Annotated in this window: 55 protein-coding genes (2 of these 55 cut by a window edge); 10 read left to right on the top strand and 45 right to left on the bottom strand. The window is 60.5% G+C overall.

Annotated features, from left to right (window positions below; all coding sequences use genetic code 11):
* The 4 genes from E8M78_RS12185 to E8M78_RS23295 form a co-directional block, all read left to right on the top strand.
* Window positions 1-46, top strand: the final stretch of a protein-coding gene (locus E8M78_RS12185) for an Hsp70 family protein (protein WP_137135292.1). 1,250 nt of this gene lie to the left of the window's left edge; 46 of the gene's 1,296 nt are visible here — the last part of the coding sequence; its start codon lies beyond the left edge, outside the window; its stop codon occupies window positions 44-46.
* A 45-nt stretch (window positions 47-91) separates the two neighbouring features.
* Window positions 92-967 carry a uracil-DNA glycosylase gene (locus tag E8M78_RS12190; RefSeq protein ID WP_137135293.1) on the top strand — a complete coding sequence of 292 codons (876 nt, stop codon included), beginning with the start codon at window positions 92-94 and terminating at the stop codon, window positions 965-967.
* 135 nt (window positions 968-1,102) lie between these two features.
* Complete coding sequence (locus E8M78_RS12195; RefSeq protein WP_137135294.1) at window positions 1,103-1,294, top strand: hypothetical protein; 192 nt, start codon at window positions 1,103-1,105, stop codon at window positions 1,292-1,294.
* A gap of 17 nt (window positions 1,295-1,311) precedes the next feature.
* Complete coding sequence (locus tag E8M78_RS23295) at window positions 1,312-1,458, top strand: hypothetical protein (protein ID WP_156379003.1); 147 nt, start codon at window positions 1,312-1,314, stop codon at window positions 1,456-1,458.
* 18 nt (window positions 1,459-1,476) lie between these two features.
* Here E8M78_RS23295 and E8M78_RS12200 read toward each other — a convergent pair whose 3' ends face one another.
* Window positions 1,477-2,415, bottom strand: a complete 939-nt coding sequence (locus E8M78_RS12200) for a DMT family transporter (RefSeq protein ID WP_137135295.1) — start codon at window positions 2,413-2,415, stop codon at window positions 1,477-1,479.
* 291 nt (window positions 2,416-2,706) lie between these two features.
* Here E8M78_RS12200 and pepN point away from each other — a divergent pair, with 291 nt between their 5' ends.
* Entirely contained in the window at window positions 2,707-5,358 is a 2,652-nt protein-coding gene (pepN, locus tag E8M78_RS12205; RefSeq protein ID WP_137135898.1) for an aminopeptidase N, read from the top strand.
* A gap of 162 nt (window positions 5,359-5,520) precedes the next feature.
* Window positions 5,521-7,872: an ATP-binding protein gene (locus tag E8M78_RS12210; protein WP_137135296.1), complete on the top strand. Its 2,352-nt coding sequence runs from the start codon at window positions 5,521-5,523 to the stop codon at window positions 7,870-7,872.
* Here the strand turns inward: E8M78_RS12210 and E8M78_RS12215 are convergent.
* The 29 genes from E8M78_RS12215 to E8M78_RS12370 form a co-directional block, all read right to left on the bottom strand.
* Window positions 7,802-10,780 (bottom strand): bifunctional [glutamine synthetase] adenylyltransferase/[glutamine synthetase]-adenylyl-L-tyrosine phosphorylase, encoded by a 2,979-nt coding sequence (locus E8M78_RS12215; RefSeq protein WP_137135899.1) that lies wholly within the window; start codon window positions 10,778-10,780, stop codon window positions 7,802-7,804. The genes E8M78_RS12210 and E8M78_RS12215 overlap by 71 nt on opposite strands.
* A 110-nt stretch (window positions 10,781-10,890) precedes the next feature.
* Window positions 10,891-12,297, bottom strand: a complete 1,407-nt coding sequence (locus E8M78_RS12220; RefSeq protein ID WP_137135297.1) for a HAMP domain-containing sensor histidine kinase — start codon at window positions 12,295-12,297, stop codon at window positions 10,891-10,893.
* Between the two features lie 2 nt (window positions 12,298-12,299).
* Window positions 12,300-13,037 (bottom strand): response regulator transcription factor, encoded by a 738-nt coding sequence (locus tag E8M78_RS12225; RefSeq protein ID WP_281405072.1) that lies wholly within the window; start codon window positions 13,035-13,037, stop codon window positions 12,300-12,302.
* A gap of 94 nt (window positions 13,038-13,131) precedes the next feature.
* Window positions 13,132-14,679: a Do family serine endopeptidase gene (locus E8M78_RS12230; RefSeq protein ID WP_137135298.1), complete on the bottom strand. Its 1,548-nt coding sequence runs from the start codon at window positions 14,677-14,679 to the stop codon at window positions 13,132-13,134.
* 309 nt (window positions 14,680-14,988) lie between these two features.
* Window positions 14,989-15,462 (bottom strand): cytochrome c-type biogenesis protein, encoded by a 474-nt coding sequence (locus E8M78_RS12235; RefSeq protein ID WP_137135299.1) that lies wholly within the window; start codon window positions 15,460-15,462, stop codon window positions 14,989-14,991.
* The gene (locus E8M78_RS12240; RefSeq protein WP_137135300.1) at window positions 15,459-17,447 is read right to left on the bottom strand and encodes a heme lyase CcmF/NrfE family subunit; all 1,989 of its coding nucleotides are present in this window, start codon (window positions 17,445-17,447) and stop codon (window positions 15,459-15,461) included. Before E8M78_RS12240 ends, E8M78_RS12235 begins: the two co-directional genes overlap by 4 nt.
* Window positions 17,444-17,920: a cytochrome c maturation protein CcmE gene (ccmE, locus tag E8M78_RS12245; RefSeq protein WP_137135301.1), complete on the bottom strand. Its 477-nt coding sequence runs from the start codon at window positions 17,918-17,920 to the stop codon at window positions 17,444-17,446. Before ccmE ends, E8M78_RS12240 begins: the two co-directional genes overlap by 4 nt.
* Window positions 17,917-19,035, bottom strand: a complete 1,119-nt coding sequence (gene ccmI, locus E8M78_RS12250; RefSeq protein ID WP_137135302.1) for a c-type cytochrome biogenesis protein CcmI — start codon at window positions 19,033-19,035, stop codon at window positions 17,917-17,919. Before ccmI ends, ccmE begins: the two co-directional genes overlap by 4 nt.
* A gap of 187 nt (window positions 19,036-19,222) precedes the next feature.
* The gene (locus E8M78_RS12255) at window positions 19,223-19,639 is read right to left on the bottom strand and encodes a hypothetical protein (RefSeq protein WP_137135303.1); all 417 of its coding nucleotides are present in this window, start codon (window positions 19,637-19,639) and stop codon (window positions 19,223-19,225) included.
* Between the two features lie 222 nt (window positions 19,640-19,861).
* The gene (locus tag E8M78_RS12260) at window positions 19,862-21,259 is read right to left on the bottom strand and encodes a HAMP domain-containing sensor histidine kinase (RefSeq protein WP_137135304.1); all 1,398 of its coding nucleotides are present in this window, start codon (window positions 21,257-21,259) and stop codon (window positions 19,862-19,864) included.
* Window positions 21,249-21,920 (bottom strand): response regulator transcription factor, encoded by a 672-nt coding sequence (locus E8M78_RS12265; protein ID WP_137135305.1) that lies wholly within the window; start codon window positions 21,918-21,920, stop codon window positions 21,249-21,251. Before E8M78_RS12265 ends, E8M78_RS12260 begins: the two co-directional genes overlap by 11 nt.
* A gap of 48 nt (window positions 21,921-21,968) precedes the next feature.
* A complete protein-coding gene (locus tag E8M78_RS12270; protein WP_137135306.1) occupies window positions 21,969-22,223 on the bottom strand; it encodes a hypothetical protein in 255 nt (84 codons plus the stop codon).
* A gap of 127 nt (window positions 22,224-22,350) precedes the next feature.
* Window positions 22,351-22,563 (bottom strand): hypothetical protein, encoded by a 213-nt coding sequence (locus E8M78_RS12275; RefSeq protein ID WP_137135307.1) that lies wholly within the window; start codon window positions 22,561-22,563, stop codon window positions 22,351-22,353.
* Window position 22,564: 1 nt separating this feature from the next.
* Window positions 22,565-26,377 (bottom strand): glycoside hydrolase/phage tail family protein, encoded by a 3,813-nt coding sequence (locus E8M78_RS12280; protein ID WP_137135900.1) that lies wholly within the window; start codon window positions 26,375-26,377, stop codon window positions 22,565-22,567.
* Window positions 26,378-26,607: 230 nt separating this feature from the next.
* Window positions 26,608-27,063 carry an NlpC/P60 family protein gene (locus E8M78_RS12290; RefSeq protein ID WP_137135308.1) on the bottom strand — a complete coding sequence of 152 codons (456 nt, stop codon included), beginning with the start codon at window positions 27,061-27,063 and terminating at the stop codon, window positions 26,608-26,610.
* A complete protein-coding gene (locus E8M78_RS12295) occupies window positions 27,060-27,935 on the bottom strand; it encodes a DUF2163 domain-containing protein (protein WP_137135309.1) in 876 nt (291 codons plus the stop codon). The genes E8M78_RS12290 and E8M78_RS12295 overlap by 4 nt, the downstream gene beginning before the upstream one ends.
* Window positions 27,932-28,570: a DUF2460 domain-containing protein gene (locus E8M78_RS12300; RefSeq protein WP_137135310.1), complete on the bottom strand. Its 639-nt coding sequence runs from the start codon at window positions 28,568-28,570 to the stop codon at window positions 27,932-27,934. Before E8M78_RS12300 ends, E8M78_RS12295 begins: the two co-directional genes overlap by 4 nt.
* 3 nt (window positions 28,571-28,573) lie before the next feature.
* Window positions 28,574-29,152: a phage tail tape measure protein gene (locus E8M78_RS12305; RefSeq protein ID WP_137135311.1), complete on the bottom strand. Its 579-nt coding sequence runs from the start codon at window positions 29,150-29,152 to the stop codon at window positions 28,574-28,576.
* An 8-nt stretch (window positions 29,153-29,160) separates the two neighbouring features.
* The gene (locus E8M78_RS12310; RefSeq protein ID WP_170973408.1) at window positions 29,161-29,391 is read right to left on the bottom strand and encodes a rcc01693 family protein; all 231 of its coding nucleotides are present in this window, start codon (window positions 29,389-29,391) and stop codon (window positions 29,161-29,163) included.
* Window positions 29,388-29,783, bottom strand: coding sequence for a gene transfer agent family protein (locus tag E8M78_RS12315; RefSeq protein WP_246658303.1), 396 nt, complete (start codon window positions 29,781-29,783; stop codon window positions 29,388-29,390). The genes E8M78_RS12310 and E8M78_RS12315 overlap by 4 nt, the downstream gene beginning before the upstream one ends.
* Window positions 29,783-30,190: a phage major tail protein, TP901-1 family gene (locus E8M78_RS12320; RefSeq protein WP_137135312.1), complete on the bottom strand. Its 408-nt coding sequence runs from the start codon at window positions 30,188-30,190 to the stop codon at window positions 29,783-29,785. The genes E8M78_RS12315 and E8M78_RS12320 overlap by 1 nt, the downstream gene beginning before the upstream one ends.
* Window positions 30,191-30,232: 42 nt before the next feature.
* Window positions 30,233-30,640: a DUF3168 domain-containing protein gene (locus E8M78_RS12325; protein ID WP_137135313.1), complete on the bottom strand. Its 408-nt coding sequence runs from the start codon at window positions 30,638-30,640 to the stop codon at window positions 30,233-30,235.
* Window positions 30,637-30,975: a phage head closure protein gene (locus E8M78_RS12330; RefSeq protein ID WP_137135314.1), complete on the bottom strand. Its 339-nt coding sequence runs from the start codon at window positions 30,973-30,975 to the stop codon at window positions 30,637-30,639. The genes E8M78_RS12325 and E8M78_RS12330 overlap by 4 nt, the downstream gene beginning before the upstream one ends.
* A 1-nt stretch (window position 30,976) precedes the next feature.
* The gene (locus E8M78_RS12335; protein ID WP_137135315.1) at window positions 30,977-31,546 is read right to left on the bottom strand and encodes a head-tail connector protein; all 570 of its coding nucleotides are present in this window, start codon (window positions 31,544-31,546) and stop codon (window positions 30,977-30,979) included.
* Window positions 31,547-31,831: 285 nt separating this feature from the next.
* Entirely contained in the window at window positions 31,832-33,133 is a 1,302-nt protein-coding gene (locus tag E8M78_RS12345; protein ID WP_137135316.1) for a phage major capsid protein, read from the bottom strand.
* A complete protein-coding gene (locus E8M78_RS12350; RefSeq protein WP_137135317.1) occupies window positions 33,133-33,711 on the bottom strand; it encodes an HK97 family phage prohead protease in 579 nt (192 codons plus the stop codon). Before E8M78_RS12350 ends, E8M78_RS12345 begins: the two co-directional genes overlap by 1 nt.
* Before the next feature lie 27 nt (window positions 33,712-33,738).
* The gene (locus E8M78_RS12355) at window positions 33,739-34,071 is read right to left on the bottom strand and encodes a DUF6107 family protein (RefSeq protein WP_137135318.1); all 333 of its coding nucleotides are present in this window, start codon (window positions 34,069-34,071) and stop codon (window positions 33,739-33,741) included.
* A gap of 319 nt (window positions 34,072-34,390) precedes the next feature.
* A complete protein-coding gene (locus tag E8M78_RS12365; protein WP_137135319.1) occupies window positions 34,391-35,581 on the bottom strand; it encodes a phage portal protein in 1,191 nt (396 codons plus the stop codon).
* 16 nt (window positions 35,582-35,597) lie between these two features.
* Window positions 35,598-36,245, bottom strand: a complete 648-nt coding sequence (locus E8M78_RS12370; RefSeq protein WP_137135320.1) for a hypothetical protein — start codon at window positions 36,243-36,245, stop codon at window positions 35,598-35,600.
* A 219-nt stretch (window positions 36,246-36,464) separates the two neighbouring features.
* Between E8M78_RS12370 and E8M78_RS23300 the strand changes: the two genes are divergently transcribed.
* A complete protein-coding gene (locus tag E8M78_RS23300; protein WP_170973409.1) occupies window positions 36,465-36,611 on the top strand; it encodes a hypothetical protein in 147 nt (48 codons plus the stop codon).
* A 182-nt stretch (window positions 36,612-36,793) separates the two neighbouring features.
* Here the strand turns inward: E8M78_RS23300 and E8M78_RS12375 are convergent, their stop codons facing one another.
* The 5 genes from E8M78_RS12375 to E8M78_RS12395 all read right to left on the bottom strand — a co-directional run bounded on the left by E8M78_RS12375 (window position 36,794) and on the right by E8M78_RS12395 (window position 41,284).
* Window positions 36,794-38,197: a terminase family protein gene (locus tag E8M78_RS12375; protein WP_246658304.1), complete on the bottom strand. Its 1,404-nt coding sequence runs from the start codon at window positions 38,195-38,197 to the stop codon at window positions 36,794-36,796.
* Window positions 38,157-38,756, bottom strand: coding sequence for a hypothetical protein (locus E8M78_RS12380; RefSeq protein WP_137135321.1), 600 nt, complete (start codon window positions 38,754-38,756; stop codon window positions 38,157-38,159). The genes E8M78_RS12375 and E8M78_RS12380 overlap by 41 nt, the downstream gene beginning before the upstream one ends.
* Before the next feature lie 257 nt (window positions 38,757-39,013).
* The gene (locus tag E8M78_RS12385) at window positions 39,014-39,448 is read right to left on the bottom strand and encodes a type II toxin-antitoxin system VapC family toxin (protein ID WP_137135322.1); all 435 of its coding nucleotides are present in this window, start codon (window positions 39,446-39,448) and stop codon (window positions 39,014-39,016) included.
* Window positions 39,448-39,687 (bottom strand): type II toxin-antitoxin system VapB family antitoxin, encoded by a 240-nt coding sequence (locus E8M78_RS12390; protein WP_137135323.1) that lies wholly within the window; start codon window positions 39,685-39,687, stop codon window positions 39,448-39,450. The genes E8M78_RS12385 and E8M78_RS12390 overlap by 1 nt, the downstream gene beginning before the upstream one ends.
* A gap of 115 nt (window positions 39,688-39,802) precedes the next feature.
* Window positions 39,803-41,284 (bottom strand): protein adenylyltransferase SelO, encoded by a 1,482-nt coding sequence (locus tag E8M78_RS12395; RefSeq protein WP_246658305.1) that lies wholly within the window; start codon window positions 41,282-41,284, stop codon window positions 39,803-39,805.
* 237 nt (window positions 41,285-41,521) lie between these two features.
* Between E8M78_RS12395 and E8M78_RS12400 the strand changes: the two genes are divergently transcribed.
* Window positions 41,522-42,163, top strand: coding sequence for an outer membrane protein (locus tag E8M78_RS12400; RefSeq protein WP_137135324.1), 642 nt, complete (start codon window positions 41,522-41,524; stop codon window positions 42,161-42,163).
* Window positions 42,164-42,247: 84 nt separating this feature from the next.
* Here the strand turns inward: E8M78_RS12400 and E8M78_RS12405 are convergent, their stop codons facing one another.
* From E8M78_RS12405 to E8M78_RS12415, 3 genes are read right to left on the bottom strand one after another with little or no spacing between them, the layout of a single operon-like run.
* Window positions 42,248-42,451: a heavy-metal-associated domain-containing protein gene (locus tag E8M78_RS12405; RefSeq protein ID WP_137135325.1), complete on the bottom strand. Its 204-nt coding sequence runs from the start codon at window positions 42,449-42,451 to the stop codon at window positions 42,248-42,250.
* A 15-nt stretch (window positions 42,452-42,466) separates the two neighbouring features.
* Entirely contained in the window at window positions 42,467-42,892 is a 426-nt protein-coding gene (cueR, locus tag E8M78_RS12410; RefSeq protein WP_137135326.1) for a Cu(I)-responsive transcriptional regulator, read from the bottom strand.
* Window positions 42,892-45,369, bottom strand: coding sequence for a heavy metal translocating P-type ATPase (locus E8M78_RS12415; protein ID WP_137135327.1), 2,478 nt, complete (start codon window positions 45,367-45,369; stop codon window positions 42,892-42,894). Before E8M78_RS12415 ends, cueR begins: the two co-directional genes overlap by 1 nt.
* A gap of 60 nt (window positions 45,370-45,429) precedes the next feature.
* On the opposite strand from E8M78_RS12415, the gene E8M78_RS12420 reads away from it, so the two are divergent.
* Window positions 45,430-46,254 (top strand): type II CAAX endopeptidase family protein, encoded by an 825-nt coding sequence (locus E8M78_RS12420; RefSeq protein ID WP_137135328.1) that lies wholly within the window; start codon window positions 45,430-45,432, stop codon window positions 46,252-46,254.
* Between the two features lie 5 nt (window positions 46,255-46,259).
* Here the strand turns inward: E8M78_RS12420 and E8M78_RS12425 are convergent, their stop codons facing one another.
* Window positions 46,260-48,446 carry a methyl-accepting chemotaxis protein gene (locus E8M78_RS12425; RefSeq protein WP_137135329.1) on the bottom strand — a complete coding sequence of 729 codons (2,187 nt, stop codon included), beginning with the start codon at window positions 48,444-48,446 and terminating at the stop codon, window positions 46,260-46,262.
* 178 nt (window positions 48,447-48,624) lie between these two features.
* On the bottom strand, window positions 48,625-49,515 hold the full coding sequence (locus E8M78_RS12430; protein ID WP_137135330.1) for a DMT family transporter: 891 nt from the start codon (window positions 49,513-49,515) through the stop codon (window positions 48,625-48,627).
* A gap of 159 nt (window positions 49,516-49,674) precedes the next feature.
* On the opposite strand from E8M78_RS12430, the gene E8M78_RS12435 reads away from it, so the two are divergent.
* A complete protein-coding gene (locus E8M78_RS12435) occupies window positions 49,675-51,036 on the top strand; it encodes a PLP-dependent aminotransferase family protein (protein ID WP_137135905.1) in 1,362 nt (453 codons plus the stop codon).
* On the opposite strand, the gene E8M78_RS12440 is transcribed toward E8M78_RS12435, so the two are convergent.
* The 5 genes from E8M78_RS12440 to E8M78_RS12460 all read right to left on the bottom strand — a co-directional run.
* A complete protein-coding gene (locus E8M78_RS12440; protein WP_137135331.1) occupies window positions 51,033-51,599 on the bottom strand; it encodes a hypothetical protein in 567 nt (188 codons plus the stop codon). The genes E8M78_RS12435 and E8M78_RS12440 overlap by 4 nt on opposite strands.
* The gene (locus tag E8M78_RS12445; protein ID WP_137135332.1) at window positions 51,599-52,309 is read right to left on the bottom strand and encodes an FRG domain-containing protein; all 711 of its coding nucleotides are present in this window, start codon (window positions 52,307-52,309) and stop codon (window positions 51,599-51,601) included. Before E8M78_RS12445 ends, E8M78_RS12440 begins: the two co-directional genes overlap by 1 nt.
* Before the next feature lie 123 nt (window positions 52,310-52,432).
* Window positions 52,433-53,326, bottom strand: a complete 894-nt coding sequence (locus E8M78_RS12450; protein ID WP_137135333.1) for an NAD(P)-dependent oxidoreductase — start codon at window positions 53,324-53,326, stop codon at window positions 52,433-52,435.
* A 67-nt stretch (window positions 53,327-53,393) separates the two neighbouring features.
* Complete coding sequence (locus tag E8M78_RS12455; RefSeq protein ID WP_137135334.1) at window positions 53,394-53,666, bottom strand: hypothetical protein; 273 nt, start codon at window positions 53,664-53,666, stop codon at window positions 53,394-53,396.
* Window positions 53,667-53,669: 3 nt separating this feature from the next.
* Window positions 53,670-56,588 carry the 3' portion of a type ISP restriction/modification enzyme gene (locus E8M78_RS12460; RefSeq protein WP_137135335.1) on the bottom strand. Its footprint extends 420 nt past the window's final position, so 2,919 of the gene's 3,339 nt are visible here — the last part of the coding sequence; its start codon lies beyond the right edge, outside the window; it ends in the stop codon at window positions 53,670-53,672.

Below are 56,588 nucleotides of genomic sequence, written 5' to 3' on the forward strand. Positions count from 1 at the left end.
ATCGCTGATCGGCGAGAGCAAGGACATTGAGCAGTGGGTTGCATGAGGCCAGAGGCTTTATCCGCCGAACGGGTTCGGATAGAGTGAGGCCATGACCTCAGCCTCGGAACTCGCCCCAGCGGAACTCGCAGCCCTCCTGCACTTTTATGCGGATTCCGGATGCGACTGGCTTCTGGAGGACGAGGCCGTTGATCGTATTGCCGAGTTCCAGACCCAGCGTCTGGAGCGTGAGGCGCAGATACGCAACCGCCAGCAGGCGGCCCCGCAGGCGAGCGAGCGACCCGCCAATGCCGGGCGTTCAGCGCCCTCACCGGCGGCGCGGGCGCCTGCTCCTGCCGCGAATATGGCGGTGCCGGATGCGGATGCCGTGGCGGCTGCCCGGCAGGCGTGCGCTGCCGCCAACAGCCTGGGCGCTTTGAAGACGGCGCTGGAAGGCTTTTCCGGCTGCAACCTGAAGAACGGCGCGCGTTCCACCGTATTTGCCTCAGGCGATTATTCCTCCGGCATCATGGTCGTCGGTCCCATGCCATCGGCTGAGTGCGACCGGGATGGCATTCCTTTTTCGGGACGACAGGGTCAATTGCTGGACAAGATGCTGGCCGCAATCGGGCTACATCGCGACAAGGTGCTGTTGACGAATGTCGTGGCGTGGAGGCCGCCGGGCAACCGTCCGCCCTCGCCCGCAGAGATGGACATCTGCCGTCCGTTCATCGAGCGCCAGATCGAGCTTGCGGCTCCGAAATACCTTCTGATCCTTGGCAACTTCACGGCGCGTTTCTTCTTTGCGGAGGAGCAATCCATTTTTGCCATGCGTGGCACCTGGAGGGATGTGCAGATCGGCGACCGTACCATCCCAGCCATCGCAAGCCTGCATCCACAGGATCTTCTGACGGCACCCGCGAACAAGGCGCTGGCCTGGAAGGATCTCCTCGCCTTTCGCCAGCGGATCTCGCTCAACGAGTCGTAAATCCGAGTCTTAAACTTTTATGAAATGTGGTATGCGTAATTCGCATGGCTGCCTCACGGTAGCTGCTGTTGAATTCATCATGTTGCGGTGCAATATACAGAGGTGTCTTGGGAGGAACGTTTAGGAACCAAGGCCATGAGCACACGCATTCGCCCCATTCATTCCGGCTTTGAGACGCTTCGTCTTGCCGGCCTATCGCCTCGCTCAACTGCAGGCTACCATAACTTCGGCTCTGCTACGAATGAGCAGCTGACGGCGACGGCCTATGCGCGTCGCGGCGGCCTCTCCCGTCCGACGGCGATCTTCGCCGATTTTCGTGAACGCTGATCAAGGAGTGTGAGCCAATGAAGTACAGACTTCGCCAGATCCGGGATAACCTTGCCTCGATTTCCGTTGCGGTTCGTGCAAGCCACGAATACACGCGTTCTGCGGGCCAGAGCGCTGAAAGCCGCGGGCGCGACCATTCTCCGCTCGCCGGCATCCCGATCTGATCAACGGCCATTGATGAATCATGTAGACGGCGAGGATGCCTTCCTCGCCGCTTTGCGTTCGAGCCCAAGCTGGTGCTCGCGGTAAATGATGAAGATCCCAGCCGAAACAGTGATTGCTGTTCCCAACAGCATCTGCCACGTCGGAACATCGCCGAAAAGCACATAGGCAATCGCGATCCCGAAGATGATCGACGAATAGTCGAAGGGTGCGACGGTCGAGACATCGGCCAGCCTGTAGCTCTGTGTCAGAAAGATCTGACCAAGTCCGCCGCAGATGCCTGCGCAGATCAGGATCAGCTTCGTCTCCCAGGAAAGTCCGTTCCATCCAAACGGCAGGCTGATGAGAGAGAAGGCCGCAGACAGAAGCGAGAAATAGAGCACAATCGTAAATGTCTTCTCGGTCTTTACGAGCTGGCGCGTCTGAACCATTGCAAGACCGCCGATGACTGCCGATAGCAGAACCGCTATGGCTCCCGTCGCCTCGTTTGCCCCCATTCCGCCCTGTTCGAACATGGTGAGCTTCGGCCATGAGATGATCAGAACGCCGAGAATGCCAATCGCGACTGCCGTCCATCGATAGATCCGCACCTTTTCCTTCAAGATCAGGGCTGCAAAGATCACCGCCATCAGCGGCGAGGCATATCCGATGGCAATGGCGTCCGGCAGCGGTAGGTGGATGAGGCCGAAGAAACCCATGACCATGGCAATCATTCCCAGCGTGCCGCGCTTGAGATGGCCTGTGAAGCTGGACGTCCGGAAGGCAGAGGCCAGTTCCTTTCGCATAGCCAGATAGACGAAAATGGGGATGAGCGCGAAGAACGAGCGATAGAACGTAATCTGCCCTGCCGGAATGCCTGCGCCTGCGGCCTTGATGAAGGTCTGCATGCCAAGAAAAGCCATGACGGAGAGTAGTTTCATGAGGATCCCCCTCAAGGGATCCGGGGTTTCGGAACTCATGCTTCACTCGTGGCGGCTTGTTTTCGGAGATCCAAGCCATTCGCAAACTTCAGGGATCAGGCGGGTTGGACAGAAGTGTAACCTGATTTGGTGAAACGTTTCATCAGGACTTTTGATACAATGATCATTTTCGGAAATCACACGCAGGTGTTAGCAGACGTGTTGAGTGATTAGTGTTTTTATTTGGGACCGCTTTAGCAATCGTTCAGTTTTGGATGCAATAGTGCCGCGAAACTGGGCAAGTAGAGCTCGTCAAAACCGATCGGTCATTCCATTTCAGGAAGCAACATGCTGCGTACAGACACGGGTCAGATCGTACATCTGGCAGATTATCGTCCCACCGATTTCGTCCTGGAACGCGTCGATCTGACCTTTGAACTTGATCCGCAGGCGACGCGCCTGGAATCCCGGCTCATCTTTCATCGCCGTGAGGGTGTGGACGCGTCGGCGCCTCTGGTTCTGGATGGTGACGAACTCGTTCTCACCGAATTGCGTCTCGACCAGAACGAGATGCCTGCCAGCCAGTACGATCTTTCTCCCGATCAGCTGGTGATCCGCGACCTGCCTGGAAGCGAACCGTTCGAAGTGACGGTCATCACCACCATCAATCCGGAAGCCAACACCCAGTTGATGGGTCTCTATCGCACCAATGGTGTCTATTGCACGCAGTGCGAGGCGGAAGGTTTCCGTCGCATTACCTATTTCCCGGATCGTCCTGATGTGCTGGCGCCCTATACGGTAACCATCATCGCCGACAAGGCAACCAATCCGTTTCTGCTGTCCAACGGCAACTTCCTCGGTGGCGGCAACTACGACGAAGGTCGGCATTTCGCCGCCTGGTTCGATCCCTTCCCTAAGCCAAGCTACCTGTTCGCGCTCGTCGCCGGTGATCTTGGTGTCGTGGAAGACACATTCGTCACCATGTCGGAACGCGAAGTCACGCTGAAGATCTATGTCGAGCACGGCAAGGAAGATCGCGCGGCCTATGCCATGGATGCGCTGAAGCGGTCGATGAAGTGGGACGAGGAAGTCTTTGGGCGCGAATACGACCTCAACATCTTCATGATTGTCGCCGTATCGGATTTCAACATGGGGGCGATGGAGAACAAGGGCCTCAACGTCTTCAACGACAAATATGTTCTGGCTGACCCGGAAACGGCAACGGACCAGGATTACGCCAACATCGAAGCCATCATTGCCCACGAATACTTCCACAACTGGACGGGCAATCGCATTACCTGCCGCGACTGGTTCCAGCTCTGCCTCAAGGAAGGCCTGACCGTCTATCGCGATCACGAGTTCTCCGCTGATCAGCGCTCTCGTGCAGTCAAGCGCATTGCAGAAGTGCGTCACCTGAAAGCCGAACAGTTCCAGGAAGATGGCGGCCCGCTTGCACATCCGGTTCGTCCGACCGCCTATCGCGAGATCAACAACTTCTACACGACAACCGTCTACGAAAAAGGCTCCGAGGTCACGCGGATGATCGCGACGATCCTTGGCAAGGATGGCTTCAAGAAGGGAATGGATCTTTATTTCGAGCGCCACGATGGCGAGGCGGCGACGGTCGAGGATTTCGTGAAGTCTTTCGAAGATGCCAACAGCGTCGATCTGAAGCAGTTCTCGCTCTGGTACCATCAGGCGGGAACGCCACTGGTAACGGCATCCGGCATCTATGATGCGGTAGCCAAGACTTTCACGCTCTCTCTGGAGCAGATGATCCCGGCCACGCCCGGTCAATCTGCAAAGCAGCCAATGCATATCCCGCTGTCCTACGCCCTCATTCAGGACAATGGCGCGCTGCTCGATGCGCCCAAGGTCAGCGGCGGTCAGGTGACGGGCGACGTTCTGCATCTGACGGAAAAGGCCCAGGTCTTCGTCTTCGAAGATGTACCGACACGTCCGGTGCTTTCCCTGAACCGCGGCTTCTCTGCTCCGATCAATCTCGATTTCAAGCAAAGCACCGAGGATCTGGTACGCATTGCCCGTCATGATACGGATCTGTTTGCCCGCTGGCAGGGGCTGACGGATCTGGCGCTGCCCAATCTTCTGCAGGCGGTCAAGGATGCGCGTGAAGGAAAGGCCATCACCTTCGATCCGGTTTTCATCTCCACCTTGCTGGAAGCGGCGGCCGATGAAGCACTCGAACCGGCTTTCCGTGCCCAGGCGCTTGCCCTTCCCAGCGAGGCAGACATTGCCCGTGAGCTTGGCAGTAACATTGATCCTGACGCCATCCACAAAGGCCGTCAGGCTATCCTGAAGGCCATTGCCGAAAGCGGCCAGTCTGTTTTCGAAAACCTGTTTAATACGATGAAGCCGGAAGGCGCCTTCAGCCCCGATGCGGCAAGCGCTGGCAAACGGGCGCTACGCAACAGCGCGCTGGGCTATCTGGCCTATGTCGCGGGCGGCAGCGAGCGCGCCGCCAAGGCCTTCGCGGATGCGGACAACATGACCGATCTGGTTCAGGCCCTGACGGTTCTGGCGCACCGCTTCCCGGAGGATGCGGCAACGGCAGAGGCGCTTGCAACATTCGTCAAGCGTTTCGAAAACAATCCGCTTGTTCTGGACAAGTGGTTCGCACTGCAGGCCACCACTCCCGGCGGCGACACGCTGAACCGCGTCAACGCCCTGATGGAGCACCCGCTTTACGTTGCGACGAACCCGAACCGTGTTCGTTCGCTGATCGGCTCGCTGGCATTTGCAAATCCCACCGCATTCAATCGCGCCGATGGTGAAGGATACCGGTTGCTGGGCAATCAGGTCACGCAGATCGACCCGCGCAACCCGCAGCTTGCTGCGAGGCTGCTGACTGCCATGCGCTCCTGGCGGGCGCTGGATGCCAACCGCGCTGACCATGCACGTGCGGCACTGCTGGAAATCGACCGCACGCCAAAGCTCTCGACCGATGTGCGGGATCTTATCGAGCGGATGCTGAAGGACAGCTGAGATCAGCCACCTTGGCGCCCCTGTAGGATCGCGGGGCGCCATTTCCGCAATATGGTTAACTTTTTCTTAAAACCGCATCTGGACAAGGCGAATCTGCAATGATTCACTGCCCTCGGATCGCAACATGATTTGCGAATCACTCACGAGGGATCAAGCAAAGCGATGGCGGACGTGCAGCGGGAAACCGCGGCCGAAGGGCGGCTGTTTTTCAAATTCTGGGATCGGATGCTGCTGAGGTTTCTGGTCATCGGAGACAGATCGCTGCGTATTGGTCAGCGTCTGCAGGCCATTCCGAACCTGGATGTCTGGCTCAAGCGTGCTATCCCCGTCCTCATCATCGCCTTTCTGAGCGTCATTGCCATTTCCCGCCTGATGGGTCTTGTGTCTGAGCGCGCCCGGATGGAAGAGGATGCCAGGCAGACTACGGCCCTTCTGGCCGCCATTGGCACCTCTGCCCTACAAGGTCACGATGAGATTTTCGCTGACGCCGATCAGGCAGCCGCAGAGCAACGCCTTAAAACGCTGCCGCAGGATCTGGATCGGCAGAGCTTCATTCTTCTGGTCAACAGCACGGGCCGGATCTTCAGCGCGACCGGAAGCGCCAGGTCGTTCATCGGGGCGCGGTTTGATTCCTTCCTGCCGGAAATGGTGGCCCTGCGCCGCTTCGGCGGTGGCAATGGCATTATCGAAACCACCTTCGAGGGCGCGCCCCATTATGCAGCCATTCGCAGCATGGGTGGCGGATTGCTGGTGGCAGGTCATTCTCTGGATGAAATCGATCAATACTGGCGTCAGCAGGTCTCGCTGAATGTGACACTCTTCACCGGCATTTCCTCGGTCATGCTGGTCATCCTCTACGCCTATTACATGCAGGCCAAACGCGCCCGCGAAGCTGACGAGATCTTCCTCGAATCCAATATGCGCGTGGAAACTGCCCTTTCACGCGGACGCTGCGGCCTGTGGGATTTCGATCTCACGAACCGGAAGCTGTTCTGGTCTCGCTCCATGTATGAAATGCTGGGGCTTCCCCCCGGCAACAACGTGTTGTCCTTCAGCGAGGCTGCCCGGATGATGCATCCGGCCGATGGCAACCTCTTCGCACTGGCCCGCGCGGTCGGTCGCGGCAATTCAAAGCAGGTGGATCAGGTTTTCCGCATGCGCCACGCGGCCGGTCATTACGTTTGGATGCGGGCCCGCGCACAGGTGGTGAAAACAGGCATGGGGCGGACCCATGTCATCGGCATCGCGATGGACGTCACGGAGCAGCATCGTCTTGCCCAGCGCTATGCGGAGGCAGATCAGCGTCTGGCGGATGCAATCGAGTGCACATCGGAAGCTTTCGTTCTGTGGGACAAGAACGACCGTCTCGTCATGTGCAACACGCACTTCCAGCAGGCCTACGGCCTGCCGGACAATGTGCTCGTTCCAGGCACAGAAAAGGCCATCGTGACCGCTGCGGCCTCTCGTCCTGTGGTGGAGCGGCGGATCGCGGATCCTGATCAGAACGGCTTTTCACGCACCATCGAAGTGCAGCTAGCCGACGAGCGCTGGCTCCAGATCAACGAGCGGCGCACACGCGATGGCGGTCTTGTGTCAGTTGGCACAGACATCACGCTGCTCAAGCGGCATCAGGAGCGCCTGCGTGAATCCGAGCGCCGACTGATGGCGACGATTGGCGATCTCTCGTCATCCCAGAAGAAGCTGGAGCGCCAGAAGGCAGAGCTGTCCGTCGCCAATGCCAACTATCTGGCAGAGAAAGATCGAGCGGAAGCCGCGAACAAGGCGAAGTCCGAATTTCTTGCCAATATGAGCCATGAGTTGCGCACACCCTTGAACGCGATTCTCGGTTTCTCTGAAATCCTGTTGAACGGCATGTTCGGCCCGGTCGGCTCGCCGAAATACAGCGAATATGCCAAGGACATCCACGAAAGCGGCAAACACCTGCTGAACGTCATCAACGACATTCTCGACATGTCGAAGATCGAAGCGGGCCACATGAAGATCCATTGCGAGTCGATCGATCTGGCGCCTCTTATCGAGGAGAGCCTTCGCCTTACCTCGATCCCGGCGCAGGAAAAGTCGATTATCGTGACGCAGCGCCTCAGCCCGGATCTGCGCATGGTCGGCGATCGCCGTGCGATGAAGCAGATCCTTTTGAACCTTCTGTCCAATGCCGTGAAGTTCACCAACGAAGGCGGACGCATCGAGTTGCGCGCCCGCGAAACGGCCAAGGGCCTGCGCCTCACCATTGCCGACACGGGCATAGGAATCCCGAAGGCGGCGCTTGGAAAGATCGGCCAGCCATTCGAGCAGGTTCAGAGCCAGTATGCCAAGAGCAAGGGAGGCTCCGGCCTTGGTCTGGCCATTTCGCGCTCGCTTGTAACCCTGCATGGCGGCTCCATGCGCATCCGCTCACGCATGAAGCACGGCACGGTCGTTGCGCTTACGATCCCGGGGGACGCCGGCGTGTCGTCGACTGGAAAACCGAGCGCACGCCCTTCGACAGCCGCTTGAGGTCTACCTCCACCAGCTTGAGGTTCGGGGCATCCACAGCCGCCGAAAGCCGCTCGATCAGACCTGCGGGCGCATCCTTCGGGTCGAACTCGCTGCCGACGCACAGCCGGATGATCTGCGAAAGTTCGGTGTAGACGGCGAGCGCCTGAAGGCAGAGATCAAGATCGTCACGGCTGATCATGTCCTGCGCATACAGCATAAGGCTTCTGCCCGTTCCCGTCAGCTGGCGCTCCTCACCGGTCAGGCTGCTTGCTCGTCCGTTCATCAGCCGGGCAAACTGCGCCAGAAATTCGATATCGATCAGGCCGCCGGGAACGAGCTTCAGATCCCATTGGTCGCGTGGCGGCTTTTCCTGCTCGATCAGCGCACGCATCTCGGCCACATCGGCTGCAATTCTGTCACGCTCCCGCGGGCGGTTCAGGATCGATGTGATCACATCATCCGCCTCACGCATCAGGCTGTCGTCGCCGCAGATCAGCCGTGCCCTGGTCAGGGCCATGTGCTCCCAGGTCCAGGCTTCCTCTTCCTGATATCTGCGGAAGGAATTGATCCGCGTGGCAACCGGCCCTTTGTTGCCGGATGGCCGCAGGCGCAGATCCACCTCGAAAACGATGCCCTCTGCAGTTGGCGCCGACAGCGCTGCGATCAACCGCTGCGTGATGCGGGTAAAATAGCGGATGGAATCGAGCGGCTTCTCTCCGTCCGATTCAAGAGCGTCGTCATCATAATCGTAGAGCAGGATGATATCGACATCGGAACCGGCGGTTAGCTCGAAGCTTGCAAGCTTGCCCATCCCGACCACCGCGATCCGCCCGCCCGGAAAATCGCCATGCGCCTGCCGGATCTCGCTGCGCACGCCCTCCAGCGCCTTGGCGATAATCAGGTCGGCCAGATCGGTAAAGGCATGGCCTGCCTGAATGCCGCTAATGCTGCCTGTCAACAGCCGGATACCAATCAGAAAGCGTTGCTCAGCGGCAAAAATGCGCAGTCGGTCAAGCAGATCCTCATAGTGCCGCGCACCGCCGAGAAAGGTGGTCAACCGTTCCAGAAGGTAATCGCGGGTCGGCATCTGCGCCATAAGGCCTGGGTCCAGCATGCCGTCGAACACATGCGGCCTCGCGGCGATGATATCGGCAAGACGCGGTGCCGCCGACATGACCGTCACCACCAGGCTCAGCAGGTTGGGATTGTTGCCGAGCAGCGAGAATAGCTGGATACCGGCTGGCAGCGCCTTCAGAAAGCCGTCAAAACGCAGCAGCGCCTCATCCGCGCGCTTGCTTTTGCCGAAAGCCATCAGCAGTTCCGGCATCAGTTCCGTCAGCCGTTCGCGGGCCTCGACAGATTGCGTCGCACGATATCGTCCGTAATGCCAGGTGCGGATGACGCGGGACATATCGGCAGGCCGCTCGAAGCCCATCCGCTCCAATGTCTTCAGGGTTTCGGGATCGTCGTTCTGGCCGGTGAAAACCAGGTTACCATCGGCCGCCGAAAGCTTCGTTTCCTGCTCGAACAACCGGGCATAGCGTTTTTCGACGATACGCAAGATCTCTTCCAGCCTGTCACCAAACGCCTTGGTGTCGGCGAAGCCCATCATGAAGGCAATCCGCTTCAGCTCGGCCTCACTGTCGGGCAAGCGATGCGATTGCTCGTCGCGCACCATCTGAATGCGATGCTCTACATCCCGCAAGAACCAGTAAGCCTCCGTGAGCTCTCTGGCGATCTCGGGACGGATCCACTGGGCATCGGCAAGGGCGGAAAGCGCGTCCTCGGTGCGGCGAGCGCGCAAGGGGGGCATGCGCCCTCCAGCGATCAATTGTTGTGTCTGCACGAAGAACTCGATTTCCCGAATGCCGCCGCGCCCAAGCTTCACATCATGACCCTTCACGGCAATTGCGCCGTGGCCTTTGTGCGCATGGATCTGGCGCTTGATCGAGTGAATGTCGGCAATCGCCGCGTAATCGAGATATTTGCGGAAAACGAAGGGCACCAGCTGGCGCAGGAAATCGGTGCCTGCCTTCAGGTCGCCGGCGATGGGCCTTGCCTTGATGTAGGCGGCACGTTCCCAATTCTGTCCCCGCCCTTCGTAATAGACGAGCGCTGCCTCGACGGAGACGGCCAGAGGGGTCGAGCCCGGATCGGGCCGCAGACGCAAGTCGGTGCGGAACACATAGCCATCGCCCGTGCGCTCCTGCAGCATGCGGATCATCCGGCGCATCATGCGACCGTAAAGCTCGCTTGCCTCCAGCGGCTCCGGCAGAATGCCGCTCTCAGGGTCATAGAAGACAACCAGATCGATGTCTGAGGAGTAATTCAACTCCTCTGCACCATGCTTACCCATGCCGAGCACGATCAGCCCGGACCCTTCACTGGGGCTGGCGGGATCGTTCAAGTTCAGCTTGCCCGCATGGTGTGCCGTGACCAGCAGGTGGTCAATCGACGCTGCGACGGCCACATCTGCCAACCTTGTCAGCCAGCGGGTGGTCTGTCTTGCATCGTGCAGACGCGCCAGATCGGCCAGCGCCAAAAGAATGCTCACCTCCCTCTTGGCGTTTCTCAGCGCCGTCATCACCTCGGCTTCCGTCGGGATGGATCCATCAGAATGCGGTTGCCAGCTCTGCCGCGCGACCTCGACAGACTCCGCCAGCAACTGTTCTACCGGTGCAGAGAGGAAGCGGGTCAACAGCGCTGGACGTATGGAGAGGCTCTCACGCAGGTAGGGAGATAGCGAAAGTGCGGCAGTCAGAAACTCCTTCAGCGCACCGCCATCCTTCAGCATGTCGGCGACCGCAGGCTCCTGTCCCGCAATCTCTTTCAGAACCGCATTGGCGGCCCTCGCCTCCGTCTGGTTGAAGACGCGCAAGGGGTTGTCGCAAAGCTCGCCCAGAGAGTGCACCTGCTCAGCCACGATAAGAACCTCCCAATTCCGCCGCACATGTTCAGGCTGTAGCGCGGGCATGACGATCTGTCAGCCCATTCTCACCATAAAAGAGGCAGATGCTGCATAAACAGGCGACAAGTTCACGCGAAAGCCGGAAACACCATCGTCGCGGTCAGACCGGGATTCTCGGTTGCGCCGACATTCGTCTGAGACAATTGCAGACGCCCGCCATGCAACTCCATGACCGCCTCGACCAGTGAAAGGCCAAGGCCCGTTCCCGGTTTAGATCGGCTTGCGTCAAGACGCACGAAGCGCTTCACAACCTCATGCCGTTTGTCTTCCGGCACGCCCGGACCATTGTCGCAGACCGAGAGATGGAGTTCCGCACCCTGCCGCTTCAGACGCATCACAATCGGCCGACTCGGCTCACCTTCGGCAGCATATTTGATGGCATTGTCGAGAAGGTTGAACATTGCCTGGCCGATGAGTTCCCGGTTTCCCTGTACGGTCAGGCCCGGCTCAATCTCGGTCACCAGCGAAAGTCCGGCCTCTTCCGCCACCGGCTCATACAGCTCGGCGGAATCGGCGCAGATGGCGGAAATGTCCACCGGCGACATTTCCGCTGCAATCGAACCGGCCTCAACCCGGGAGATCATCAGAAGCGCATTGAAGGTGCGGATCAACTGGTCCGATTCGCTGATGATGCCTTCCAGCGCGACACGCCGAACCTCTCCGTCATCCTCATCCAGCGCATCGACCGCCTTGTTGCGCAGCCGCGTCAAAGGCGTCTTCAGATCGTGGGCAATATTGTCGGAAACCTGCCGCAGCCCCTCATTCAGCTTCTCGATCCGCTCGAGCATGGCGTTGAGGGATTCGGAAAGCCGATCGAATTCGTCGCCGGAAACACCCACCGGCAATCGCTGCGAAAGATCTCCTGCCATGATCTTGGTGCTTGCTGCCGACATGCGGTCGATGCGTTTCAAGGCGTTCCGGCCGATGCCAAACCAGATCACCAGTGCGCCAAGTCCCATGATAGCCAGTGCCACCATCAGGGCACGCCGAACGATCCCACGAAAACGTCCCGGCTCACCCAGATCGCGTCCCACCATGACGCGCAGGCCATTGTCGAGGAAAAACACGTTAGCCATGGCCGCGTGAGGGCGCGGCGGACCCTGCTCGGTGAAAGGCTCGTAGCGGAAGGGCATGGCGGTCCAGCCTTCCTGGTCCAGAACGCCCGGTTCAACGGAGGCTACGTTGCCTGCCAGCATTTCACCGGTCGGGCTTGCGATGACATAGAGATTGGCGCCCGGCTGCCGCGCGCGACGTTCCATGGTTCTGAGCAGCAGATTGATACCGCCGCGATCAAAGGCAGCGCGAATATCTGCCGCCTCCTGATTGATACCTTCGCGCACCTGCTGCGTCAAAAGCCGCTCGGACATGGCCGTAACATAGACAACCAAAAAAGCCGCGCAGAGCGAAAACAAAACGATGTAGAGCGCCGACAGCCGAACACTCGTCGAGCGGAACAGCAGGCGAAGTCGACTCATACTCAGCCTTCGTCCTTGATCATGTAACCGGCCCCGCGAATGGTCTTCAGAAGCGGCTTGTCAAAATCCTTCTCGATCTTCGAGCGCAGGCGCGAAACATGCACGTCTATGACATTCGTCTGCGGGTCGAAATGATAGTCCCAGACATTCTCCAGAAGCATCGTCCGGGTCACGACCTGACCGGCATTCTTCATGAGATATTCGAGCAGTCGAAACTCGCGCGGCTGCAGCAGGATCTCCTTGCCCTGGCGGCGAACCTCATGGGAAAGCCGGTCAAGCTCAAGATCGCCAACCCGATAGATCATTTCCTGCTCGGGCGTGCCTTTCCGCCGTCCCAGCACTTCCACGCGCGCCAGAAGCTCGCTGAAGGCGTAGGGCTTGGGAAGATAATCATCGCCGCCTGCACGTAGGCCCGTTACGCGGTCATCCACCTGTCCAAGTGCGGAGAGAATGAGAACGGGCGTATTGATGCCGCGTTTGCGCAATTCACTGATCACCGAAAGCCCATCGCGGCGCGGCAACATGCGGTCGATGACCATCACGTCATAGGGGTTTTCCGAACCCATGAAGAGGCCGCTTTCGCCATCGCTGGCGTGATCGACCACTATACCTGTCTCTCGAAAGGCCTTGGTCATGTAAGCGGCGGCTTCGAGATCGTCTTCAATCACAAGAATCTTCATGTGCGGGACAATAGCCTCGCGACCCTGCCCGGTGGAAGGGTTTTCAGCGGGCTTCTCCATGCTTTCCTGCTGCGTGTGCATATCCGCCTCCATCAAAAGAAAGGCACCGAACCATTGCTGGCTCGGTGCCCGTGAATGGCCCCTTGCCGATCGATCAGCCTTCGTTGATCGGAAGCGCGATGAAGCGGCTGCCGCTCTGCGATTCGATCTGGAACAGTGCGCGGGTACGGCCATCCTTCCGGGCGGCGGCGATGGCCTTGGTAATGTCGGCTGCCGTTGCGACCTGCTGGTTGTTGACGGCGGTGATCTTCTCACCTTCCTTCAATCCCTTGGCCGCAGCTTCCGAGTCCGGATCGACATCGGTCACTGCAACGCCCGTACCATCGTCGGACGGACCGACGGTGATGCCGAGGTTGGCGAGCGCCTTCTCCGTCGAAGGCTGCGCCTGCTGCTGGCTCTGCTGCGTTTCGGCCTTGGAGGCTTCATCGCTTGCCAGATTCCCCAACGTCACCTCGACGGATTGCGCTTTGCCGCTACGCCAGATGGAAACATCCACCTTCTTGTTCGGACCGATGGCTGCAACCTTCTTGGCCAGATCACGGGCATCCTTGATCGGCTCGCCATTGACGGCGGTGATCACGTCACCCTGCTTGATACCAGCCTTGGCGCCCGGAGAACCATTCTGCGGAGACACGACCAGCGCACCCTTGGCTTCTGCAAGACCGAGCGATTCCGCAATTTCCTGTGTCACCGGCTGGATCTGAACACCAAGCCAGCCGCGTTCAACCTTGCCGCTCTTCATCAGGTCGGCCACAACATCTTTTGCGGTGGAGGCGGGAATTGCAAATGCGATGCCGACGCTGCCGCCGGAGGGCGAGAAGATGGCGGTGTTGATTCCCACCACTTCGCCGTTCTGGTTGAAGGTCGGGCCACCGGAGTTACCACGGTTCACCGGCGCATCGATCTGGATGAAGTCGTCATAGGGACCGGAGCCGATATCACGGCCACGGGCAGAGACGATACCGGCCGTCACCGTACCACCAAGACCGAACGGGTTGCCGACAGCAACCACCCAGTCGCCAACGCGAATCTTCGCGTCATCGGCAAACTTCACATAGGTAAACTTGCGCTTGGTATCGACCTTCAGGACGGCGAGATCGGTGCGGCTGTCCTTGCCAATCAGCTTGGCGTCCAGTTCGGTGCCGTCGTTCATGACAACCGTATAGGCGGAGCCATCAGCCACGACGTGGTTGTTGGTGACGAGATAGCCATCCTCGGAGATGAAGAAGCCGGAGCCCTGCGCAACAGGACGCATGTAGTGCGGACGGTTTCGATTGTTGCGCTCGGCGCGTTCCTGGTTGCGGCCGTTCGGCATCTGGCCGCCAAATTCGCGGAAGAAGCGCTTCAACGGATGGTCGTCCGGAAGTTCGTCAAAGCCACGGCCGCCGAAGGAAAAGCCATTGCTGGCATCGTCAGAGGCAGGCGTCGTATCGGATTTCACGCGGACGGAAACAACGGCGGGCGAAACGGCGGAAACGACATCTGCGAAGCTTGGAACCTGCGGCGAGGCAACAGTCACCGGCTCAGCATGGGACTGATAGATTTGCGCAGGAATGCCGGTGGAAAGCATCACGGCTGCGAGGCCCGCCACAGTGGTTCCCTTGAGAATGGTCTTCAGGGAGGGGCGTCCGATCTTGCTCATGGTTCAATACCTTTATCATCATTCAGACTGGTTGCCGGAGGTCCGGCGGCGGTGGATGACGGAAGATATAGGTGCCGTGACCTTAACTGCACGTGTCCGACGGGTGAAATGTTTGTAATGTTGCGGAGAGCGGAAACAAAACCGTCTAGTGGTTCGATTCCGACATTTGCATCCGTTCGCAGCACCCTCAAGAGCAAATGTCGGAATCACGAGAACCACTAGCAACTACATACTCTAGTGGAATTTCTGAATTTGACATTTGATCCTCGAGTTCGCTGCGGGTGGGTATCAAATGTCAAATTCATTCCACTAGCCCTCTTCCTTGCGCAGCAGTTCTGCCAGTCGCGCCTGCTCTTCTGCGGTCAGGGCCTTCTCGCCTCCGGTCGCGGGACGGGAGCGGCGAGACAGCCGGTAGACGGCAATTCCGCCGATGAGGAACAGAAAAGCAGGGGTTGCCCATAAAGCAATTGTCTGGGCACTCAGGCGGGGTTTCAGCAGCACGAATTCGCCGTAGCGCGAAACGAGATAGTTGATCACCTGCTCGTCACTGTCGCCGGCGGTGATACGTTCACGCACCAGCACCCGCAGGTCCTTGGCAAGCTCGGCGTTCGAATCGTCGATGGACTGGTTCTGGCAGACCATGCAGCGAAGCTGGGCAGACAGGTCACGGGCGCGCTGCTCCAGCTTCGGGTCCTTCAGAACCTCATCGGGGTTCACGGCAAGCGCCGTCAGCGGCGCCAGCATCAGGCCCGCCAGCAGAACGAGAGAAAAGCGCCTCTTCATTCTGCCGGCTCCAGTGCAATCTTCGCGGGCTTGGTACGGCGGCTTGGAGCCCCGACTCTCAGCCGCCGATCCGAAAGCGACACAAACCCGCCGATCATCATGATGACACTGCCCAGCCAAATGCAGAGGATGAATGGCTTCCACCAGATACGCACCACGATGCCGCCATCAGCCATCGGATCACCCAGCGACACATAGAGCTGGCTGAGACCGAAGCTGACGATACCGGCTTCCGTTGTGGGCATGCGGCGCGCGGTGTAGATGCGCTTGGAAGACCAGACATCGGCAACGGCGACGCCCGCCTTGCTGATCGTGAAATGCGCCCGCTCTTCGGTAAAATTCGGACCGACGGCCTCCTTCATGCCATCGAAAACGAGCGTATAGCCGCCTGCATCCGCCGTCATGCCCTGCTTCATTTCCAGCACGTGCTCGGTCTCGAACGCCGTCACCGCCACGATGCCCAGCACGGTGACCCCGAGGCCCATATGCGCCAGCGCCGTTCCGAAGGCAGAGCGTGGAAGTCCCTTCAACCGGGCAAAGGCGATTGAAAAGGCAAGCTTGCCGAAGTTTGCGCGGTACCAGAGGTCGACCAGCGAACCGAGAATGAGATAGATTCCGAGCGCCAGACCGAGGAAGGCCAGAACAGGGCCGCCATTTTCCACGTAGTAGAGCCCAAGCCCTACAACCAGCGCCAGCCCCGCAACCAGATAGAGCCGCTGCATGGCGCCCAGGAGATCACCCCGCTTCCAGGCCAGAAGCGGCCCCATGGGCACGATCAGCAGAAGCGGAATCATCAACAGGCCGAAGGTCAGGTTGAAGAATGGCGCGCCGACGGAAATCTTCTCGCCGGTCAGCGTCTCCAGAACCAGCGGATAGAGGGTACCAGTCAGCACGGTTGCGGTGGATACCGTCAGGATCAGATTGTTCAGAACCAGAGCGCCCTCGCGAGAAATCGGCGCAAAGATGCCGCCGCTTTTCAGCTGCGGGGCGCGCCAGGCAAACAGTGCGAAAGCACCACCGACGAAGATCGAGAGAATGGCCAGAATGAAGGTGCCGCGTGTCGGGTCTGTCGCAAAGGCATGCACGGATGTCAGAACACCGGAGCGGACGAGGAAGGTTCCGAGCAACGACAGCGAGAAGGTGATGATCGCCAGAAGCACGGTCCAGATCTTCAGCGCCTCGCGCTTTTCCATCACCAGCGCGGAGTGCAGAAGCGCCGTTCCCGCAAGCCAGGGCATGAAGGAAGCGTTTTCGACCGGGTCCCAGAACCACCAGCCGCCCCAGCCAAGTTCGTAATAGGCCCAGTAGGACCCCATCGCGATGCCAGCCGTCAGGAAGGTCCAGGCTGCCAGCGTCCAGGGGCGAACCCAGCGCGCCCAGGCCGCATCGATCCGCCCCTCAATGAGGGCAGCCACCGCAAAGGAGAAGCAGACGGAAAAGCCCACATAGCCGAGATAAAGCAAGGGCGGATGCACTGCGAGACCGGGGTCCTGCAGAACAGGGTTCAGATCCTGTCCTTCGGCTGGTGCCGGGTTCAGGCGTATAAAAGGGTTGGATGTCAGCAGAATAAACAGCGTGAAGGCAACCGTTACCCAAGCCTGAACGGCCAACACATTCGCCCGCAGCGTGTCCGGCAGGTTGCGGCCGAAGAGAGCCACTAGCGCGCTGAACAGCGTCAGGATCAGCAGCCACAGCAGCATGGAGCCTTCATGGTTGCCCCAGACGCCGGATAACTTGTAGATCATCGGCATCAGCGAATGGGAGTTTTCCCAAACGTTGCGCACGGAAAAATCAGAAACCGCATAGGCCCAGGTCAGCGCCAGAAACGAAAGCGTCACCATGCCGAAGAGGATGATGGAGCCGGAGGGTGCCAGCGCCATCAGCGCCGCATCGTTGCGCCGCGCACCGACAACAGGCGCGATGGAAACGATCAAGGCAATCGCAAGCGCCAGAACCAGCGCGTAATGGCCGATCTCGACAATCATCGCGTCACACTCCCCTTGGCGCCAGTCGTCGGGCTGCCTTCGCTCTCCTTCCACACGCCATCCGCCTTCAGGCGATCCGCCACTTCCTTCGGCATGTAGTTCTCATCATGCTTGGCCAGCACCGAATCTGCAACGAAGGCCTGCGATGTCGTAAACACCCCCTCCGTCACGACGCCCTGCCCCTCGCGAAAGAGATCGGGCAAAATGCCGGTATAGCTGACCGGCACGCTCGCCGAGCCATCGGTCACCTTGAAGCTGACTGTAGACCCTGCGCCGCGCACCACGGAGCCCGCTTCAACCAGACCGCCCAAGCGTATGCGCGTTCCCGGCGATACCTCGTTCTTGGCAAGATCGCTCGGCATGAAGAAATAGGCCACCGACTGGCTGAAGGCGAACATCACGAGCAGCACGGCAATCAGGATGAAGCTCATCCCGCCGGCAATAACGGCCATGCGTTTCTGTTTGCGTGTCATTGCACGATCCCCTCGCCCAGTCCGATTTCACGTGCCAGCGCCAGAAGCCGCTGACCCTCGCCCGTTTCGGCTGGGAATGTTTTCAGGCCAGTCTGAAGGGCATCACGCGCGTCCTGCTCTCGGCCCAGTACCTTGTAGGAGCGCACCAGCCGCAGCCAGCCTTCGATGTTTTTCGGATCAGCCTTCAGCCGTTCCGCAAGGCTTTCCACCATGCCCGCGATCATCGCCTGCCGCTCTTGTCCGGAAAGATTTTGTGCGGCAGCAACATCGGCGGCACTCGGATTGCCGGGCGCATTCCCGCTCACAGCAGCAATGTGCTGATCAATCAGCTGCTCCCATGCAGCTCCGGGGGGCGAATCGCGCTTGATGGCCTTGAAAGCGGCAAGCGCCTCCGGCTTGCGGCCCGCCTGCTCCAGCCCAAGCGCCACATAGAAGCGCGAGCGTATATTGCCGGGTTCCAGCGCCACGGCTTTCTCGAAGAAGCCGCGTGCCTCGTCGGTCACAATGCCCTGATTGGCGGCGACCATCGTTTCGCCCAAGCCCGCCAGCCGTTGCGGCGTCGCGCCCAGAATACGAATTGAATTGCGAAACGCCTGATCTGCGTCGGCATAGCGGCCGGAGCGCATATAGATCGGTGCCAGCAGATCCCATCCGGCCCCGTCATTGGGGTTCTGCGCCAGATGCCGTTCGGCCTTGGCAAGCAGAAGTTCGATATTATTGCCCGGATTGGCAAGACGTGCCGCCAGCGGCTGGTCGGGCATCCCTGGGCTTCCCAGCATCAGATAGCCCGCAAGCCCGATGGCGGGGGGACAGAGAATGACAAGCAGCGTGGTGATGCGATGCGGGCGCGGCAGTGCGGCTGGCGTCAGGCCCCGCTGCGGCGCGTCGGTGGCGGCCAGCAAACGGCGGCCGATTTCGGCGCGCGCATAGTCGGCCTCTTTCTCGCCGAGAAGACCGAGCGCGAGATCGCGATCGATCTCCTTCATCTGGTCGCGGTAAACCGCAGCCTCGTCTTCACGGGCCGTTGTCAGTTGCGGCCTCGGCTTCATCAGCGGCGCGATCAGCAGCCCCGCCACTCCAGCCGTCAATACTGCGATAAGAATCCAGAAAATCATTGAAGCCAATTACGTCAAGCGCACCACTATTCCAATCGAATAGGAGCCGATGACACGAATTTGAGGCGTTTGGCCGCAAGTTCGTGAACAGTCTCCTCTCTCCTATGGACGGACTGCCTGACACGGGCCTTGATTTGCGTCAAGCAATCGCGTGAAGCGCAACAACTTCAACGAAGGTCAGAAGACCTCAGCTCAGCGGAGTCCAGGCTCCATCGGCATTCCGGCAGGCCGTGCCGCGGGCCTTCAGCTCGTGCTCGTTGATCGTCAGCGTGTGCGTGTAGCTGCGGCAATTCTGTGAACCCACCTGATAGGGCGCTGCTGCCACCACCTCGCCGCTCACATTGCGGCCCTTCCATTCGGTCGACTGTCCGGCCTCTGAAAACTCAAGCGCGCGATATTCCGCTTCCAGCGCCCTCTGGCGGTCGCTTTCGCTGAGCTGTGTCCCGGCGCGGCTGACAATTCCGCCCTGAAGCGCAACTATGAAATTATTCGGCGGAGCCTTGGCAAAGAGCCCGGCACGATTGCCTCCGGTCGATGTACAGGCCGAAAGCAGGCTTGCAGCAAGAACAGGCCAAACGACGAATTTCACAGCGCGGACTTCCATTCTACTCCAACCGTTTCGTGCTTTGCGTAGACAGACATCTGGTATCTACGCACCTGATTTTCAAACCTGATCTCGGCCCGCTCCGTCACCGGCCATGCACGCCAACTGTGGCGAAACCAAGCGAAGGTTTGAACACTGTTTGTAGCGTGCTGAAACAGAGTGTCGAGCCAGAAAGCGCTCGCTGTGCCATTTATACCGCAGTGCAGTTGCGTAAGCATCCGCTCAGGCTCCCTCGCGCGCAATTCCCGGCAGCGTCAACACAGCACGCAAGCCCCCGCGACGCCCGCGTGAAAGACGGAAACGACCCTGATATTCGCGGGCAATTTCGCCAACGATGGAAAGTCCGAGGCCCGTGCCAGGCTTGCTCTCGTCCAGCCTGCGTCCGCGCTTCATGGCCTCCTTGATCTCGTCCGGCGTCAGGCCCGGCCCATCGTCCTCGACAGCGATTTCCACCCAGTTGCGCCGCGCCGGATCTTCTCCTTCCGGTGCGAGAGACGGCATGATTGTCAACCACACGCCGCTGTTGGAATGGCGGGCCGCATTTTCCAAAAGGTTGCCAACCGTTTCCTCGACATCCTGCTGCTCCATGGCAAGGGCCAGATTAGGCTGCGTTGCAATCAGTTCGAAGGTCTTGTCGGGGTTCAGGCGGCGCATCACGCGCATCAGGCGCTCCAGCACCGGCTCGGCATCGGTGCGCGCCAGCATGGATTCGCGCTGGGCTGCAATGCGGGCACGGTTCAGATAGCTCTGCACCTGGCTCTGCATGGCTTCTGCCTGCCCGCGCACCACTTCCCCGTGACCCTTATCGATGAGGCGTGATTCGTTGAGAAGCACGGCAATCGGCGTTTTCAGTGAATGGGCCAGATTTCCCACCTGCGAGCGGGCACGCTCGACAATACGGCGGTTGCTGTCGATCAGTGCATTCATCTCGATGGTCAGCGCATGCACTTCGCGGGGAAATTCGCCCTCCAGCCGTTCCGCCTCGCCGCGACGTACCTTTTCCAGGGCGCGGCGTGCCTCATCCAGCGGACGCAGACCAAACAGAATCGCAAGCCCGTTAACCACGAGGCTACCGAGACCAAACACCACGAGCGCGATATAGAGGCTCCGGGTAAAGGCCTGCACATCCTCGGTCACCACGGTCAGGTTGCCGGTCACGCGAAAACGCGCCGCCCTGCCCTCGCTGTCCAGCACCACCTCCGTCTCGGCCACCAGCACATTGTTCCCGAAGGCGTCGATGGCCGGATAGAAGCGCTCATAGCGATTATTGAACGGCACGTTGAGGATGGACGGCACCTTGATATTGGATGTGCCGAGCGAGGAGGATGACAGCGGCGTCGCGGCAAAGGTGCCAAGCGGCTCCACGATCCAGTACCAGCCGGTTTCGGGCTGGGAGAAACGCAGGTCGCCCAGTTGCGGATTGCCCGCAAGCGCGTTGTCGTCGCCAATGGTGATCGAGTTCACCACATTGTAGAGCTGCGCACGCAGCAGATCGGTAAAGGCGCGTTCGGCGGATTTTGTGTAGAGCGCCGAGATCACGAGCGCGATCACCACCAGCGCCACGCCCGACCAGGCAGTCGCCAGCAGCAGAACGCGCGCCGTGACCGATCTAACGTACATCGGATGGTGCTTGCATGCGATAACCAAGACCTCGAACGGTCTCGATCAGGTCAACGCCGATCTTTTTGCGAAGACGTCCGACGAACACTTCGATCGTGTTGGAATCGCGATCGAAATCCTGATCGTACATATGCTCGATCAGTTCGGTTCGAGAAACCACCTCACCCATGTGGTGCATGAGGTAGGATAGCAGGCGAAACTCATGTGAAGTAAGCTTCATCGCCACGCCATTCACGGTCGCCTTGGAGGCTTTGGTATCGAGCTTCACCGGCCCGCAGGTAATTTCAGAAGAAGCATGTCCGGCGGCGCGGCGAATGAGGGCGCGAACACGCGCCAGCACTTCCTCGACGTGGAAGGGTTTGGCCACATAATCGTCGGCACCGGCATCGATACCGGCTACCTTGTCGCTCCAGCGGTCGCGCGCCGTCAGCATCAGCACCGGCATGGCTTTGCCTGCCGCACGCCATTTCTCGACCACCGTGATGCCGTCCATCTCTGGGAGGCCGATGTCGAGAATGACCGCGTCATAGGGTTCGGTCTCGCCCAGATAATGCCCTTCCTCACCGTCGAAGGCCTGATCGACCACATAGCCGACCTCCTTCAGCGCATCGGTCAGCTGGCGGTTCAGGTTGCTGTCGTCTTCGACCACGAGAATGCGCATGGAGATCCTTGATTCGATGGAATACGAGAAGCGGCTTTTCGCCTTCTACTACATCGGCACCCGAACAGTCACCTTGCGCGGGCGCTCTCCGCTGCCCTGCACGAGTACGGTCACGATACAGGTCGCACCGTCCTTGGAAGGCTGGGCAGACAGCAGTTCTCCACCCGTTTCGCGCACAACCTTGGATGCGGCGTCGCCGCAGTCTCCGGCAACCAGAATCAGGTAGTCGCGAGCGAAGGCCTGAGCAGCAGGCAGGCTGAACAAACCTGCCGCGACCATCGCGATTACCTTGCGTGATGCCATGACGACGACTTCCGATTACAAAATGCTGAGGGTGAGAACCCAAATCAACTGGCAAATTATGTATCGAATGACGGCTGAATGGCAAATGAATGTGCCCCTCAGCCGTCATGCAGACAATGCTTAAACGTCAGGTTCCGACAATGGGTTTGGTGGCCGCCAACCGGCCGTAAATAGCGAGAAGCGAGCCGAAAGCGCCGCCTGCGCTGGTCAGTGCATCAACGAGTGCCGCCTGTTGCTCATAGGGAAACAGATGCCCACGCGCCTGCAGAATTGAGGCGAAAAGGGCAATCAGCCCGCCCCAGACAGCCTTGGATTCATACCATGCCTTTGCATTATCCATTTTAGATAACTCCCTGCTTTCTCACAATAATAACCTGCTCTCGAGCAATGCCCCGCGGTACCGCCCGCCCCAGCTGCGTCAGGCGCACACGGAAACTTGTTTGAATAATTCCGAAATCGCTCAATTCCTGAGAAAGATCATAATGATGAAGGCACGCATCGACCTCTGCCTGCGCCACCACGGCGCCAGTTGAGGCATGCAGTAGTTCCAGCCGATAGCGTTCTTCCGATTCATCGAGGGCTATGTCGAATGCGTCCCAGTCATCGGCGTTGGTGCGGCTCCGGCGCACCCAGCTGAAGGAAACGCCGTCCGACCGCCGTTCAGCCTTTAGGTGAACCGGCGCCAGCGGCGTCTCGGCGCGAAGGCCTGCGACAGTCTGACGCGGCCCGTAACGACCGGTCTTTGCGCCCACAGGCTCCACGATCCAGTTCAGCGCCAGTCCTCGTTCGCTCCCCGTCAACCCAAGCGGCACCACGGCCTCATCCAGCATAACCACCTGTGCGCCAGCCGCTGCTCCTGCCGCCATTGCATCCTCGGTCCCGGAGAGACCGCGCAGCAGGTTGGACAGCCGAAACCGTCCCGGTGCCACCTCTTGCGCCGTCGCAAAAGCCAGCACTTCCCAGGCACCGTTATTGCCCATCACCGCCAGACGGTTTTCGCCTGCCTGCACGGCGATTTCGCTCGCGGAAGAGAGTCCCCCGAACGGCAATTCCACCTCGATGGCCGACCTTCTGTCGAACCGCCCCCAGGCACCGGCCGCCAGCGGCGCACTCAGCCGTCCAATGCGGGCCGGTCGTTCGATCAGCACGCGGCTGCGATAGCCTTCCGTCGTTGCGGAACTGGAAACCAGCATGCGCGTCCACGGTTTGGCAAAGGCAGCCACGCGGGCAAAGCTTGCCGCCTCTCCATCCTCGAAGCGCGGCAGATCGAGAAAGGCAACGAGCGGCGAAAAGGCGTCGGAGGCGGCCATCGCACTCACCCGTTCAACCGGGGAAACACGGCTTCCGACAGCGGCAATGGACACATGCCGGCGCGCCTCCACCCGCCGCATCTCGCCATCCTCAATGCGGGTCACGAGGTAGATGCCGTCCGGACCATCGGTCAGTTGAACCCCATCCCCGGGCGTCAGCGTCATATCGGCAGGCGAAAGCGAGAAGCGGATGGAGCGGCGGGACAGGTGGTTGTCGCGCAGCAGCGCCTCCGTGGCGGTCTGCGCCGCCTCATCGGCCATGGCACCGGGAATGTCGGCCCGCATCACACGGTTTGTCATGCCGGGAATGCGGCGGGAACGTACGCTTGCCTGCTCGTAGTCCAGATCGGGGTTGGCAAAGCCCAGCACGGCCTCCGCTGCAAAATCGCTGTCATGGCCGCGCGTTTCGCTCCAGGCCGCCTCGCCTTCGCGCTCGGCCAGCACCTCGATTGTCTTGAACGGCACGCTTGTCTTGTTGCGCGAGCGGAAGATCAGCCGTCCCTCAACTTCCGTCACGTCGAGGAGAAAGCTTTCCACCAGCGGCGTCAGCATCTGGCGCGCAGAGCTGGTTTCTGCCTGTACATAGCCGGTCAGATCGCCGCAAACGCCAGATACGTCGAAATCGGTCAATCCATGATCGGTCAGGATGGCGGCAATTGTGTCGGCCAGCGTTCCCGCCCCCAGCCGTCCGGTCAACCAGTGCCCCAGCCGCCAGTTCTCGCCGTCGTTCCAGATGGATGTCGCCTGCGGAAAGGCGGGGTAAGGCCGCGCATCCCAGCTCCAGACGAAGATGTGATCCGCATCCACCATATTTGCCGGCGCGGCATCGCCCTGCCAGTAGGCGTGATGGGAATCGAGGAAGCGCCGCTGCATTGCGTCCGACCGTCCACCGCTGGAAAAGTAGGGCCAGCCGCTTTCGGAGGATTTCGGATCCACGAACAGGTTCGGCTGGTTCGCCCCCTTGTCGATGGCAGGGCAACCGAGTTCGGTGAACCAGATCGGTTTCGATCGAGGCACCCAGGCGGTCGGGCTTGGGCTCTCGGTGCCGCCTGTCCGGTCGAAGTGATGGCTCCCCCACCAGCCGGAAAGATCCTTGAAGCGAAACACCCATGGCTTGCCCGCCAGTCCATCGGTAATCGGGCTTCGTACGCGCGCTTTGCGGTCGGCCTCGCTGGCATAATACCAGTCGAAACCCTCGCCGCGCGTGATCGCACGGCTCATTGCCGCCACATCCTCGGCGCTTGTCATGCCGTCGGGGTTTGCGCCCATCAGGTCGCTATCGCGCCAGTCGCCAAGCGGCATGTAGTTGTCGATCCCCACGGCGTCGATCGCGGATGAGGCCCAGAGCGGATCGAGATGGAAGAACACATCGCCGGTCCCGTCATTCGGATGATAGCCGAAATATTCGCTCCAGTCGGCGCCATAGGTCAGCCTGACCGATGGCCCGAGCTTCGCACGGCAATCGGCAGCCAGTCGAACCAGTTCCGCCACGAAGGGAAAGCTGTTACCCGCCCCGCGCACGCTTGTCAGGCCGCGAAATTCCGAGCCGATGATGAAGCCATCCACGCCGCCCGCCGCCGCCGCCAGATCGGCGTAATGGAGCACCATGCGGCGATAGCCTTCTGCGCGATTGCAGAACTGGTCGATCTCGCTTGCAGCCTGCGCCGTCCTGTCGGGAGAGCCTGCCCGCCCCGGTGCCGGATGGCAGGTAATACGCCCACGCCACGGATAGACGGCCTGTTTCGATTCGCCATAAGGGTCCGGCAGCGTGTTGTCTTCCGCCACATCCATCATGATGAACGGATAGAGATAGACCTCGATGCCCCGCGCCTTCAGGTCGGAAATTGCCTGTTTCACGCTCTCGTCGGAAGGCGTGCCGCCATAGGCAGGCGCATCGTGTCTGCGGCTCACCAGATGCGCATCGGCCCGCTCGATGCCCGCCACGTTCCAGAGCATGCTCTCCCCGTCGCGCGAAAGGAATTCGACACCGGGAACGATCCGGCATTCGCCAGCGCGCAGATCGGTGCCAAACCAGCTGACAACGAGCGCCACACGTTCAAGGTTGGGGCACAGCGCCTGCAACTCGTCGAGGGATGCTTCCCAATCGGTCGCAGCCATACGGTTGTTGCGGTTGAGAATGCGGGCGCTGCCCTCACCGGTGTCTTCAGTCACCTGAACCGTCGCGTAGCCATGCTCGCTGGAGCCGGGAATGATTGTCACGGCCCGGATCTGTCTCTCCAACGCACCGATGGGTCGCACCACCTCGAACTGCAGCAGCGGAATACGATTGCCGAAATCGCCAAGCGGCAATCGCTCGAACACCACATAGGCAAGGCCCCGGAAGGCGGGTGCCTTGCCCGCCCCCTGCTTCGCCTCGATCAGCGGGTCCGGCAGCTGGTCTTCGGTGCCGCGGTAGAACCGCATCTGGATCGTCGTCAGGTCCAGTTCGCGGCCATCGGCCCACACGCGCCGCACATGCGCCACTTCGCCCTCGCAGAGACCCAACGCAATATTGGCATAGTAGGTAAAGCTCTTCACCTTCTGGCCGCCGGTCGCCTTGCCGCCGCTGCGCTCTGTGCGCACCTCTTCCTCGAAGCGCGTGGCCCAGATCAGCGTACCGCCAATGCGCATCGTGCCGTAAAGCCGGGGAATGCCGGTTCCCTCATCGGCTCCGGCCAGTCGCGCAGTTGCCAGTCGTGGACCCGTGACAGTTGGCGAACCGAGCAGTGCCCGGTCCACCGCCGCGCCCGCCAGCCCGCCTGCCGCGCGGCCAATCATAGCGCCCACGGGCCCGAAGACGGAGCCGAGAGCCGCCCCCGCCGCCTGAAACAGAATGGTAGCCATGGTTGTGAAGTCCTTGGGTTTGCAAAGATGTTGGTATCCGGGGCCTTCACCCCCCTCTGGTCTGCCGACCATCTCCCCCTCAAGGGGGGAGATCGGCAGGACGCGCTCGCTCGCCTTCTCTCAACTTCAAAGGTCGCCGCAATCTGAAACGTCACGAGCGATGAAGAGCCAACCACGAGTCGATCTCCCCCCTTGAGGGGGAGATGTCCGGCAGGACAGAGGGGGGTAGCTCAAACTCGAAGCCTGCTCTTTTCAGGCACCACCCCAAACCGGTGCACGGCCACGATCCGCCGTCGCCAGGCAGGCACGAGTGCGGAGCGCGTCACCGCCACCTGTTCGTAAGCGTGGATGAAGCTCGTCTCATCGGCCAGAATACCTGCATGTTTGGCCGCGCATCCCGCGTGCCAGCGAAACAGCAGCACATCGCCTGCCTGCATCTCAGCCTTCGGCACCGGCGCACCGAACAGCGTTAAAGCCGCTTGCAACAACCGTTCCTCGCCCGCCCGCTCGGCCCAGTCCGGCGCATAGGGCGGCACGGAGAGCGGCGGTTCGCATCCGTAAAGCTCACGCCAGACCCAGCGGATCAGACCGATGCAATCGCAGGCCACACCCTTCGTCGCGCCCTGATGCCGGTAGGGTGTGCCGATCCAGCTTTCCGCCAGCGCCACAATGTCAGCGCCGATCATGGAAACAGCACGCCGCCATCGTGCTGGCCGTCTGCATCGGCATAGGAATAGCTGAAATCGCTTCCCGGCATATGCGGAAAGCCGCGAAAGTTCAGCCCGTTGGCAAAGCGGGCGCGGCAGGTCGTAAAGCTCTTGTCGCAGCCAGCCGTCAGCACAACGGCCTCGCTCTCGGCCACATCGCGTTCCAGCGGCAGCCATAGCGTCAGCCGCCCAGCGCCAGCGTCCTCTGCCACATGCCGCTCGATCATAGCGGTCGAGCCATCGGCAAAACGCACACTTCCCTGATCGAAGAAACCGCTCGCACGCTCCCCAAGTCCAGTCACCGTCAGATGGCTGCGGTCGTCCTGCTCCGTCACCGTTGCGTTTGCCTGAAACGCGGCCAGCGCCACCCGGCATCGGCTGTCGCCAAGGCTTGCATCGCAGCGACGGCCATAGACGCGCCCCTGCGGCTGGTCGAGACGATGCGCCATACTGCGCAGTTCGGCGGTAAAGGCCTCTCCGGCTCGCGTCACCTCACCGATCTCGCGCACATCAAGCCGGGTCAACTGCGAAGGGTCCGCCCAGTTCACCAGAAAAAGCTCCACCCGCGCATGGTCGAACGCGCCGACAGCCAGATCCTCCTCGGCGATGGTGTCACTGGAAAAGCCGCCCTGCACCTCGCCCGCATTGGCGGCCATGCCGCTTGCGGCCTCATTGTCGCTGGCAGAAAAGCCACTTGCGGCGCGACAGACTGTGCCATCCACAGTCAGGTCTTCGTCATGATCGGTAAAGCCCAGCTGCACGCCATCGGCACGCGTCACCCGCCAGGCATGACATGTGGTCGTCGCGTCCCCGGCCAGATGCGTGGCGAGTTCCTTCGGTAGCGTCCTCATGGCAGGATCTCCTGAATGGGAATGGCCGGAATTCGGCCAGCATTGAAGGCGGAGAGGTTCACGTCGATCCGGTCAGTATCAAAACGCACCGGCACGTCGAACTCGAAACCGGCGCGGATTTCGGCCGCCTCCGGCGGCACATGGGCAAGAGCAAATGTCACCATTCCCGTCGCTGCATCGAGCGTGAAGTGGTCGGAGGAAACCTCTTCGCCGTCCACGCTCAGCCGCACGGTTCCCGCCACCGGCTTGGCAATGGTTCGCCGCGTCTCGCCCCCGTCATCGCCATAGGTCTTTATCAGCTGGAAGGTGCGCTGCACGCCATCGCCCTCGCCAATCCACTGGTCGTCGGCGCACACGGCCCCGGTCGGCCCGCAGGATTTCCAGTCCAGCGGATCGCGGAAGCGGAAGCCATAAAGCTGGCCCATCCGCGCCTCGAAAAACTCCAGCACCTCGTAGAGATCGGCAATCGAGCGGACACCGGAACCGGCATCGTAAGCCCGTCTGGCATTGCGCCAGCGGGCATTGCGGTTCTCGCGCCCGTTGGACAGGTTGACGATATCGGTGCGCCGCACCGGCCCGCCACTCGTTCCCAGCGCCAGCCGCAGCGGAAAGCGCACCTCATGAAATCCGGTCATGGTTCACACACCCCGCCGTCCGCGCGCCACGCTGCGGGCCAGCATGGCGGTAATCTGGCCCTCGCTGCGCTTGAAGCTTGCCGCGTCCGTCGCCGTCACGTTGAACACGATCTGCCCGGAGCCCCCACTTGAACCACCGGACATCGCCACGCCCAGCGCCCCGTCCGCCCCGCGCTTCAGCGGCAGAATGGCCTCGGCCCCTGCTTCCCCCATCAGGCCGGTCGCGTTTCCCCCCATGGAAAAGAAGCTTGGGCTTCGCACCACGCCACCATCGGCAAAAGGCGTCACCTTTCCGGCCCCGCCCGAACCAAGAGAGCCCAGCAGGCTTCCCGCAATGCCGGACATCGCGTTCTCCAACGGCTTCAGGGCCGCAGAAAGCGCAATGTCGCTCAGGCGCCGCCCAAGCCCGCGCAGCACATTGTCCAGCCCCTTGCCGTTCAGGGTGGCTCCCTGCAAAGCGCTTGAAAGCGCCGAGCCGAAGCTTTGGCTGCGCGCCTGCAAATCCTGCATCGAGCGGGAAAGCGCCTCGCTGGTGGAAAGCGCGTCATCCAGTCCACGGCCTGTGGAAACAGTGTCGGTCATCGGTCACCTCAGTCGGAAGAGAATGGCAGGTCGGGAAAGGCGGCCATCAGCGCCACAAGCCCTGCGCGGTCCAGTCCGGGCGGGCGGGGACGATAGGCACCCGCCATACCCATGAACTCGCGTGGCGAAAGCTGCCAGAAGATGTCGGGAGGAAGCCGCAACAGGCACAGCCCCACATGCAGCACGCCCGGCCATCCAGCCGTCGCGCCGTCATGCGGGGCGCCCGTTGCGGCGCTCAAGGGCGGGGAATTGGGTTCCCTTGTGCGCCATCCGTCATGCCATCAGTGAAGGCCGCCTCCAGCAGTTCGGTGGCAATCCGGGCGCAGGCGGCCACCCCGCCTTCCACATTCATGTCGGCCACCTCCTCGTCGGGAAACAGATTGCCGCCGCCGCGCAGACCCGCGCCGATCACCCGCACCAGATCCTGCGCCTTCAGCCGTCCCCCGGCAAAATAGGCCGCCAGCTCGGAAAGATCGGCCACGCCGAAAGCGGTTTCCAGCTCGGCCAGCGCGCCCAGCGTCAGGCACAGAATGCGCCGCTCGCCATCGATCATCGCCTCCACCTCACCGCGCTGCCGGTTGGCGCGGCGATGTAATCCCGGTCCCTTGTCCGTCCTCTCGATCATCGTCATCAGATGGCTCCGAACGTCAGTTGACCGGCGGATTCCAGCGCAATCTCGAACCGTACCTCGCCATTGTGCTCGCCGGAATATTCCAGCGATGTGATCTGGAAGGGACCGCTGATCGTGCCGAAGGAGGGGATCACCACCTGAAAGTTCAGGATACTGCCAGAGAAGAAGGCGCTGCGGACAAGCGCGTCGGAGGTCTGGTCCTTGAATAGTCCTGCCCCGTTCAGCGAGGCGCGCTGAATTCCCGCCCCACCCAGTAGCTCGCGCCAGCGTCCGGCACTCTCGGCGTCGGTAATGTCCACCGTTTCGGCATTGAATGCCAAGCGTTTGGAACGCAAGCCCGCCACCGTCTGCCAGCCTGCGCCATTTTCCACCTTCAACAGAAGGTCACGTCCTGCCTGTGCCACCATTGCAATAAATCCCTGTTGAATAATCTGGTTCTGAAAAAAGTCTCACATCTCTTCCGTCACGCCCCGCAGGTTCACCTCCGCCACCTGCGCCTGTGTTCTCGCGTCCTGTCTGTGGCGTATGCCCGTCACCGTCAGGTTCACCAGATGCTGGTTGTCTCCCAGCGCCAGCTCCGTACGATCCAGCAATATCGCCACCTGAGCGGCCAGCCTTTGTGCTTCAGCGCGTCCCTTCCCATCGGACCAGATTTCCACCGTCAGCAGGTGCTCCTCCGCCACTTCGGTACCGGTGGAATAGTCGCGGCTCTCCAGTGTCCCGTAGGTAATTGCAGGAAGGCTTACACGCCCTGCAATCCGGTCCCTGAAGCCTTTGATTCCTACGGTTGAAAGAAGTTGCATATCGCCTACAAGCTGCTCGTGGATCGCCTTCAGAAGTGCCTGTCCACCTCTCATTGTGCTTCCTCCTCACAGAGGCACGAAAGCATGCGTCTGGTCTCGTCAGGATCGCGCACAAGGCGAATTCGAAAGGCTCTTTCGCCTGTGCGAAACCGCTGACCGGCGCCGATGCCCTGGCGATGACGAAGCAGAATCCGGTGGGTCACCACGGCCCGTTCGCCCCCTGCCATGTCGGTGAAGGATGGGCTGGCAACGGGCTCAATCCGCGTCCACACCTCACCCGCCTGCACCCAGCCGCCAAGGCTGCCGCCCTGTCCGTCGCTCTCGTCGTTCGGCACTTCCAGTGTCAGGCGGTGGGTCAGCTGGCCGGGGTCCAGAGGCAGGGCGCTCATTTCAAAGCCTCCTCATGCGGAATGGTGCCACCAGCCGGTCATAGCCATCCGGCATCGCCCCCGGCTGCTGATCGGGTGAAAGAACGCCGCGATGGGCAAACATCAGCGCGATATGGGTCAGCATGGCGCGCTTCAGCGGGTCCGGCACATCCGTGCCAGCCTCGCCGAAACCGGCGGTGAAATCGATCTCGATGCCGTTGATTGCTCGACCAGGCTTTGGTGGATCACGCAGCCACAGCCTTGCCGGACGCGTTTGTCCATCCAGCAGATGGTCTTCAAGCGATGGATGAGAGGCCGTTCCGTCTTCGGCGTAAACCGTCACTGCCTCAATGGCTTGCACCGGTCCTCTCGCAATCTGAATCACGCCGTCCTTCGGCCATCGGTCGAGATAAAGCCGAAGCGTCTGCTCGATCAGGCATAGCCCCGTCTCACGCTCCAGATGCTCGCGGGCAATGGTAATCAGCTGCGCCAGAAGCGCATCTTCTTCCGTTCCGTCCAGCCGCAGATGCGCCTTCACCTCGGCAAGCGTCAGCGCCTCCGCGGCTGGCGGATCGATCAATGCATAGGTCATGGAAAATTCCTTGTTGGGATAGGTAAGAGCCGTCCGACGCGTCGAGAGGCAGCACCCCCTCTGTCCTGCCGGACATCTCCCCCTCAAGGTGTGTGTGGGGGGGGGAAGATCGACCCGTGGTTGGCTCGCTATACATCGCAACCTCACAGATTGCGGCAATCGCTGAAGCTGCGAGAGAATGTGGGAGTGCGTCTTGCGGATCTCCCCCCTTGAGGGGGAGATGCCTGGCAAGGCAGAGGGGGGTAAGCCAAGGATTGAAGCGGAAGAAGCTCCCCCCACCCCGTCTTAACTCGCGGAAAACTTCACCAGCTTGATTGCCTCGAAGTTCTGCACGCCACCGCCCACGCGCTTGGTGGTGTAGAACAGCACATAGGGCTTGGCGGAATAAGGATCGCGCAGAATGCGCACACCTGCCCTGTCCACCACCAGATAGCCGGCCTTGAAATCACCGATGGCGATGGAAAGCGAACCGGCGGCGATATCCGGCATTTCCTCGCCTTCCGCCACCGGAAAGCCCATCAGCGTCGCGGCCTGACCTGCCGTTGCCGGCGGACGCCACAGATAGTTTCCATCAGCATCCTTCAGCTTGCGAATTTCGCCCTGTGTGCGCCGGTTCATCAGAAAGGTGGCGTTCTGGCGGTGTCCCGCCTTCAGCGCATAAATGGCGTTCACCAGCACATCCGATGCACCGGACGAGGCAAAACCGCCCGCCTGCCCTGTTGCCACATAGCCGAGCTTGCCCCAGGCCCAGGCGCTATCGGCTGCGGTGTCATAGGCCAGAAAGCCCTTCGGTCTGTTCACGCCATCGCCGCGAATGAAGGCGTCGCCCTCCTGCTCCGCAAACACGCTGTCCACCTCGCTTGCCAGCCAGCTTTCAATGTCCACCGCCGCATCGTCCAGCAGCGTCTGGCTGGCGGCAGGCATGGCGTAAAGCTCCATGGTCGGGAAACTCAGTTCTGCCAGTTGTGGCGAGCCTGTCTGCGGGCGCGCCGCCGTCTCGGCAACCCAACCCGTTGCCGGGCCGCTCAGCGCAAACGGCTTCTTCAGCACCGTGGTGGAAACGGTGCGTACGGTGGAAAGCGCACGCATGGGCGAAACTACGCTCAACCGTCGGCCGATCTCGGTGTCCGTCTCGTCCGGCACCAGATAGCCGCCATCGCTGCTGGAACCTGCGCTCATCGCCTTGGCCTCCAGTTCGCGAAGCGCACCCTCGTCGCCACGGCGCACATAGGCCTCGAAGGCCGCCTTGTGTTCAGCCGCCTCCGGCCCCGCCTCGCGTGCGCCTCCCAGCGCCGGTCGCGCCTTTTTCAGCGCCAGCTGGTCGATCACCCGCTTCTGCTCGTCCATGCTGCGGTTGATGCGCTCCAGCTTCTCCCGCGTCACCACATCGGCGGTCAGCTTCTGCTCGATTTCGGAAAGACGGCGGTCGTTGACTTCCTTGAAGCTTTCGAAAGCCTCCATGAATTCGTCGAAGGCCGCCGTCATCGTATCCGGCCCAGCCTTCAGATCCAGCAAGGCCTTCACCTCCGGCTGCGCCTTGGTTTCGGGTGAAGCTGTCGGCAAAGCGTTCAGGGCAATATCCTGCATCAAATTTTTCCTTTCAAAGGGCTGTTCAGCATGGTCTTGGTGGCCCGGCGCATGGCGCGCACGAGTTCGGTGTCACGGTCGCGGAAAAACCGCGCCTGCTTCACGTTGGAAATCCTGGCCGATGGCAGCATCGGAAAGGTCACAACGGAAATTTCCCAGAGGTCGGCTTCCAGAATGCGCCGCACGCCGCCGTTGACATCACTCCTGGCGCGCACGGTGCGAAAGCCGATAGAAAGCCCGTCCAGTGCGCCGGTCTTCATCAGCGCATGCACCTCGCGTGCACGGGCCACGCCGGGGGCCAGCTTGCCCTCCACGTAAAGCCCGCGACTGTCCTCACGGATCACCTCCCACGCGCCGATCGGCTCGTTCGGGTCGTGCTGGTAGAGCATGCGCACACCCTTGGCCCCGCGCTCCACCAGGCTGTTGAGAAAGGCCCCGCGCTCGATCACGTCCTTGCCGAGATCCACCTCGCCAAACACGCTGGCATAGCCGGAAAAGCTGCCATCGCCACCGAGTTCGGATAGGGTGAGGCTTGCAAATTTGCGCACGGTCGGGCGTGGCCCGCGATAAGCGTGCATGAAGGTCTCCTGCGAAATGGAATTGCTTCAGGATTGTTTTTCGGTGTCAGGCTTGGCTCCGAACCGGCCTGCCATGCGCACCAGCGCGCCCAGCACCCACCAGGCGGAAAGGCTGGCGGCAGCAGAGCCGGAAAGCGCCGTTTCCAGCGCGGTCAGCTGGCCCACCAGTCCCAGCCGTTCAGAAAGCCATATGCCCACCGGCGCGCCAAACATCACGCCGCAGCAGGCGCCGGTCAGAAAGCGGCTCACCGCCTCCTTCCAGCTTTCGGGCAGAAGATAGACGAGCGACACCCAGGCGCCCGCCGTCGCTCCCACCATGCGTGCGGCCAGCATGCCGCCATCGTGGCCAAGGTCAGCCATCGTCGTTTCACCTCTGTTGGAATTTGGGATTGGATATTGGAGGATAAGTACCCCCTCTGGTCTACCGACCATCTCCCCCTTGAAGCGGGGGAGATTGGCAGGAGGCAAGCGCTCGACCTCTCTCATCTCTACGCGCACCGCGATCGGTAGCTTCGTCAGGTGCAAAGAGCGAGCCACGAGTCGATCTCCCCCCTTGAGGGGGAGATGTCCGGCAGGACAGAGGGGGGTAAAGCGGCCACAGAAATTGGCGAAACCTCAGTCGAGCCAACCCCTTACCCCCAGCCCCTCACAGCTTGATTCAGCCGCTTCAGAAACTGATTCAATAGCCCACGGCCTGCCGCTTTTCCTCATCGGTGAGAAAGCTCGCAGAGCCGATGCGGCTCCACAGCGCCTCGCGCTCGGCAGAAAGTCCCGGCAGCTGGTCGAGGTCCGGCTGCAGCCGCAGCGGCTCGCCATAGAGATCAGAGAACCAGGCGGAAAGGCTGGCGGCGGTTCGCATCAGAAGCGGCACCACCGTCAGCCGGAACAGCGAGCGGTTCGCCTCCTGATAGTTGGCGTAGGTTATGTCGCCGGGAATGCCCATCAGCATCGGCGGCACGCCAAGTGCCAGCGCAATGTCGCGCGCGGCCCCGTTGCGGGCGGCCTCGAAATCCATGTCCTTCGGGGAAAGCCCCATCGCCTTCCAGTCCAGCCCGCCTTCCAGAAGCAGCGGACGCCCCGCATTCACCGCCCCCTGATAGCCTGCCTCCAGCTCTGCCTTTAGCCGGTCATAGGCGTCTGGCGAAAGATTGCCGCCATCCTTCGGCTGATAGACCAGCGCGCCCGATGGACGGGCCGAATTGTCCAGCAGCCCCTTGCTCCAGCGGGCGCAGGCATTGTGCAGGTCGATTGCGGCACCGGCGGAACCAAGCGGCGAGAGCCCGCCATGGTCGTCCAGCGGGTGAAACAGCTTGAGGTGCAGAAGACCCGCCCCCTCTTCCGTGAAAGCTGCAATACGCCGCACCCTGGCACCCACGCGATAGTCATAGGCGACAGGCCAGCCATCGCCGCCTGCCACCACGCTCACGCGGTCGGGCCGCAAGAGATGTACCTCGCGAAGCTCCCCCGCCAGCACCAGCGGCTCCAGATAGGCATTACCGGACAGAATCAGATGCCCGAACAGCATTTCCAGAAATTCCGGCCCCGCCTGCCGCGCATTGGGCCGTGCCAGAAGGTTCAGCGCCGCATGGGTCTCCAGTTCCCGCTCGCCGGAATAGACCAGCCAGGGGGCGCTCGCCGCCGCTTCCGCCACCATGCGCACGGCACGATAGGCCACGGGGTTTCTCATCAGGCCATGGCGGGCAAGGCTGGCATAGCTGCGCCCGCCGCCCGGATTTCCCCTCTCGCCGGTCAGAAGCGCCAGACCCGCACCTGCTCCCAGTCCTGCCCCCGCCACTTGCGCCTTCCGCTCGGAAGCGGTCACGGCTTTGCCCTTGCCCGTGGAGCCCCACGGCCATCGAAACAGGTTCATTGATGTCTCCTTAAAATCAGCCCAGCCGCAAACCGATGGCGGTCGCGAAGATTACGCCAAACAACCCTATCTCCTCGGCGCGGTTCAGGCCGTTTACCACACGCCGTGCGCCCACCCAGTCGCTGGCGTGATCGTTGAAAAAGTCGCACAGTGCATAGCCGGTAAATTTGCCGGCAATCATGCCGTCGAACAGGATCTTTACTGCCCGCTCCGGTTCCATCGCCTTCTCCGGCGCCCCGTCTATGCCATAGGTGCGGTAGTTGTCGCGCCCGGTAATCTGCACCAGGCCGCGCCCGCGAAAGCGCCAGCCATCGCCGCTGTCGTCGCGCCCATTGCCCATGCGGTTGGAATAGACCCGGTTGGCAATGCGTTCCGGCTGTCGGGCAAATTGCTGTTCCTCGCCGGGCAGGAAATATTTGGAAAACACCTTGCGCAGCCCTTCGGCGGAATAGTTCAGGTTCTCCTCCACCGGCTGCATGGCCCCTCCTGTCTCGTGGAAGGCGGTCGCCAGACAATAGGCCAGAAAGCGCGGATCATGCTTGGCGTACTTCGTTTCCCAGGCGCTTAAGAGCACCTCATGCCCAGCCCTTTGCGCATCGGTCAGCTTTCCCTCATGCAGTCTTGCCCGCACCTGATCGAAATAGCGGGCTCGTTCAACTCTCATGCGAAATCTCCATGAACGTCTGCTCGCTCAAGCTGCTGCGCCGGTGTTAACCATGCTTGCCTCTTTCTGGCAGAACTTATGCAAAAGTTTCAATCGATTTTAAAAATTGCTAATCGGTTTAGGTGGTTAGCCCCCTATTTACTTCCCGCTAACTGTGTGGAACCAACAGCCAGCGCGGCAGTTATCTGTCCGGCATTCCATCAGAAGGAGATCATGAAGATGCAGCAGCCAGTTTCTGTTCCGACCGCTGCCACCACGCCGAAGCAGCAGATCCCGCAGCATTTGGTCGATCGCCTCGAATCCGAATGGCGCCAGATGCGCGAAACCGCTTCCGCACCGGTCATCTCCATCCCGGTCAAGCGCTAATCGCTTTTACATAAAGAACATCGGCTGTGCCGCCTTGAGAAGAAGGCTGGCATTCCCAGGCATACCGATGCGATAAATTCTTAACTTTGAAGCCGCTGCCTCTTTGACCTCAGAGGCGCGGCTTTTTTGATGGATCTCGCTCCCCGTTCAGAGGCCGGATGCAGGCTTCGATGGCGAAAGCCTCACAACCCTCTCACCCTCGGCTCGCTGCTTCCCTCCAGCATCAGCGCCGTCAGCGCCCAGACCAGCCCATCCAGCCGGTCGGGAGAACGCCCGCCGGAAAGTCCGTCAGGCCCGAAATCGCACATCTGGTCTTCCAGTGCGGAGAAGCGGCCTGCATGGGCCACCCGCCCCTGTTCATAGAGTGCGGCAACCGGCTCGGCGCGCAAAAACTTGCCCCTCGTGGCCCGCACCTGTGTCAGCGGCAGCGTCTCATCAATGCTCCTCAGCATGGCCGCCACCATCTCGCCGCCCTGGTTTACCTCCGCCACCACCCGATCGGCGGAAAAGCGGCGATAGGCCTTTACCACCTCCTGCGCCCATCCCGCGGGGCTCAGGCCAGTGGCGGAACAATCGGCCAGCACCACGGCGCGGCCTGTCTGTTCCACGCCCGCCACCACGATGCCGCAGACGGAGTTCTCGCCGGAACCGCTTGGTGGGTCCACCGCCACCACGATCCGCCGCAACGCGCCGGTAAAGCGAATGCGCAGCGTGTCGAGATCGGCCCGCTTCCACAGCGCGTCTGGCCGGTCGTCGATCAGTTCGCCATCCAGTTCCTGACGACCCAGACGGCTGCCGCCGTAGCGCGCCTCCAGCCCTTTCACGAAGCTGGGGGAGAGATTGGCCGCATTGTCGCGGGTGGAAATCCGCACCAGCCGCGTTGCCTCTTCTGCAATCAGCCGCCTTAAAACCGGCACCGGCCTTGGCGTTGTCGTCACCAGCTGGCGCGGGTCGCGCCCAAGGCGCAGACCGAATTGCAGCATGTCGAATGTTTCCTCGGCATATTTCCATTTGGCCAGCTCATCGCACCAGGCAAAGTGAAACTGCGGCCCGCGCAGGCTTTCCGGATCTTCGGAGGAGAAGATCTGCGCGATTGCGCCGTTCGGCCAGACGAGCCTTCTTCGGGAAGCCTCGAAATCCGGACGTCTTTCCCGCGCTATCCGGCAGATACCGGAAACGCCATCAATCATCACCTCACGGGCATCGCCCAGCGTTTCCGCCACCAGAGCGATGCGAAGTTCGCTGCGCTGCCCGGCACTGGCCAGCGCATGCACCCATTCGGCCCCGGCGCGTGTCTTGCCGGAGCCTCTGCCGCCCATGATCAGCCAGGTGCGCCAGTCGCCCCTCGGCGGCTTCTGCTCCGCCCTGCCGGAAAGCGCCCAGTTGTGGCGTATGCGCAAGGCATGTCGTTGCCACAGCGCAAGCTCTCTCTCGTCAAGGCTTGCCCCTTCCTGCACAACACTGCCTTCGCACGACTTTCCGGAAGAACGGGCATCGGCCAGCATGTCGCAAAGATCCCAGGCCTGCTTAAGGTTCGCCAAACGCTCATCCCGAATCCGGTTCATGCCCTGCCCGTATGTCTGCATCGTTTCCGCCACATCCTTCGTCAAGGGCGGGTGGATCGGCCCTCGCTGCACCGCCCCCGCCGTTGCCAGCGCCTTCACGGCGCTTCCAGTCGTCAAACAATTCGCGGGCGCGGTCTTCGATGAGTTTTTGCACTTCATGCACAGCCTCTTGATACCCGTTCTCGTTTGCCTGGCGCTCCTCCTCCAGCTCAAGGTCGCGCATCAGTTGCCGCTGCAGGCTGTCCACCTTCTCGATGGTGGCAACAATCAGCTTCACCGCATCGGTGGCGGCCTTCAGGTCAGCGCGGGCCAGCTTCTGCGCAGCCTCATCCCCCGTCTCACACAGTTGTGCCGTCTTGACGCGCAAATCTCGAAAAGCCGCAAATTGCTCGCGCAGCTCCTGCATCATCTCGGCCAGAAGCGCCCGCTGCTCCTGCGCTCCGGCTGCGGCATCGGCACTCTTCAGCTCCAGCAGAACCGCATCCGCCTGCGCCCGTACAGCCTGCGGCAGGGCGCTGCCCGCCTCCTCGAAACCGAACAGCGAAAGATCGATCTCCTCCAGCGCGATTGTTGCACGCATGGCTCGCCACCTCGCTAACATCCCTTATGCTTCCGGCTGAAAAACAAACGGCCCCGGTTTTCACGAAACCGAGGCCGCCGACTGGAAGCTGTTTATAAAACTGATCATGCGACCCAGCGCCTCAACCGTTCACTACGCTCCCCGTGGAGCCTCTGCGAACCATCGTGCCAGTCGCAATTCTTCGACTATGCCCAAACCCTATCAAACGACCGTCACGCCGTCAAGGATTATTTTCCTATTTTTGATTCAATCAAATCCTACCAACCAATATCGGTAAAAGCGAAATCGTTGCCCTTATAGGCAAGTATGGTGCGATAGGCTTTGGCGCAAGCGTAAGACAGGCAATCCCCCATGTTCAGTTTGGCGGGATGATTGACGATCTTGCCGAATTGCTGCGCCGCATCCAGCGCCTTTGCGCCCACATCCGCCGAGATCAGGATCTCCTTGGCTTCCAGATCCAGAAAAAACTGATCGACCACCCGCCGCGTCTCCTCCAGCATTTCAGGCGTTGCCGGCTTGTCGCGGCCGGTCGCTTCCGCTCTGCGTCGCGTCAGTGCAAAGCACGCTTCAAGACGCACGATCGGTGAAACGTAGAAAGGGCCTTCATGCTGAGCGAGGCGGTCCAGCAAGTCATCGCGATCCTCTTCGTCCGCAAGGATTGCCACAACCACAGAGGCATCGATGAACAGCATCAGGCCTCGCCCCACATCTCGTCTGTTTCCTGCTTGTGGTCGCCCGCCGCATAGGGACCAGTCTCGCGCGCCATTTTGAGAGATTTCGCAAGGCGTTCGCGAATGGGCAGGCTACCCTTGCGGGTGGCGATTTCTCGCTTCAAGGCGGCCTTTACCGCATCGACCTTGGAGGTCTTTGTCAGGCTCACAAGCTCATTTGCGAGCCTATCGACTTCGGGGTCTTTGATGTAGAGCGCCATGGGATATCCTTTGCTGGATATGAATATATCCTCGAAAGGATATCCTCACAAGAGAAAGCCCCCACCGCATCGGATTACCCGAAAACCGGCTTCCAGTTTCCTGGATTGAAATCGCTCACGTTCCGCAAAACGTCAGCCGCACCTTCTGCTCGTCCAGCGGTGCTTCGCGATACTCATCAAATTCGGCATGATCCGCGTAAGGCTCGGCCAGCGCCGCCAGCAGGCGGTCGAAGGGTTTGAGGTCTCCCTCCATGGCGGCGCGGATCGCCTGTTCAATGCGGTGGTTGCGTGGAATGATCGCCGGGTTGACGCTGCGCATCAGCGATGCCGCATCATGCCCTTGCCTCTCGCGCCCCAGCCTTGCCCGCCAGCGGGGCAGCCATTGCTCGGCCTTCTCCCATGGCATAAAGCCTTCCGTAAACGCGGCCTCGGCGGCAAGCGCCGCCTGCCCTTCTTCCGCGCCAGCCAGATCCGTCAGGCGGCGGAAGGTCAGTGTGAAGTCTGCCCTGCCCTCATGCATGGCAGTCATCAGATCCTGCACCAGTTCGGCATCGCCCGCCTCTTGCATGCCAAGGCCAAGCTTTTGGCGGAAGGCAGAAATCCAGTGTGACTGGAAGGTTTCGCCAAAGTTTTTCAGAACCGTGTTCGCCTTGGTCACGGCCTTTTCCTCGTCCGCATCCAGCAGAGGCAGCAGGCATTCGGCCAGGCGGGCGATGTTCCATTGGCCAATGCCGGGCTGGTTGCGATAGGCATAGCGGCCCTGCTGGTCGATGGAGGAAAACACCTTCATCGGGTCATATTCATCGAGGAAAGCGCAGGGGCCGAAATCAATGCTTTCGCCCGAGATCGTCATGTTATCGGTGTTCATCACGCCATGGATGAAGCCGATACTCAGCCAGCGGGCAATGAGTGCGGCCTGACGATCCGTCACCCGTTGCAGCAGCGCGAGATAGGGTTCCGGTCCGTCCTTCACATCCGGGTCATGTCGGTCGATCACATAATCCGCCAGTGTGCGGATCGCCTCATGGTCTTCCCGCGCCGCGAAATATTGAAACGTTCCGACCCGCACATGGCTGGCCGCCACACGGGTAAACACGGCACCGGGCACCGGCTGCTCGCGATAGACCGGCTCGCCGCTCAAGACGGCAGCCAGCGCGCGGGTGGCGGGAATGCCAAGTGCGGCAAAGGCTTCCGAAATGATGTATTCGCGCAGAACCGGCCCGAGGGCGGCACGCCCATCGCCCCGCCGTGAAAACGGTGTAGGCCCCGCCCCCTTCAGCTGGATATCGCGGCGCACGCCGTCCACATCCAACACCTCGCCCAGCAGGATAGCGCGACCATCGCCCAATTGCGGAACGAAATTGCCGAACTGATGCCCCGCATAGGCCATGGCCAGCGGTTGCGAACCGGGGGGCAACACATTGCCGGAGAAGATCGCAGCCAGCCGGTTGGTGTCCTTCGGATCAAGATCAAGCCGCAGATTTTTCGCCAAACCTTCATTGAATTTGATGAGGACAGGTCCAGCCACCGCTTCCGGATAGACGGAGGCATGGAATCGCTCCGGCAGGCGCGCATAGCTATTATCAAATGGAAACAATATCTTAACTCCCGAAATCACGTCGGCGACTTGCGCTGTACTGCACCCAATGTCCTCCATCGCAAATGGGGTGAAAAGCTTTATTCGCAAGGGATGAACCGGAAGCGGTCTCGTGCGTTATGGGCGCAGCAAAAGCTCTTCGATAACAAATGTGATACGTTGTTGCATTTCCGCTACAGCCTTTCGAAGAGCGGACGCTAGGTTTGTAAGCACCTCGTAATGAAAGGGAGTGCATCCATGAAAAACGTTCTTCTTCTCGCCGCCGCTCTGGGCTTCGCAGGCTCTTCTGCGGCGCTTGCTGCAGATGCCGTGGAGCAAATTCCGCAAGCGCCTATGGCCGTTGAGGCCGTTGTGCCGTCCTTCACCTGGACGGGTGGTTATGTCGGTCTGCTCGGCGGTTATGGCTGGGGCAATGCGGATGCTTCTGCACCCGGCATCAGCGCCAGCGATGATTTCGATGGCGGCCGTATGGGCGCCTTCGTCGGCTATAACTGGGCCATGGCCAGCGGCTTCGTTGTCGGTATTGAAGGCGACGTGAACTACGACTGGAACGAAAATTCCTATGCTGGCGGCATTGATGCCGGAACCGATTGGTCCGGCTCCGTCCGTGGCCGCGTTGGCTATGCGTTTGATCGCGCGCTGCTGTTTGCGGCAGGTGGTTACACCGGCACAAACGGCTACGTCGATACCCCGATCGGCGATACCAGCAAGACCTTCCACGGCTGGACACTCGGCGCTGGCGTTGATCACGCCTTTACGGACAACGTGTTCGGCCGTCTGGAATACCGCTACAACGATTACGGCGACAAGACGATCGGCGGCATCAATGCCGATTTCGACCAGCACGTCGTCAATGTCGGCATCGCAGTTAAGTTCTGATCATCGGCAGTTTCGGCTGTCTGAGGAAACCCTCTCCCGGCAACGGGTGAGGGTTTTGTTTATGCAAAAACGGGCTTTACTCGCTCAAGCCACCGCAATCTTCTCAGGTGAATAACCTGCGTCGCGAATGGCTTCTTCCGCCTTGGCCGCATCGCCACCATCCAGCGTCACGCGATGGTTGGCAAGATCGATGGCGACCGGCACACCGGGCAGCGCTTTGGCCAGCGCGGAACTCACGGATTTTTCGCAATGGCCGCAGGTCATATCGGGTACGTGGAATGTGGTCATGGTTAGTCTCCTTGATCAATGATTGCTGGGGGTTGCGGACGAAGGCGGCGCAGCACTTGCCGCCAGATCCTCCAGAATGGGGCAATCCGGCCTGCCATCGCCGGAACAGCAATGGGAAAGATGCTTCAGCGTCTTCACCATGCCCTGCATTTCGGCAATGCGCCGTTCCAGATCGGCAATGTGCTGAGTCGCCACCTCTTTGACGGCCGCGCTTTCCCGCGCCTTGTCCTGCCAGAGCGCCAGAAGCTTCTGCGTTTCTTCCAGCGAGAAGCCAAGTGAACGGGCCCGACGGATGAAGCGCAGCACATGCACATCGTCCTGGGTATAGAGCCGGTAATTGTTGTCCGAGCGGGCGGTTGGATGGATCAAGCCAATCTGCTCGTAGTAGCGGATCATCTTCGATGAAACGCCGGAGGCTTTGGAGGCTTCGCCAATGTTCATCACACCGCTCCCAGCTTCATGCTGCGCAGTCGCAGAGCATTGGTCAGAACGAAGACACTGGAAAGCGCCATGGCCCCTGCCCCGATCATCGGCGAAAGCTGAATGCCAAATGCGGGATAAAGCGCGCCGGCCGCCAGCGGGATCAGCGCCACGTTATAGCCAAAGGCCCAGAACAGGTTCTGGCGGATATTGTTCATCGTCGCATGGCTGACCGCAATGGCATCCGCAACACCCGTTAATGCGCCGGAGGAGAGAACCACATCCGCGCTTTCAATCGCCACATCGGTTCCCGTACCAATGGCAATGCCAATATCGGCAGCCGCCAGCGCCGGCGCATCATTAATGCCATCGCCCACGAAAGCGACCGGACCGGCCTTTCTGAAGTGCTGCAGCGCCTCCACCTTGCCTTCGGGCAGCACTTCGGCCACTACGTCATCAATGCCCACCTGCACGGCTATCGCCTCCGCAGTTCGGGCATTATCCCCCGTTACCATGGCAACCTTCAGGCCCATGGCCTTCAATTGCCGGATGGCGTCGCGGCTCGTTTCCTTCAGCGGATCGGCCACCGCCAGAATGGCGGCAAGCCTGCCATCCACGGCGGCATAAAGCGGAGTCTTGCCCTCATCCGCCAGCCGCGCCGCATCGCTTGAAAAGGCTTCAACGGACAGGCCAAGCTCCACCATCAGCCGGTCTGCGCCAACAGCAATCGTCCTGCCATTCACCTTGCCCTCGATACCGTAACCCACGCGAGCCTCAAAGCTCTCGGCACCGGGAATGGAAAGCCCCCTTGCCTTCACCGATTTGACGATGGCTTCGGCCACCGGGTGTTCCGAGCGCGCTTCCAGTGCAGCCACTAAAGGCAAGACTTCGGCCTCGTCAAACCCCTCTGCGGTGACGATATCGGTCAGTTCCGGCTGACCTTTGGTCACGGTGCCGGTCTTGTCCAGCACTACGGTTTTGACATCGCGCAGGACCTGCAGCGCATCACCCTTTCGAAACAGCACACCAAGATCGGCCGCGCGACCGGTGCCGACCATGATGGAGGTGGGCGTTGCCAGCCCCATGGCGCAGGGGCATGCAATGATGAGAACCGCAACGGCTGCCACCAGCGCATGCGGCAGAACCGGCTCCGGCCCGACGATAAACCAGATGAGGAAAGTGAGCAGCGCCACACCCATGACGGCGGGCACGAACCAGCCGGTAACGCGATCGACCACCGCCTGAATGGGCAGTTTTGCCCCTTGCGCCTGTTCCACCAGCCGGATGATCTGCGAGAGCATGGTGTCGGAACCCACCTTTTCCGCCCGGAAACGGAAGCTGCCGCTACCATTGATGGTGCCGCCGATAACCTCTGCGCCCGCCTGCTTTTCCACGGGCAGAGGCTCGCCGGAAATCATCGATTCATCCACGTTGGAAGCGCCGTCGATCACCACGCCATCCACCGCGATGCGTTCGCCGGGACGCACGATAATCACATCGCCCACGTCCACTTCATCGGTTGGAATATCAATGGCTTGGCCGCCGCGCTCCACCCGCGCAGTTTTGGCTTGCAGGTTCAGCAGACGACGGATGGCGGCACCGGTTCTACCCCTTGCGCGGGCTTCCAGCAGGCGGCCAAGCAGGATCAGCGTCACGATGACCGTGGCGGCTTCGAAATAGACGAAACGGGCAGCTTCCGGCAAAAGCTGCGGCGCGAAGGTGGTGACGGTGGAATAGGAATAGGCGGCCAATACGCCGATAGCGACCAGCGCGTTCATTTCCGGATGGCCGCGCAAGAGCGCGGGAATGCCTGTCTTCAGAAAACGGAAGCCGGGGCCGAAGATGACCGCCGTCGCCAGCACGAAATAACCGTAATAAAGCCACTGCAGATCCACTGCCCCCATCAGCCAGTGATGGAAGGGTGGGTAGAGGTGCCCACCCATTTCCAGCACAAACAGCGGAAGCGTCAGCACCGCGGCAATCGCCAGATCGCGCTTTAGAGCATCGGCATCTTCCTCATGATGGCTATGGGTTTCATGCGCATGTGGCGCAGGCCCATGAGGCTTTTCGAGTGCAAAGCCTGCGGAGCGAATGGCAGCGGAGACCAACCGCTTCGCATCGCGCCCGAAGGCTTCCACGCTCACCTGTCTTTCGCCCTCACCTGCCGTGACGGACACGACCCCGGCGAGACCGGAAAGCGCGACTTTAAGCCGTTCCGCTTCTGCGTCATTGAGTGGATGTTCCAGCGAAAACACAAGCTTTTCCGCCTTCGGCTCATAGCCAACCTTGCGAATGGCTTCAGCCAGTGTCGCAGCAGAAAAGCCTTGCGACAGTTCCACGGTCAGGCTTTCGGTCGCGAAGTTCACGGCGCTTGTCGCCACGCCCGGCACCTTCGCCGCCGCATTTTCCACCCGCTTGACGCAGGAAGCGCAGCTCATGCCCTCAACAGGGACGATCAGCGGTTCATGGATGTGCTCGGCTCTGACGCTCTGGTTCATGAGATGGAATCCTCTTGTTCCATCCACAGATAGGGCTTCCCATCATGGGAAGGTCAAGGGGTGAGACGCGGTAATTTCGCAAATTCCGAAATTCAATTTTTGCGGGAAATTGCTCTTCCTTTGGTAGCAGATCAAGGCTACACACGGCGTGTGAATTTTCATTGTCACCGGATTGAGATGCAAGCCGCAACCGAGGCCACCACAACAAAGCTTTTCCGATTTCTGAAAAGTATTCCCCGCAATACGCTGACGCTCCTGCGCATGATCTTCATCGATTGCGCAGTGCCGATTGTCTTTCTATTCATATTTAATGTATTCGGTCAGCTAGTAGCGGCCTTGTGCGGCACAATCCTTACCGCATGGAGCATAGACCCCGTTGTCGTGCGTCGTGCCAAACATGCGATCAATACTCTGTTTGCTCAGTCACCTTTGCTCGTCGTTTACCTGCAACGCCGTCAGCCAATCAGACAGTCTTTCCGCTCGCCACGGTCAATCATAGCTGCCGTTACAATTGGTACTTTGCTGCTGGCAATCAACGTCTTGGCGCAAGTCGGCAAGTCAGATGTCGGCCTCGAATTTTCGCTGAGCGCGGGCCTGATGGTCCTTTCGATCTGTTTATTTACACCCATTGCCGAGGAAATGTTCTTCCGCGGCTACCTCTGGGCAAGGCTTCAGGCACGGGGATATGGCGATGGCCTGATCACCATTTGTACCGCCCTCCTATTTGCCGCAGTGCATTGGCCGAACAATCTCGCTGCACTCACCAACTACTTGTTCATGGCCTTCTCCTTCAGCCTCATCCGCTATTTCGGCGGCGGGATCGGCCTGCCCATATTTTTCCATGCAGCGATGAATTTCATCGTCATCCGCCATATCGGGGTGTGATGGCCTCAGGCAGCGCGCGAGGTGCGCCGGAAAGCCTCCTCGCCCGCGCTAACCCTGAACTGGCTCACAGTGTCGCGCAGTGCATGACTTTCCTGCTCGATGGCATAGGTGGCAGCATTGCTTTCTTCCACCATAGCGGCGTTGCGCTGCGTCAACTGGTCCATGTTGTGAACGGCGGTGGAGATTTCGGAAATCGCGGCAGCCTGCTGGCGCGCGCCTTCGCTGATCGTTCCGATCTCCTGATCGATGGTTTGAATATTGCTGCGGATCTCGGTCATGTAGCGGCCGGAACTTTGCACCAGATCGACACCACGCTGAATGGCATCGGCCGAATTGTGGATGAGCCCCTTGATTTCGCTGGCGGCTGCGGCAGAACGCTGGGCCAGTTCGCGCACTTCCTGCGCCACGACCGCAAAGCCCTTGCCTGCCTCACCGGCACGGGCCGCCTCGACACCGGCATTCAGCGCCAGAAGGTTGGTCTGGAAAGCAATATTATCGATGACGCCGATGATCTGGACGATCTGGCCGGACGAGGCCTCGATGTGCTGCATGGCATCGACCGTGTCTCGCATGATGGTTTCGGACATCTCGGCGCTCTTGCGGGCACCCGCAGTCATGCCGGTGACCGTGCGCATGCGGTTGGTGGTTTCTTCCAGCGTCGTCGTGACTTCGCTCAGAGCAGCGGAAGCCTCTTCCAGCGAAGCGGCCTGCCGTTGCGTGCGTTCTGCCAGCTCTTCCGCGCCGGCGCGCAATTCGCTGGCACCGTTAGAGACCGTGAGAACCGTGGAACCGACGCCGCGCATGGTGGAGCCGAGCGCCAGAACGGAGCGGTTATAGGCCTCGCTGAGAGGCTGCAGCTCAGCGGCGAAGCGTGCCGCGATCTGATAGGTCAGGTTCCCGGCAGAGAGTTCATTCAAGGCGCGACCGAGTTCGGACACGGCAAAATCCACCGCCCTGGCGCGCTCTGCATCAAGCGCGTGGCGTTCCTGATCTTCCTTCCAGCGAAGTTCGGCCTGCTGCTGGCGCGCTTCTGCATCTTCCCGTGCCTTGCGGGCATGATTTTCCATGGAGGCCACAATCGCTCGGCTCAACTGGCTAATTTCATCGCGACCCGTTGTGGGCGCCAGCATTTCGCTGGCTTCATCCCGTGCATGACGCTCGACGACCCGGACCATCTGGCGCAGCGGACGCACCACGCCAAGCAGGGTGACGCCGCTGAGGATAAGCGTCAGGACGACAGAACCAATTGCAGTTCCTGCGGCGACCTGCAACTGCCACAGATGAGCGGCTGCCATCTCTTGTGCCAATTGACGGATTGCAGCCAGTTCTGCGATCTCTGCCTCCTGAATGACCTGAATGCGCGCCGTGGTCTTGGCAAACCATACCTTGGCATCAAGGCCGGTCAGCACACTCTCGCCATTCGCCTGCAGCATCTGCTGGCGGAAGCGCTCGATCAGCGCCGCATCTGCGCTATCCTTGAAGACATTGAGGCTGGCACCTGCAAGTTCAGGATCAAACTTGGAGAATTCGCGCAATAGAACATCGCCTGCACCGTGGAAGCGCGCAAAGGTCATGTATTGCTCTGGCTGAATGCGCCCCGCCGTCAGGAAACCATTGCCCATGCCGCGTTCCTGACCCGCAATTTCCTTGGCCAGCGACAGATTGAGAGACGCCTGCAAACGGCTGACGAGGTTGCCTTCCGCTCCTGAAAGCGTCAAACGACGCGTGGCATCCAGAAGATCGCCCACGAAGCCCGTGTAATAGGCAAAGGCTTGCGGTGGCGTCGTTGTCAACTGATCCACCCCGCTGCGCAAGCTCTGAATCTCGCCGATCGCTCGGCTGATCTGCGCTGCAGTTTCAGATTTGACGCCAAACGCGCCCAGTTCGCCGACGATCTCCGCCAGCTTCGGCAGCGCCTTGTCCGTCTCCTGCCGGGCTGCAGCCACCTCATCGCGGTTGGATTTGCCCTTCGAGCCCAGAAAGCCAGCCGTCTGGCCGCGCTCGACCTGCAATCTCTGCACGCTTCGGCTGATGATTTCCATATTGACCGTGGCCGCAGCAATCTGCTTCGACATCTGATAGGAGTGGAGCTTATCAACCACAAGATGCCAGGCCAAGACCGTGACGGCGGCAAGCGGAATCAACGCACAGATGCAAAGCCGCACGGCGATGGACAAATTGGAAAAGCGCATGGTCGAACTCCTGAGATTGCCCTCAAGGTTGCATTACGTATTAAATTTTTATTTAAATCTAATGTTGCTATTTCTTACCCATCACATCTTCCTGTTTTTTGTCATTAAATAGGAAGCTTCAGTTTTCGCCTCATCTTAAAGCGTAAATCATTGATTGAGTGTCGTATTTCTGATGGAACTACTTTCTCGCCGAATAACGCGCTGCTGCGACACAGAAAATCACACCTGTGGTTGCTACGAGCATGGACCAGGACACGGCTTCGCCCAACAACAGCGCCGCCAGCAGCAATCCGAAGAAAGGTTGCAGAAGTTGCAGCTGACCGACGGATGCCGTGCCGCCTTTCGCCAGCCCGTGATACCAGAAGATGAAGCCCACCAGCATGCTGAACACGGTGACATAGCCAAGCCCTGCCCAGGCCGCGGCAGGCACCGAAGTCAGATCCTGCGGCCAGGTGAAAAGGCAAAGCAGCGCCATGGGCGGCAGCGAAAGCACCAGCGCCCAGCAGATGACCTGCCAACCGCCAAGCCTGCGGGCCAGCTTGCCGCCTTCCGCATAGCCAAGGCCACAGACGATGACGGCGGCGATCATCAATAGATCCCCTTCCAGCGAGGCGTGGCCGCCATTCGACAGCGCGAAGCCCACAACCAGCAGGCTGCCGAGCATGGAGAACAGCCAGAACAGCGGCTTTGGCCTCTCACCCCCGCGCAGCACGCCAAAGGCGGCGGTCGCCAGTGGCAAAAGCCCGATGAACACGATGGAATGGGCCGAGGAAATGGAGCGCAGTGCCAGCGCGGTCAGCAGCGGAAAGCCGATAACGACACCGAGCGCGATGACGGCAAGCGACAGGAGGTCCGAACGCTTCGGCCTCTTCTGACGCAGGATGACGAGCAGCAGCGCCGCCAGCACGGCTGCCATGGCGGCACGCGCCGAGGTGACGAAGAGCGGCGGCAGGCCCAGCACGGCCAGACGGGTGGCGGGTAGAGAGCCGCTGAAGATGATGACCCCGATCAGCCCGCTGACCAGGCCATCCGTGGATCCTGTTCGAATTGTTGGTGCTGCTGCTTTCATCGTCTCATCCTTTTTGCTTGAGCATAGGCAGGATGGACTGGCGCAGACAGGCACACAGCCATACAATTGCATCAAACTGTATTGCCGACACGCCCCATACGGATTGATGAATTGGCTGTTCCATTGACATCACCACCACTTGGCCGCACCGAGCAGGTGATGGCGGATATTCGAAACCGCATTGCCGCGCGCGCACTGACGCAGGGCGACAGGCTGCCCTCCATTCGGGGACTTGCTGCAAGCCTTGGTGTTTCGCCTTCCACGGTGGTGGAAGCCTATGACCGGCTGGCGGCGGAGGGGCTGATCCGGGCGCGGGCCGGTTCCGGCTTTTTCGTGGCCGCCAATCCGCTCGCGCCCATGCCGCTTGCGGCGCGCGATGCCGCCCCCGGCCTGCGCGAGGTAGATCCTTTCTGGGTTTCCCGCCAGTCTCTCGATGCCGATGACGAAAGCCCGAAGCCCGGTTGCGGCTGGCTGCCAGCCGACTGGATGCCGCAGGCTGCTCTTCGCCGCGCGCTTCGCAACGTGGCGCGGGCGGAAGATGCCGTGCTCCTGAACTATGGCCGCACGCAGGGCGATTTCGATCTGCGGCGATTGCTGGCGCGGCGCGCGGCGGAGGAAGGGCTGGCGCTCGACCCCGCCAACATCATGCTGACCGGCTCCGGCAGCCAGTCGATCGATCTCATCTGTCGGCTATTGCTGAAACCGGGCGATACGGTTCTCGTCGACGACCCCTGCTATTTCAACTTCCGCGCTCTGCTGAAGGCGCATCAGGCGCAGGTGATCAGCGTTGCGATGACGCCAGCGGGACCGGATCTTTCCGCGTTCGAAAACGCCTTGCAGGCTGAGAGGCCCCGCCTCTATCTCACGAATTCGGCCCTGCACAATCCAACCGGAGCAACGCTCTCGCCGCCGGTGGCGCATAGACTGCTGAAGCTGGCAGAGGCCCATGACCTGCTTATTCTGGAGGACGATATCTTTGCCGATTTCGAGCCGGAGCCTTCCGTGCGGCTCGCGGCGCTGGATGGGTTAAACCGAGTGATCCGCATTGGCAGTTTCTCCAAGACACTCTCCGCGTCGCTGCGCTGCGGCTATATCGCGGCACGTTCCGAGTGGATCGAAGGACTGGTGGACCTGCAGATCGCCGCACAATTTGGCGGACCAAGCCCGATCGTGACGCATGTGATCAGCGAGGTTCTGACCGGCGGCAGCTATCGTAAACACATGGAAGAGGTGCGCCGCCGCCTTGCCCGCACCCGCCGCAGTGTGGGCGCACGACTGACCAAGCTCAGCATTGAGCCATGGCTTGAACCACGCGGCGGCTTTTATCTCTGGTGCCAACTGCCGGAAGGTGTTTCCTCCACCGCCCTTGCCCAGCAGGCGATGGCAGAAGGCGTCGTTCTGGCACCGGGCAATGTGTTCAGCGCAGCGCAAACCGCCAGCCGCTTCATGCGCTTCAACGTGGCGCAAATGGGCGATGAAAGAAGCTGGCAGGTGCTGGAGCGAGGATGCGGGAAGACTTAGAGACGGACGTTAACGTCCGTCACGCTGATTTCCTGCCCGTGAATGGAGCCATAGATACCAGCGGGAACCACCAATGAATATTTGAGCTCCTGGCCACTGCGACCAGTATAGGGCGCATCCAACAGCAAGTTCGCACGGCCTCTGAACGCACCATCTTCTGCAACATCAAAGGTTGAGCCATCCACTTCCATGGCGACGAATGCTACACCTTCGACCTTCTGCTCCAGCTCGTGCCAGGCCTCAAAATCGTGAATATCTATTTCGCGAACTCGTTCGGCTATTAAGGTCCGGTCAACGTCAGTCGCCATATCAGCACCACTCCGTGAAGCCGCCTCATGATGGCTCTGGGGGGTTAAGGATGTCCTTACACTACGGCCGGAAATAGCCACTGAACTTGCCTTTCTCAAGGCTTGATTGCCCAAATACTTGTTTCGTGTCTTCACGTTTTCGCCATGGACTACAATATCTGAATTTGATCGAGACTGGAGTCCGAATCTGCATCGCCCCTTGCCAGTCGAGACGCGAAAGTTGGAACCTGTTGCTTTCGAGTTCTTCTTTGCCATCAAGCATTCCGATTCGAATAAGTGCGCGCGAGATTGCGGCCGATTCCGTCCAGCCCACCCATCAGGCGCGATTCATCAATCCCCATTATGCCGAGCACGGAGCGGAAGAAGGGTTTTTCACTGGCGGGAATGTCGAAGGTCTCGTATTGCGCGATCGCCTTGTTGCGCGCCGGATCAGGAAGCCAAGCTTCTACTGGATGCGAATGGACGCTGAAGACGCCTTGCTGCGCGGTGATGCGGGATGCGCGCGGCGGCACACGTACCAAGACAACGTCAGCCATATCCTCGTCGAAGGGCTTGAAGTCAGACTTCAACTTGATCCCCGTCAAGGTCGTTCGAATCATGTGGATGCGGGCATTGGCTGGACTTTTCTCGTCTTCGCAAGCGAACCATGCCGCCACCAACGGGTTCGTGGACCAATCCAGCAGACGTGTGGGCAGCCCATGATGCTGCGCCAGCGCCAGAAGCTCCATATCAGTCGTGATTTCAGAATGGAAACGAAGCGCTTCTGCCTTGAATTCATCGAACCACGTTCGCTCATCGTCCCGGCGATATCCAAGCGGTCCAGTCTTGTTCGAACGCCCTACACCCGGAACCAATGGCCACGAGGCATCATCCTGACCACGAAAAATCCAGCGGTGGTCGGTCTTTCCAGATACACTTTCAATGAAATCAAACCAGTACTGACTGGGGGTAAGTGGGCCGGACACGCATGCACCATGGCTGCAAAATTCAACTATGAGGCACAATCGAACATGCGCAGCCGATTCGCAAGTAAATCTTCACCTATACTTGCGAACGGCTGAGACTCATCTTTTTATATTAAATACTCATCACGTGCTCACATATTTCCGCCAGTCGTGGCTCTCCCTGAAGCCCAGCATGTCGCGGATTTTGCGGTTGCTGATCGGTGCGCCGAATTCTTCCAGTTCGCCGGTGATGGGTGTTCCCGGCGCATGCTTGGAAAGAAATTCCCGCGTTGGCTCGGTGGCAGTAATCGTATCATTGACGGCGTTGAACACCTGAAAGCCCAAGCCATCTTTCTCGATGCACAGATGCACGATCTGGCCGAGATCACGCGCATCGATATAGCTCCAGGCATTGCGTTTGCGCATGGGCGGATTGGCGAGATATTCCGGGAACTTCGCATAATCTTCCGGTGAAACGACATTGCCGATCCTGAGCGCATAGACATCCGCCTTGAAGCGCATGGCAAAAGCGCGGGCCGTTTTTTCGTTCACCACCTTGGAGAGGCCGTAACTATCCATTGGATCTACGTCATAGTCTTCGGTCAGCGGAAACTCGTGGTAATCCTTATCGCCTTCCGCAAAGCACACGCCATAGGTGGTTTCGCTGGAGGCGACCACGACCTTGCGGATCCCGAGCTTCATGGCCGCTTCGATGACATTATAGGTGGAAACGGCATTGGCCGCGAAAGTGGTGTTATCCGGCTGGATGAGAATGCGGGGCACGGCGGCGAAATGCACCACGGCATCCACCTTCGGCACACCCTCGCCCGTTTCCAGACCTTCGAAGCCGAAGTGCTGGGACAGCGCGTTGAACACCTCGCCGGAATTGGTGAGATCGGTGATCAGCGTCGGCACGGATTGATCCGGAAACGGCTTCAGATCGAGGTTCAGAACCGTGTGACCCTGCTCGAGCAGATAGGGAATGGCATGCCGCCCCGCCTTGCCGCTGCCGCCGGTGAAGATGATCCGCTTGCCCATAAGTAATCCTCCGCTGATATGCGCGGACAGAGATAGGGTGTGGTGGGCGGAAATGGAATGGGTATGTTCAGTTGCTTGTCAGCCTTTGCCATTCGGTATCGAAAGCAAATCGCAGTTCAGCCGCCTCCTCGTCCGGCAAGGAACGAGTCATCTGCGGGAACAGCATCTGGTGATAGGCGCGCTTCTTCCGATCCCATGGCATGGATTGCGCTGCCCGCATTTCTGCCAGAACAGCGTTCAGTTTGCTGCGGACCCTATCGGGATTGGGCTTATAGGAGGCAGGTTCCTGGGGAAACAGGTCCGCCTGCGTACCGAACAAGTCAAGTTGGGCTCTGCTCATCACTTATGCCGTCTCAGTATCTGATCGAGTCCCATTGTCCTCGCCCGCGTCGGCATTTTCAAGGCCGAGCAGCGGCTTATCCAAGATGCGCTGGAGGAGATCGGCCTGGCTTGGTTCCAGACGAACCAGACGACCCAGAACATGAAGCAGGTTCATAAGATCGCTGGTGTATTCGGCAAGCCAATGATCCGGCTGGATTTTGTCCAGCGGCGACGGCGGGCGGCGGTCGCCGATGATCGGACGGGAACGGTCCAGCTTGCGATAGCTGAACCATTGCCGCAGCACCTGCTTGCCGGACACTTCATAGTCCCAGACTTCAGGGGAAACGTTGTCGATAAAGCCCTTGCCGATGATGAGCCTGCGGTGTTCCGGCTGGTAATCGATCACATCCGGCAGCGGCTCCGGCGCGCCGGGAATGGCGCCACCGGCGGGAATGCGCGGCGCATCCGCAGGCGGTAGACGCGGCGGCCCTTTGGGGCGGCCACTTGCGGGATCGGCAAAGCGCTCGCCATAGCAATGCAGCCAGATCACCTCGCGGCCCAGCGCCACTGCCTCGAAGAACAGATCTGCATCCGCTGTCAGCGGCACGCGAAGACCGGGCTGGACGAGATCATCCCTGAACCGTGTGGTGAAAGCCGGATGGGCGAGCGTGGCGGCGATATAGGCCATGACATCGGCAGGTGTCACCTCCTGCCCATAGGCATCGGCGAGGAAGGCGAGAATTTCCGGGCGGATATTGGACTGGCTGGCAGCGGCATCGCGCCAGAGCGGCATCACGCGACCGCCGAAGGAGCCTTTGTAGTGGTCAAGGTCGGGAATGGATGCCGTCAAGGACACCGCTGGTCCTGACGATGGCGCAGCGCGTTCCAGCGCCGTCAGAAATATCTGGTTAGGGGAGTAGCCGTCCCAAAGGGAGGGGTTGGACTGATTGATAACTCGGGAGTCAGGAATAATCCATTGGCGATCATAGCTGCGAAAGGCATAGCGCACCGGTTGGACGATCGTGCCAGTCTCATTGATGATCGGTGTCAGTCGGTCCTCATGGCCGCGCAGCCCTGCCTTCAATTCCTTGCGGATGTGCTTGTCGCCCGGCTGACCGTTTCTCAGATGTGGATGAAACAGCACCTCCTTGCGCGCCTCATCATTCTCGGCCACCAGCGCATCCCAACGGCGGGCAAGGCTTTCCTTATCCGGCGCGATGACCCAGGTGCGACCGGGCATGACGCCCGATCCGTCATAGACAAAGAAGCTTTTCAGCGGCGGCATGTCGGCCCAGGCGCCGGTGGCTTCCGGCAGAAAGGCATCCCGCCAGCCATCGGGGCATTCCACCCAGTCCGCCCCGTCCAGCGACAGGGTTTCGAGCGCCTTGAACTTTTCCTCACGCCGCCCCGCCGGCAGCGGCCTGTAGCGGACATTTGCGGGTTTCGCGGCATTCTTGCCGAGCTTCTTGGCGGCAATGACGATGCAGACCGGCTGTTGCACGCCCTGAAAGATACGCGTCGCCACCTCCGGCTGATGGCCTTCCGGCGAACAATCAATGACCCAGATATTGGTGGCGTTGCGGCGCAGATCCTCGCGCATCTTCTGGAAGCCCGGACCGTTGAGGAAACCGGCCACCGTGATATAGCAAATCACACCTTCCTCATCCCTATCGGGCGTGCCGGTCGCGGCATAATTGCCCGTGCCGAACACCTTCCAGGTGGCCCAGCGCCAGAAATAGACATAGAGGTTTTTCAGGTGCTTGGTATGGGCGGAAACACCCCATTCCACCGGCGGACGCCACCAATCCATGGGCGCGTTCATATTGCCGCCGGAACCGGCCTCGATCCAGCCGCCGCGCCCTTCCGCCTTTTCCTTATAGGGTGGATTGCCGATGACCACCGTGATCGGCTGGCCCTTCTTGATGGCATTGGCCTCCTTGCGCGAGGTAGCAATCGGCTGCATGACCTGAGGCAGCCATTCATCCTCGACATAAGGATTACCCAGCGTATCGGTGATGAACAGTTTCAGCGGCGGCAGCGTGGCGGACTTGCCCTCGCCCACCACCATCAGTTCCTGGAACTCGGCAATCAAGCGAAGCTGCGCCACGGCAAAGGGGCCGAATTGCAGCTCGAAGCCGATCAGCCGCTGGGCAGCTGCGCTGATGGCAGCGGGAACGGCCCCCTCGCCCATGTCGCTTGCCACCGTTTCGGCGATCTTGCGCAGCACGCCCAGCAGGAATGTGCCCGTGCCGACTGCGGGGTCAGCGACCGTGACATCGGATGAGGCAAGGCCGTTCACGCGCTCGAACAACGGGCCGCGCAGGACTTCGTCCACCATGCGCACCATGGCATTCACCACTTCCGGCGGCGTGTAATAGGAGCCGGTGCGCTTGCGCAGCGTATTATCGTAAACCTCCAGAAAGTGCTCATAGAAATAGAGCCAGGCATCGGGGTCTTTTTTGCCGACCTCCCGCCAGTTCACCGCATCCAGCACCCGCGCCATGGTGTCGAGCGAGGTTTTCAGCGCGGTGCGATTGTCCGGGTTGTCGGTGAGCAGCCCCAGCGCCGTGCCGATCAGCGAATTGGATTTCTTCAGATCAGAGGCCGCGTGTTCAATGCCCTGATTGAGCGGAATTTCGCGGGTGCGGGCAATCAGCAGGCCGAAAGTCACGGCCTGAGCGTAACCATCGGCAAACTGCGCGTCATCGGCCTGCGGAAACAGGAGCTTACGCCAGTCCTGCGCCAGACCGCTCAAGGCCACATTGCCACGCGCCAATTGCTCACTCACCTCGTCGCGCAGCAGGCGGCAAAGCCGTGCGCTGACTTCTGCCAGTCGGCGGGGATTTTTCGGCGCCTGCGGCGTCCAGGTGAAGAAATCCGAAAAGAGTGTCAGCAAAGCACCGGGAGCGCGAACCGCCTTGCCATCCGTTTCCAGATCGCC

This window comes from Rhizobium sp. FKY42, from assembly GCF_005222835.1.
Taxonomy (GTDB): Bacteria; Pseudomonadota; Alphaproteobacteria; order Rhizobiales; family Rhizobiaceae; genus Neorhizobium.

Excerpts from the sequence above, each read along its gene's own strand:
- E8M78_RS12330 (WP_137135314.1), bottom strand. The coding sequence starts at position 30,975 with ATGAGCGCCCTGCCTCTGGACCCCGGCCAGCTGACCCACCGCCTGACA.
- E8M78_RS12190 (WP_137135293.1), top strand. The coding sequence starts at position 92 with ATGACCTCAGCCTCGGAACTCGCCCCAGCGGAACTCGCAGCCCTCCTG.
- E8M78_RS12400 (WP_137135324.1), top strand. The coding sequence starts at position 41,522 with ATGAAAAACGTTCTTCTTCTCGCCGCCGCTCTGGGCTTCGCAGGCTCT.
- E8M78_RS12365 (WP_137135319.1), bottom strand. The coding sequence starts at position 35,581 with ATGAACCTGTTTCGATGGCCGTGGGGCTCCACGGGCAAGGGCAAAGCC.
- ccmE (WP_137135301.1), bottom strand. The coding sequence starts at position 17,920 with ATGACACGCAAACAGAAACGCATGGCCGTTATTGCCGGCGGGATGAGC.
- E8M78_RS12210 (WP_137135296.1), top strand. The coding sequence starts at position 5,521 with ATGGCGGACGTGCAGCGGGAAACCGCGGCCGAAGGGCGGCTGTTTTTC.
- ccmI (WP_137135302.1), bottom strand. The coding sequence starts at position 19,035 with ATGATTTTCTGGATTCTTATCGCAGTATTGACGGCTGGAGTGGCGGGG.
- E8M78_RS12355 (WP_137135318.1), bottom strand. The coding sequence starts at position 34,071 with ATGGCTGACCTTGGCCACGATGGCGGCATGCTGGCCGCACGCATGGTG.
- E8M78_RS12320 (WP_137135312.1), bottom strand. The coding sequence starts at position 30,190 with ATGGTGGCACAGGCAGGACGTGACCTTCTGTTGAAGGTGGAAAATGGC.
- E8M78_RS12350 (WP_137135317.1), bottom strand. The coding sequence starts at position 33,711 with ATGCACGCTTATCGCGGGCCACGCCCGACCGTGCGCAAATTTGCAAGC.
- E8M78_RS12265 (WP_137135305.1), bottom strand. The coding sequence starts at position 21,920 with ATGCGCATTCTCGTGGTCGAAGACGACAGCAACCTGAACCGCCAGCTG.
- E8M78_RS12370 (WP_137135320.1), bottom strand. The coding sequence starts at position 36,245 with ATGAGAGTTGAACGAGCCCGCTATTTCGATCAGGTGCGGGCAAGACTG.
- E8M78_RS12260 (WP_137135304.1), bottom strand. The coding sequence starts at position 21,259 with ATGTACGTTAGATCGGTCACGGCGCGCGTTCTGCTGCTGGCGACTGCC.
- E8M78_RS12440 (WP_137135331.1), bottom strand. The coding sequence starts at position 51,599 with ATGGCAAAGAAGAACTCGAAAGCAACAGGTTCCAACTTTCGCGTCTCG.
- E8M78_RS12435 (WP_137135905.1), top strand. The coding sequence starts at position 49,675 with ATGGCGGATATTCGAAACCGCATTGCCGCGCGCGCACTGACGCAGGGC.
- E8M78_RS12315 (WP_246658303.1), bottom strand. The coding sequence starts at position 29,783 with ATGACGATGATCGAGAGGACGGACAAGGGACCGGGATTACATCGCCGC.
- E8M78_RS12345 (WP_137135316.1), bottom strand. The coding sequence starts at position 33,133 with ATGCAGGATATTGCCCTGAACGCTTTGCCGACAGCTTCACCCGAAACC.
- E8M78_RS12225 (WP_281405072.1), bottom strand. The coding sequence starts at position 13,037 with ATGGAGAAGCCCGCTGAAAACCCTTCCACCGGGCAGGGTCGCGAGGCT.
- E8M78_RS12390 (WP_137135323.1), bottom strand. The coding sequence starts at position 39,687 with ATGGCGCTCTACATCAAAGACCCCGAAGTCGATAGGCTCGCAAATGAG.
- E8M78_RS12255 (WP_137135303.1), bottom strand. The coding sequence starts at position 19,639 with ATGGAAGTCCGCGCTGTGAAATTCGTCGTTTGGCCTGTTCTTGCTGCA.
- E8M78_RS12280 (WP_137135900.1), bottom strand. The coding sequence starts at position 26,377 with ATGGCTACCATTCTGTTTCAGGCGGCGGGGGCGGCTCTCGGCTCCGTC.
- E8M78_RS12335 (WP_137135315.1), bottom strand. The coding sequence starts at position 31,546 with ATGACCTATGCATTGATCGATCCGCCAGCCGCGGAGGCGCTGACGCTT.
- E8M78_RS12380 (WP_137135321.1), bottom strand. The coding sequence starts at position 38,756 with ATGCGTGCAACAATCGCGCTGGAGGAGATCGATCTTTCGCTGTTCGGT.
- E8M78_RS12200 (WP_137135295.1), bottom strand. The coding sequence starts at position 2,415 with ATGAGTTCCGAAACCCCGGATCCCTTGAGGGGGATCCTCATGAAACTA.
- E8M78_RS12235 (WP_137135299.1), bottom strand. The coding sequence starts at position 15,462 with ATGAAGAGGCGCTTTTCTCTCGTTCTGCTGGCGGGCCTGATGCTGGCG.
- E8M78_RS12430 (WP_137135330.1), bottom strand. The coding sequence starts at position 49,515 with ATGAAAGCAGCAGCACCAACAATTCGAACAGGATCCACGGATGGCCTG.
- E8M78_RS12385 (WP_137135322.1), bottom strand. The coding sequence starts at position 39,448 with ATGCTGTTCATCGATGCCTCTGTGGTTGTGGCAATCCTTGCGGACGAA.
- E8M78_RS12295 (WP_137135309.1), bottom strand. The coding sequence starts at position 27,935 with ATGAGGACGCTACCGAAGGAACTCGCCACGCATCTGGCCGGGGACGCG.
- E8M78_RS12305 (WP_137135311.1), bottom strand. The coding sequence starts at position 29,152 with ATGACCGACACTGTTTCCACAGGCCGTGGACTGGATGACGCGCTTTCC.
- E8M78_RS12425 (WP_137135329.1), bottom strand. The coding sequence starts at position 48,446 with ATGCGCTTTTCCAATTTGTCCATCGCCGTGCGGCTTTGCATCTGTGCG.
- E8M78_RS12275 (WP_137135307.1), bottom strand. The coding sequence starts at position 22,563 with ATGGATAATGCAAAGGCATGGTATGAATCCAAGGCTGTCTGGGGCGGG.
- E8M78_RS12325 (WP_137135313.1), bottom strand. The coding sequence starts at position 30,640 with ATGAGAGGTGGACAGGCACTTCTGAAGGCGATCCACGAGCAGCTTGTA.
- E8M78_RS12300 (WP_137135310.1), bottom strand. The coding sequence starts at position 28,570 with ATGACCGGATTTCATGAGGTGCGCTTTCCGCTGCGGCTGGCGCTGGGA.
- E8M78_RS12195 (WP_137135294.1), top strand. The coding sequence starts at position 1,103 with ATGAGCACACGCATTCGCCCCATTCATTCCGGCTTTGAGACGCTTCGT.
- E8M78_RS12455 (WP_137135334.1), bottom strand. The coding sequence starts at position 53,666 with ATGAGCAGAGCCCAACTTGACTTGTTCGGTACGCAGGCGGACCTGTTT.
- E8M78_RS12415 (WP_137135327.1), bottom strand. The coding sequence starts at position 45,369 with ATGAACCAGAGCGTCAGAGCCGAGCACATCCATGAACCGCTGATCGTC.
- cueR (WP_137135326.1), bottom strand. The coding sequence starts at position 42,892 with ATGAACATTGGCGAAGCCTCCAAAGCCTCCGGCGTTTCATCGAAGATG.
- E8M78_RS12270 (WP_137135306.1), bottom strand. The coding sequence starts at position 22,223 with ATGGCATCACGCAAGGTAATCGCGATGGTCGCGGCAGGTTTGTTCAGC.
- E8M78_RS12290 (WP_137135308.1), bottom strand. The coding sequence starts at position 27,063 with ATGATCGGCGCTGACATTGTGGCGCTGGCGGAAAGCTGGATCGGCACA.
- E8M78_RS23295 (WP_156379003.1), top strand. The coding sequence starts at position 1,312 with ATGAAGTACAGACTTCGCCAGATCCGGGATAACCTTGCCTCGATTTCC.
- E8M78_RS12220 (WP_137135297.1), bottom strand. The coding sequence starts at position 12,297 with ATGAGTCGACTTCGCCTGCTGTTCCGCTCGACGAGTGTTCGGCTGTCG.
- E8M78_RS23300 (WP_170973409.1), top strand. The coding sequence starts at position 36,465 with ATGCAGCAGCCAGTTTCTGTTCCGACCGCTGCCACCACGCCGAAGCAG.
- E8M78_RS12240 (WP_137135300.1), bottom strand. The coding sequence starts at position 17,447 with ATGATTGTCGAGATCGGCCATTACGCGCTGGTTCTGGCGCTTGCGATT.
- E8M78_RS12450 (WP_137135333.1), bottom strand. The coding sequence starts at position 53,326 with ATGGGCAAGCGGATCATCTTCACCGGCGGCAGCGGCAAGGCGGGGCGG.
- E8M78_RS12230 (WP_137135298.1), bottom strand. The coding sequence starts at position 14,679 with ATGAGCAAGATCGGACGCCCCTCCCTGAAGACCATTCTCAAGGGAACC.
- E8M78_RS12375 (WP_246658304.1), bottom strand. The coding sequence starts at position 38,197 with ATGCAGACATACGGGCAGGGCATGAACCGGATTCGGGATGAGCGTTTG.
- E8M78_RS12405 (WP_137135325.1), bottom strand. The coding sequence starts at position 42,451 with ATGACCACATTCCACGTACCCGATATGACCTGCGGCCATTGCGAAAAA.